The sequence below is a fragment of the Candidatus Accumulibacter cognatus genome, assembly GCF_000584975.1.
In the GTDB taxonomy this organism is placed as follows: domain Bacteria; phylum Pseudomonadota; class Gammaproteobacteria; order Burkholderiales; family Rhodocyclaceae; genus Accumulibacter; species Accumulibacter cognatus.
Map to the genome: position 1 here is coordinate 1 of NZ_JDST02000046.1, position 40542 is coordinate 40542.

38 protein-coding genes and 1 pseudogene are annotated in these 40542 nt (G+C 58.3%); 30 read left to right on the top strand and 9 right to left on the bottom strand.

The features are described 5' to 3' along the window. The first annotated feature begins 40 nt into the window (after positions 1-40). The 19 genes from AW06_RS09050 (at position 41) to queC (ending at position 15522) form a co-directional block, all read left to right on the top strand. Positions 41-703: a response regulator gene (locus AW06_RS09050; RefSeq protein ID WP_034948961.1), complete on the top strand. Its 663-nt coding sequence runs from the start codon at positions 41-43 to the stop codon at positions 701-703. Beyond that, positions 703-2079 (top strand): ATP-binding protein, encoded by a 1377-nt coding sequence (locus AW06_RS09055; protein WP_034948963.1) that lies wholly within the window; start codon positions 703-705, stop codon positions 2077-2079. The genes AW06_RS09050 and AW06_RS09055 overlap by 1 nt, the downstream gene beginning before the upstream one ends. A 213-nt stretch (positions 2080-2292) precedes the next feature. Continuing rightward, positions 2293-3072 (top strand): IclR family transcriptional regulator, encoded by a 780-nt coding sequence (locus AW06_RS09060; protein ID WP_034948966.1) that lies wholly within the window; start codon positions 2293-2295, stop codon positions 3070-3072. Between the two features lie 206 nt (positions 3073-3278). Beyond that, positions 3279-3863: a helix-hairpin-helix domain-containing protein gene (locus AW06_RS09065; protein ID WP_034948968.1), complete on the top strand. Its 585-nt coding sequence runs from the start codon at positions 3279-3281 to the stop codon at positions 3861-3863. A 152-nt stretch (positions 3864-4015) separates the two neighbouring features. Beyond that, a complete protein-coding gene (locus AW06_RS09070) occupies positions 4016-4879 on the top strand; it encodes a DMT family transporter (protein WP_034948971.1) in 864 nt (287 codons plus the stop codon). Next, a complete protein-coding gene (ruvC, locus tag AW06_RS09075) occupies positions 4876-5442 on the top strand; it encodes a crossover junction endodeoxyribonuclease RuvC (protein ID WP_046535271.1) in 567 nt (188 codons plus the stop codon). The genes AW06_RS09070 and ruvC overlap by 4 nt, the downstream gene beginning before the upstream one ends. Continuing rightward, positions 5439-6014, top strand: coding sequence for a Holliday junction branch migration protein RuvA (gene ruvA, locus AW06_RS09080; protein ID WP_034948973.1), 576 nt, complete (start codon positions 5439-5441; stop codon positions 6012-6014). The genes ruvC and ruvA overlap by 4 nt, the downstream gene beginning before the upstream one ends. A 7-nt stretch (positions 6015-6021) precedes the next feature. Beyond that, positions 6022-7101: an AI-2E family transporter gene (locus AW06_RS09085; RefSeq protein ID WP_034948975.1), complete on the top strand. Its 1080-nt coding sequence runs from the start codon at positions 6022-6024 to the stop codon at positions 7099-7101. Next, positions 7098-8162 (top strand): Holliday junction branch migration DNA helicase RuvB, encoded by a 1065-nt coding sequence (ruvB, locus tag AW06_RS09090; protein ID WP_034948978.1) that lies wholly within the window; start codon positions 7098-7100, stop codon positions 8160-8162. Before AW06_RS09085 ends, ruvB begins: the two co-directional genes overlap by 4 nt. Positions 8163-8230: 68 nt before the next feature. Further along, entirely contained in the window at positions 8231-8680 is a 450-nt protein-coding gene (gene ybgC, locus AW06_RS09095; protein WP_034948979.1) for a tol-pal system-associated acyl-CoA thioesterase, read from the top strand. Then, positions 8677-9354 (top strand): protein TolQ, encoded by a 678-nt coding sequence (gene tolQ / locus AW06_RS09100; protein ID WP_034948980.1) that lies wholly within the window; start codon positions 8677-8679, stop codon positions 9352-9354. Before ybgC ends, tolQ begins: the two co-directional genes overlap by 4 nt. A 4-nt stretch (positions 9355-9358) precedes the next feature. Then, positions 9359-9763, top strand: a complete 405-nt coding sequence (gene tolR, locus AW06_RS09105; protein ID WP_034948981.1) for a protein TolR — start codon at positions 9359-9361, stop codon at positions 9761-9763. Positions 9764-9864: 101 nt separating this feature from the next. Then, the gene (locus AW06_RS09110; protein WP_337958777.1) at positions 9865-10932 is read left to right on the top strand and encodes a TonB family protein; all 1068 of its coding nucleotides are present in this window, start codon (positions 9865-9867) and stop codon (positions 10930-10932) included. Between the two features lie 149 nt (positions 10933-11081). After that, positions 11082-12374 carry a Tol-Pal system beta propeller repeat protein TolB gene (gene tolB, locus AW06_RS09115; RefSeq protein ID WP_138678300.1) on the top strand — a complete coding sequence of 431 codons (1293 nt, stop codon included), beginning with the start codon at positions 11082-11084 and terminating at the stop codon, positions 12372-12374. A 41-nt stretch (positions 12375-12415) separates the two neighbouring features. After that, complete coding sequence (gene pal, locus AW06_RS09120; protein ID WP_034948984.1) at positions 12416-12952, top strand: peptidoglycan-associated lipoprotein Pal; 537 nt, start codon at positions 12416-12418, stop codon at positions 12950-12952. Between the two features lie 70 nt (positions 12953-13022). Then, positions 13023-13754, top strand: a complete 732-nt coding sequence (gene ybgF / locus AW06_RS09125; protein WP_034949026.1) for a tol-pal system protein YbgF — start codon at positions 13023-13025, stop codon at positions 13752-13754. A gap of 4 nt (positions 13755-13758) precedes the next feature. Further along, on the top strand, positions 13759-14418 hold the full coding sequence (gene queE, locus AW06_RS09130; protein WP_138678298.1) for a 7-carboxy-7-deazaguanine synthase QueE: 660 nt from the start codon (positions 13759-13761) through the stop codon (positions 14416-14418). Positions 14419-14437: 19 nt separating this feature from the next. Next, entirely contained in the window at positions 14438-14800 is a 363-nt protein-coding gene (locus AW06_RS09135; protein WP_034948989.1) for a PilZ domain-containing protein, read from the top strand. Positions 14801-14823: 23 nt separating this feature from the next. Then, complete coding sequence (gene queC, locus AW06_RS09140) at positions 14824-15522, top strand: 7-cyano-7-deazaguanine synthase QueC (RefSeq protein ID WP_034948991.1); 699 nt, start codon at positions 14824-14826, stop codon at positions 15520-15522. An 18-nt stretch (positions 15523-15540) separates the two neighbouring features. Here the strand turns inward: queC and AW06_RS09145 are convergent, their stop codons facing one another. Beyond that, entirely contained in the window at positions 15541-16860 is a 1320-nt protein-coding gene (locus tag AW06_RS09145; protein ID WP_034948993.1) for a hemolysin family protein, read from the bottom strand. 401 nt (positions 16861-17261) lie between these two features. On the opposite strand from AW06_RS09145, the gene AW06_RS09150 reads away from it, so the two are divergent. Next, complete coding sequence (locus tag AW06_RS09150; protein ID WP_034948995.1) at positions 17262-17945, top strand: transglycosylase SLT domain-containing protein; 684 nt, start codon at positions 17262-17264, stop codon at positions 17943-17945. A gap of 59 nt (positions 17946-18004) precedes the next feature. On the opposite strand, the gene plsB is transcribed toward AW06_RS09150, so the two are convergent. Together plsB and fusA are read right to left on the bottom strand one after the other, a co-directional pair. Further along, the gene (plsB, locus tag AW06_RS09155; RefSeq protein ID WP_138678297.1) at positions 18005-20476 is read right to left on the bottom strand and encodes a glycerol-3-phosphate 1-O-acyltransferase PlsB; all 2472 of its coding nucleotides are present in this window, start codon (positions 20474-20476) and stop codon (positions 18005-18007) included. A gap of 29 nt (positions 20477-20505) precedes the next feature. Continuing rightward, the gene (gene fusA, locus AW06_RS09160; protein ID WP_034948997.1) at positions 20506-22554 is read right to left on the bottom strand and encodes an elongation factor G; all 2049 of its coding nucleotides are present in this window, start codon (positions 22552-22554) and stop codon (positions 20506-20508) included. 254 nt (positions 22555-22808) lie between these two features. Between fusA and AW06_RS09165 the strand changes: the two genes are divergently transcribed. The 8 genes from AW06_RS09165 (at position 22809) to AW06_RS09200 (ending at position 32952) form a co-directional block, all read left to right on the top strand. Further along, on the top strand, positions 22809-25097 hold the full coding sequence (locus tag AW06_RS09165) for an NADP-dependent malic enzyme (protein WP_034948999.1): 2289 nt from the start codon (positions 22809-22811) through the stop codon (positions 25095-25097). Positions 25098-25227: 130 nt separating this feature from the next. Further along, positions 25228-26940, top strand: a complete 1713-nt coding sequence (gene pilB, locus AW06_RS09170) for a type IV-A pilus assembly ATPase PilB (protein WP_034949001.1) — start codon at positions 25228-25230, stop codon at positions 26938-26940. A 13-nt stretch (positions 26941-26953) separates the two neighbouring features. Next, entirely contained in the window at positions 26954-28192 is a 1239-nt protein-coding gene (locus AW06_RS09175) for a type II secretion system F family protein (RefSeq protein ID WP_034949003.1), read from the top strand. Beyond that, entirely contained in the window at positions 28192-29052 is an 861-nt protein-coding gene (locus tag AW06_RS09180) for an A24 family peptidase (RefSeq protein ID WP_034949005.1), read from the top strand. Before AW06_RS09175 ends, AW06_RS09180 begins: the two co-directional genes overlap by 1 nt. A 61-nt stretch (positions 29053-29113) precedes the next feature. Further along, positions 29114-30124, top strand: coding sequence for a glycosyltransferase family 2 protein (locus AW06_RS09185; RefSeq protein ID WP_034949007.1), 1011 nt, complete (start codon positions 29114-29116; stop codon positions 30122-30124). Next, a complete protein-coding gene (locus AW06_RS09190; RefSeq protein ID WP_034949009.1) occupies positions 30096-30821 on the top strand; it encodes a class I SAM-dependent methyltransferase in 726 nt (241 codons plus the stop codon). The genes AW06_RS09185 and AW06_RS09190 overlap by 29 nt, the downstream gene beginning before the upstream one ends. After that, positions 30821-31162 carry an EamA family transporter gene (locus AW06_RS09195; protein ID WP_034949011.1) on the top strand — a complete coding sequence of 114 codons (342 nt, stop codon included), beginning with the start codon at positions 30821-30823 and terminating at the stop codon, positions 31160-31162. Before AW06_RS09190 ends, AW06_RS09195 begins: the two co-directional genes overlap by 1 nt. Further along, a complete protein-coding gene (locus tag AW06_RS09200) occupies positions 31159-32952 on the top strand; it encodes a DUF2142 domain-containing protein (protein ID WP_273704547.1) in 1794 nt (597 codons plus the stop codon). The genes AW06_RS09195 and AW06_RS09200 overlap by 4 nt, the downstream gene beginning before the upstream one ends. Before the next feature lie 422 nt (positions 32953-33374). Here AW06_RS09200 and AW06_RS09205 read toward each other — a convergent pair whose 3' ends face one another. From AW06_RS09205 to AW06_RS09215, 3 genes are all read right to left on the bottom strand, one after another. Further along, positions 33375-33791, bottom strand: coding sequence for a hypothetical protein (locus AW06_RS09205; RefSeq protein WP_273704548.1), 417 nt, complete (start codon positions 33789-33791; stop codon positions 33375-33377). Positions 33792-33808: 17 nt separating this feature from the next. Further along, positions 33809-34399, bottom strand: a complete 591-nt coding sequence (locus AW06_RS09210) for a class I SAM-dependent methyltransferase (protein WP_034949013.1) — start codon at positions 34397-34399, stop codon at positions 33809-33811. Between the two features lie 147 nt (positions 34400-34546). Beyond that, a complete protein-coding gene (locus AW06_RS09215; RefSeq protein ID WP_273704549.1) occupies positions 34547-35554 on the bottom strand; it encodes a c-type cytochrome in 1008 nt (335 codons plus the stop codon). 204 nt (positions 35555-35758) lie between these two features. Here AW06_RS09215 and AW06_RS09220 point away from each other — a divergent pair. Beyond that, positions 35759-36518 (top strand): annotated as a pseudogene (locus tag AW06_RS09220) (IS110 family transposase); the annotation flags it as partial. Positions 36519-36530: 12 nt separating this feature from the next. Here the strand turns inward: AW06_RS09220 and AW06_RS20285 are convergent. Then, a protein-coding gene (locus AW06_RS20285; RefSeq protein ID WP_273704550.1) for an IS5 family transposase occupies positions 36531-37296 on the bottom strand; the annotation gives its coding sequence in 2 pieces (ribosomal slippage) (positions 36531-36641 and positions 36643-37296; 765 coding nt in all). A gap of 196 nt (positions 37297-37492) precedes the next feature. Between AW06_RS20285 and AW06_RS09230 the strand changes: the two genes are divergently transcribed. Beyond that, positions 37493-37714 carry a DUF433 domain-containing protein gene (locus tag AW06_RS09230; protein WP_034949018.1) on the top strand — a complete coding sequence of 74 codons (222 nt, stop codon included), beginning with the start codon at positions 37493-37495 and terminating at the stop codon, positions 37712-37714. Between the two features lie 370 nt (positions 37715-38084). Here the strand turns inward: AW06_RS09230 and AW06_RS09235 are convergent, their stop codons facing one another. Both AW06_RS09235 and AW06_RS09240 read right to left on the bottom strand, forming a co-directional pair. Then, a complete protein-coding gene (locus AW06_RS09235) occupies positions 38085-38936 on the bottom strand; it encodes a hypothetical protein (protein WP_273704551.1) in 852 nt (283 codons plus the stop codon). A gap of 98 nt (positions 38937-39034) precedes the next feature. After that, entirely contained in the window at positions 39035-39985 is a 951-nt protein-coding gene (locus AW06_RS09240; RefSeq protein ID WP_273704552.1) for a hypothetical protein, read from the bottom strand. Positions 39986-40542: the final 557 nt, after the last annotated feature.

A 40542-nucleotide genomic window follows, 5' to 3' on the forward strand; every position in this document is an offset into this window, starting at 1 on the left:
ATTTGCGGAGATCACCTAAGTTGGGAAGGGAAACCGATCATTGCGCATTCTGCTGGTTGAAGACGATGCCTTGCTTGGAGACGGCATCCGTGCCGGTCTCAGGCTGGCTGATTACGCGGTCGACTGGGTGCGTGATCCGGACGCGGCCCGTCTGGCGCTGCTCGACCATGCCTATCAGGCTTGCGTTCTCGATCTTGGGTTGCCGAAGCGAGACGGGTTGTTGGTCCTGAAGGACTTGCGGCACTGTGGCAACCCGTTGCCGGTGTTGATCCTCACCGCTCGCGACAGCAGTGCCGACAAGATCGCCGGACTCGACGCCGGGGCCGATGACTACCTCACCAAGCCCTTCGATCTCCTTGAGCTGCAGGCGCGCCTGCGAGCCTTGATACGCCGTGCCAGCGGCGCTTCGACGCCAACGCTGGAGCACGCTGGTGTGGTGCTCGACCCGGCCAGCAAGCGGGTGACTCGCGATGGCCAGCCGGTGCTCTTGTCGGCTCGCGAATATACCCTGCTGCATGACCTGCTCAGCCACAAGCAGCACATCCGTACGCGCAGTCAGCTTGAAGAAAGTCTGTACGCCTGGGGTGAAGAAACCGGCAGCAACACCGTCGAAGTTTACATTCACCACCTGCGAAAAAAACTGGGTACTCACTTCATCCGCACCATTCGCGGTCTCGGCTACTGCCTGGGCGACGCCAACTGATGCCGCGGACAGCCCCCGGCGCGACAGGCCAGTCACTGCGCTGGCGCCTGCTGCGCGCCGTCTTTGCCACCGCCCTCCTGGTCTGGGGGTTGGTCGCCATCCTCAGCTACGATAAGGCCCGCCATGAAGCCGAGGAATTGATGGATGGACATCTGGCACATTCAGCCCGTTTGTTGCTCGCTCTGGTGCGCGACAACGAGAGCCTTCTGGCAGATCTGGCGACACGCCTGGCGCTGGCGCGTAGCGGCGAAGACCGTCCCTACGAGTCGCCGCTCGAGTTCCAGATCGGGCGTGCAGACGGGTCGCTGCTGCTGCGCTCGGAGCAAGCGCCGGCAAGCTCCCTGGCCGCCTCGCCGGGTTACGAAAACATCACCCATCATGGTCACCCCTGGCGGGTGCTGACCATTGCTGCGCCTGCTGACGACTATCGGGTGCAGGTCGCGCAGTCGATCGATGTGCGCGATCGTGCGGCACTCGAAGTGGCCAGTCAGACGGTATTGCCGATCGCGCTGATTTCGCCACTCCTCCTGCTGCTGATCTACTTGTCGGTAAGGGGGGGGTTGAAGCCGCTCGACGACTTGGCTGCCGATGTCGCTGCGCGCTCGCCGGAGAACCTCAAACCGTTGGCTAATCACGCTGCGCCGCTCGAAGTGCAGCCACTGCTCGCAGCACTCAACCAGCTCCTGGTCAGGCTTGCGGAAGCCCTCGACAAGGAAAGGCGCTTTACCGCCGACGCGGCGCACGAATTGCGTACGCCGCTGGCGGTGATCAAGATTCAGGCAGAAGTGGCTCAGTTAAGCAGGAATCCTGACGATCGCCAGCATGCGTTGAAGCAAATCGTGCTCGGTGTCGACCGGGCCACGCGCGTGCTCGAACAACTGTTGCGCTTGGCGCGCCTCGATCCTCTCGCAGGACTTCCCAAAGCGGGCGCAGTTGATCTCGGCGAGCTGGCGCACCGGGTGCTGGTCGAAACGCGAGTGACCGCCGACGCCGGGGCGATTCACCTGCATGCCAGCCTGACGCCCTTGATAGTCCAGGGTGACGGCGAATTGCTGGCAATCGTGCTGCGCAATCTGCTCGATAATGCCCTGCGCTACACGCCGCCGGGAACGACGGTCACGCTTTTCGTGCGGCGGCAGAACGGCGACATACTGCTCGCTGTCGCCGACGACGGGCCGGGGGTCTCGCCGGAGGATTTGCCGCGGCTTGTCGAACGCTTTTATCGCGGTCGCGAGGTGAGCGCCGAAGGCAGTGGACTTGGATTGGCCATCGTCCAGCGAATCGCTGAGTTGCACTCGGCACGCTTTGAGGTCGAGAATTTGTCTGGTGGCGGTTTCGAGGCGCGCTTGCGCTGGGTCGGATCGGCGGAGGTCTAGTTCTTGCAGTAGCTTTCATCCAAGGGTGTCAGCTTGTTCGCACTGATGTGATGGTAGCTGTTGCCCATATCCTTCCGGACGGACAGACGGCTGGCAGGCAACGTCCATGATGAAGTGGTAAGATGCTGCGCCGCACAGGCTGCGGCAGGCAAGGGGCGGAGCGCCCAAAGGGATTCCCCGTGAGCGCATAACGGAAGGTTCAACACCAAGGTGATGGCCGAACAGCAGGCAGAGAAAGGTTCCATTCAGGTCATCGAGCGGATGATGTCACTTCTCGATGTGCTGGCCGACATGCCGGGACCGGTGAGTCTCAAGATCCTGGCCCAGCGTACCGGCCTGCATCCATCGACTGTTCATCGCATCCTGGTGGTGATGACCGGCGCCGCGCTCGTCGAACGACACGATGCCGGTACCTACACGCTTGGTATCCGATTGCTCGAACTGGGCAACATCGTCAAGTCGCGGATCAACATTCGCCAGGTGGCACTGCCCTACATGCAGCAATTGCACGAGCTGATTGGCGAAGCGGTGAATCTCGGCATTCGCCACGAAGACGAGATCATCTACGTCGAGCGAACCTCCAGTGGGTGCTCGCTGGTGCGCGTAGTCTACCTGGTCGGTGGGCGCGCGCCGCTGCATCTCACCTCGCTCGGCAAACTGTTTCTGGCGGCTGACGGGCTGGCTGATGTGCGTGCTTATGCCAAGCGTACCAGTCTGCCGGGCAAGACTCCGCATTCGCTGACCCGCCTTGATGCGCTCGAAAGGGAACTCGACAAGATCCGCCACCACGAATTGGCCTACGACAACGAAGAGGCCGAGATCGGTCTGCGCTGCATTGCCGCGCCGGTTCGCAACGATGAAGGCCGGCTGGTCGCCGGACTTTCGATATCCGCACCCCGCGATCGCCATAACCCCGACTGGGCGACGCCGCTCAAGGCAACAGCCAGTCAAATATCGAGGGCCCTGGGCTATCGCCAGCAGTTGCGCAAGTAACCGTGACCCCATAGACTGCGCCAACAGAACCGCGCGTCAGGGTAGGAAAGTGAGGGAAACAGTCATGACTTTCATGATCAGAGTACCTGAAAAGTCATGGCCGCTTGGTCAACGCAAAACCCTTATGGCGCGTTGAATGAAATTGTAGGACGCCAGGCGGACGGAGCTTGGTGGTTTGTGATCCCAATCTCACCAGGAGGAATGCCATGCACAAGTTGTTTACCCTGTTGGTCGCTTTGTTCATGATTGCGACAAATGCCTTTGCCGTGGTCAACGTGAATACTGCCAACAAGGACGAACTACAGATGCTCACCGGCATTGGGCCGGCCAAAGCCCAGGCCATCATCGACTACCGGACCAAGAATGGAGACTTTAAGACGGTCGATGATCTCACCAAGGTGCCCGGCATTGGGCCGGCAGTTCTCGGCAAGATGAAGAACGACGTAACCTTGACCGGATCGACAACGGCCAAGCCGGCCACTGCAGCAACCCCGGCGTCGGCCAAGGGCGTACCCGCCAAGGCTGTGCCCCCGGCAAGTGCGCCCATGGCGGCTCCTAAAACTCCGGCAACTCCTGCAGCTGGATCGGCTACGGCTGCCAATCCTGTCACTACTCCCGCTGCCGCGGCAGGCGCTCCAGTGCCGGCAACTGCCAAACCGGCTGCAACTCCTGCCGCAGCCAAGGCAGAGCCAGCGAAACCCGCGGAGAGCAAAGAGGCGGCCAAACCGGCGGCCAAGAAAGACATCACGAGCGATGCCAAGAGCGCGGATGCCGCTGCAGCGAAGAAGTAATCCTCAACTGCCTCCCTTGGCAAGATGCAATGACAAACCCCGCCTTGGCGGGGTTTGTCATTGCTGCCCTGCGCAGATTAGGGTTTGCCGTTCCGGGTGCGGGCTGCCGCGCTGCTTGCTACACTTCTGTCCTGCATCCATAAGCCGAGCCCATGCGTCCACTGCCATCGCTGCTGCCTTTTCTCTTTGTATTCCTGTGGAGCACCGGCTTCATCGGCGCCAAGTTCGGGTTGCCGTACGCCGAGCCGCTGACTTTCCTGCTCGCCCGCTACCTCCTGGTGCTCGTGCTGATGACGCTGTTTGCCCTGGCGACACGTGCGCCATGGCCAGCCGACGGGCGTCAGCTTGTCCACATCGGCATTTCCGGCCTGTTGGTGCACGCGCTGTACCTGGGCGGGGTGTTCACGGCCATCAAACATGGTCTACCGGCCGGCGTAACGGCGCTGGTGGTCGGTATGCAGCCGCTGCTGACCGCTTGTGGTGCCGGTTTTCTACTTGGTGAACGCGTGTCGCCGCGGCAATGGCTGGGACTGGTACTTGGCTTCGCCGGTGTGGCGTTGGTAGTTGCCAACCAACTCGGCGACCTGCCGCTGGCGGCGATGCTGCTGCCGGCGTTCGCCGCGTTGCTCGGAATCACGCTCGGCACGCTCTACCAGAAGCGTTTCTGCCCGCACTTCGACCTGCGTACCGGTTCGGTCATTCAATTCCTGCCGACCGCGGTTCTGACGGCGCTCGCCGCCTGGTTTAGCGAAAGCATGCACATCGAGTGGACACCGCAGTTTGCCTTTGCCCTGCTGTGGCTGGTGCTGGTGCTCTCGTTTGGTGCGATCAGCCTGCTCAATGTGTTGATTCGCAGTGGCAGTGCAGTCAATGTCGCCAGCCTTTTCTACCTGACTCCCCCCAGCACGGCCGTGATAGCCTGGCTGGTGTTCGGCGAAACGCTCGGCGGACTGGCGCTAGCCGGGATGCTGCTGGCGGTCGGCGGGGTCTATCTGGCGCGGACGCAAAACCGATGAGCGCCACCGTGAAACCGGTGCTGCGCATTCTCGGCATCGATCCTGGTTTGCGCATCACCGGCTTCGGATTGATCGAGAAAACCGGCAATCACCTGGCCTACCTCGCCAGCGGCTGCATCCGCACCGACATCCGGGATTCGCTGCCTGGGCGTCTGGGAACGATCTACGCCTGCCTGTGCGAACTGCTGGCACAACACCGACCGGATCAGGCAGCGGTGGAGATCGTTTTTGTCAACGTCAATCCGCAGTCGACGTTGCTACTCGGCCAGGCTCGTGGTGCGGCGATCACAGCGCTGGTCGCCAGTGGCCTCGAAGTGGCCGAATATACAGCCTTGCAGGTCAAGCAGGCGGTGGTCGGCAACGGCCACGCAGACAAGGTCCAGGTGCAGCACATGGTGCGCCGCCTGTTATCCTTGTCGGCAGACCCTCGCCCGGACGCTGCCGATGCGCTGGCTTGCGCTATCGCGCACGCGCACGCTGGGCAGGGATTTGGGCAACTGGCCAGCAGCGGACTGCACGTACGCAACGGTCGCCTGAGGGTGGCTAGGGAGAACAAGCGATGATCAGCCGGCTGACCGGAATCCTGCTGGAAAAGAACCCGCCGCAGGTGGTGGTCGACGTGCACGGCATTGGCTATGAACTCGATGTGCCCATGAGCACTTTCTACAATCTGCCGGCGAATGGTGAGAAGATTAGTTTGTTGACCCACTTCGTGGTACGTGAGGATGGGCAGTTTCTCTACGGATTTGCCAGCGAAGGTGAACGCTGTGCCTTTCGCCAGTTGCTGAAAATTTCGGGCATAGGCGCGCGCCTGGCGCTGTCGGTGCTGTCCGGACTGTCGGTGGGCGATCTCGCGCAGGTCGTGGCGCGGCAGGAAATCGGCCGCCTAACCAAAGTGCCTGGTATCGGCACCAAGACCGCCGAACGCCTGTTGCTCGAACTCAAGGGGAAACTCGCCGATGCCCTGCCGGCAAGCGCCGTGCCTGCGGCTGCCGCGCGTAATGACATTCTCAATGCGCTGCTGGCTCTGGGTTACAATGACCGTGAAGCAGGGGCCGCAATGAAACAGCTAGCGGCTGACGTCACTACCTCCGACGGCATTCGGCAGGCACTCAAGCTGTTGTCAAGAGTCTGAATCGACAATGAATCCCGGCCACAAACAACTTATCCAGATCGCGCTCGTTGCCTTGCTGCTGATCGGCTGCATTGCCGTCTTGTTGCCATTCACCGGGACGCTGCTCTTCGCCATCGTAATCTGTGTCACCACCTTGCCGATCCGCAATCGTCTGCTCACCCTCTGCGGAGGGCGAAGCAATCTGGCGGCTCTGCTAGTGTCGATTCTGTTGCTGCTGTTGCTGGTCGCGCCCGTGGCGCTGCTGTCGGGATCGCTTGCCGACGGCGTCGAGATTGCGATTCGCTATCTCAAACCATTGATGGAAAAGGGGCTGCCCGCCGACCCACCGGCCTGGCTGGCGAGACTGCCGATGGTTGGTCGCAATGCCGCTGCCTATTGGCACGAGCTGATCGAGAGTCGCGAGGAAATGAATGCCCTGCTGCATCAGTTCGTGGATCCGACACGTAGGCTGGCCTTGGCCACCGCCGCGCTCCTGGCACAGGGACTGTTGCAACTGGTGCTGGTGATTTTCTTCGTTTTTTTCATCTTTCGTGACGCACATCTCTATGCCGACGCACTGCACACCGGCAGTCGCGCACTCGCCGGCGATCTCGGCGAGCGCATGCTGGCGCTGGCTGAAGGGACGGTCACCGGGGTCATGGTCGGAATCGTCGGGACGGCGGCCACACAGGCGCTGGTGGCGATGATCGGTTTCATCATCGCGGGTGTGCCGGGAATCATCATCCTGACCGTAGCCACCTTCTTCTTTTCGATGGTGCCGGTGATCGGGGCCACACTGATCTGGCTGGGTGCCGCCGTCTGGCTATACAACGAGGGGCAGACAGGCTGGGCGGTGTTCATGGTGGGGTGGGGAATGTTCGGCATCAGCAGCGTCGATAACTTCATCAAGCCGATTCTGATTTCACGGACCGCCAGCCTGCCACTGTTGTTGATCGTTGTCGGCGTCTTTGGCGGTGTGCTGGTCTTCGGCTTCATCGGCTTGTTCCTTGGGCCGACCCTGCTGGCGCTCGGGCAGGTGCTGGTTCGTGAGTGGCTGGCGCATGCCGATTCGGAATCGTCGCTCTCGGAAGAGATCTCACGGCGATGATCGAAACCGATGATCTTGGTAGCTCGGCTGTCGACCGGCTGATTTCGGCCAAGGCGAAGTCCACCCAGGAAGAAGCGATCGAACGCGCCCTGCGGCCTCGCTGTCTCGCCGATTACGTCGGTCAGGCCAGGATTCGCGAGCAACTGACGATCTTCATCGAAGCGGCCAAGCGGCGCAACGACACGCTCGATCACGTTCTTCTGTTTGGTCCGCCAGGTCTTGGAAAGACCACGCTGGGACACATCATCGCCACCGAGATGGGCGTCAACCTGCGCTCGACCTCGGGCCCGGTCCTTGAGCGCGCCGGTGATCTGGCCGCCATCCTGACCAATCTCGAACCCCGCGACGTCCTCTTCATCGACGAGATTCACCGCCTCTCGCCGGTCGTCGAAGAAATTCTGTATCCAGCGCTGGAGGACTTCCAGATTGATATCATGATTGGAGAGGGTCCGGCAGCGCGTTCGATCAAACTCGATCTGCCCCCGTTCACGCTGGTGGGTGCGACCACTCGCGCCGGCATGCTGACCAATCCCTTGCGCGATCGCTTCGGGATCGTCTCGCGACTCGAGTTTTATACGCCCGAGGAACTGATGCTGATTGTCACGCGGTCGTCGCAACTGCTCAAGGTTCCTGCGGACTCCGGTGGCACTCTGGAAATCGCGCGCCGTTCGCGTGGCACGCCCCGCATTGCCAACCGGTTGTTACGGCGCGTCCGGGATTTCGCCGAGGTCCGGGCAAACGGCCACATCACGCAGGACGTCGCCGATCAGGCGTTGCTGATGCTCGATGTCGATCATGGTGGCCTTGACGTCATGGACCGCAAGCTGTTGTCCGCGGTGATCGACAAGTTTGCCGGTGGCCCGGTCGGTGTCGACAATCTGGCGGCTGCAATCGGCGAAGCTCGCGATACCATCGAGGATGTTCTCGAACCGTATCTGATCCAGCAAGGCTTCCTGCAGCGCACGCCACGTGGTCGGGTAGCTACAGCGGCGGTCTACCGTCATCTGGGACTGGCGGCGATGCCCGGCGAAGCGCAGGGCGATCTCTGGCAGGCGCCCTGAGAGGGCGCCGCCTGGTCACAAACACTTACATTTGCCACCAGAATGCTGCCGTAGAATCGGCGCCGACCATGAAATACCCACACCAACCGAATGACAATGCGTTCATCATCCCAGTTCGCATTTACTACGAAGACACCGATGCCGGGGGCGTGGTTTATTACGCCAATTATCTGAAGTTCTTCGAACGCTGTCGTAGCGAATGGCTACGTGCGATCGGTCATCAGCAAGCCGAGCTGCTGCGCGATCCGGGGATTGCCTTCGTCGTTCGCAGCGTCAGCATCGATTACCTGAAGCCGGCACGACTGGACGATCAACTGGTCGTCAGCCTCGAAGTAGAGAAGATCAGCCGTGCGCAGATCTTCTTTCGCCAGCATATCCGGCGTGCCCATGCGTCCATCGCAGGGGGCTGGCAGGAACTGGTCAGCGGCACAATCCACATCGTTTGTGTCAACTCGGCGCAGATGAAAGCAACGCCGATTCCCACAACTCTGCGTACCAAACTGGAAGCACTGCAATGAATGTCTCGCAAGACCTTTCGATTCTGCACCTGATCCTCAATGCCAGTGCCGTGGTCCAGGCGGTCATGCTGTTGCTGGCCGGTGTCTCGTTCATGTCCTGGTATTACATCTTTCGCAAATGGTTCACCGTCAAGGATGCGCGCGCACAGACCGAGCAGTTCGAGCGCGACTTCTGGAGCGGTGGCGACCTCAACAGTCTCTACCAGAGCGCGATCAACGATCGCCACAGCACCGGCAGCATGGAGCGTATCTTCGAGGCGGGCTTCCGCGAATTCACCAAACTGCGCAGCCAGAAGAACCTCGACCCGAAAGACGTCATCGACGGTTCGCGTCGTGCCATGCGCGCCACCTATCAGCGTGAAATGGACAGCATCGACTCGCACCTCGCCTTTCTGGCATCGGTGGGTTCGGTGAGCCCGTATGTCGGCCTGTTCGGAACCGTCTGGGGAATCATGCATTCCTTCCGCGGCCTCTCAAATGTCGGGCAGGCGACGCTCGCCGCGGTTGCCCCTGGCATCGCCGAAGCCTTGGTCGCCACCGCCATCGGCCTGTTCGCTGCAATCCCGGCGGTGGTCGCCTACAACCGTTTTGCGCACGAGATCGATCGGCTCTCGTCGCGCTTCGAGTCCTTCATGGAGGAGTTCTCGAACATCCTGCAACGGCAGATGAGGTAAGGCCATGCGTCCGCGCCGTCTGAAAAACGAAATCAATGTTGTCCCCTATATCGATGTCATGCTCGTGCTGCTGGTCATCTTCATGGTGACGGCGCCGATGATGACCACCGGCACGATCGATGTGCCTTCGGTGGGCAAGGCAGCGCAGACGCCTGGAGAAGCCCTGCGGGTAGACGTCGCCACTGACGGCAAGCTGACTCTGGTTCTCCCCGGGAGGACCGAGGGCAGGCGTGTGAATCTCGGTAATCTGGGAGAAGCGGTCGTAGCGGCGCAGAAAACCCCCGAACAAGCGGTGCTCGTGGCCGGCGACAAGAAGGTCAACTATCAAGCGGTGATGGATGTGATGGCCGCGCTGCAAAAGGCGCAGGTCAAACGCATCGGCCTTCTCGTCGAGCAAAGCGGTCGGTGAGTTCCTGATCCGTGGAAGCTGTCGAACCCATCATCCGGCCACCGCAGGACGACCCGGCGAAGTGGCCTTCTCTGGCCCTTTCCGCCACGGTCCATTTGCTGTTGATCGGTGCGCTGTTTCTGGGCGTGCAGTGGAAGAGTCAGCCACCCACCGCGGTCGAAGTCGAAGTCTGGCGTGCTGCACCGGCCCCGATCGTGGCCAGCCAGCCCGAGCCGAGAGCGGAACCCCGATCCGAACCCAAGCCGGAGCCAAAGCCTGAACCTAAACCCGAACCCAAGCCTGAACCTAAACCCGAACCCAAGCCGGAACCCAAGCCGGAACACAAGCCGGAACACAAGCCGGAACCCAGGCCTAAGCCCGAACCCAAGCCCGAACCCAAGCCCGTTGCCAAAGCAATCGTGAAACCGGAGCCCAAACCGGAGCCAAAGCCCGTTGCAAAACCGGAACCGAAACCCGAGATCAAGCCCCCCGTCAAGCCGGAAATCCCCCTGAAAGAGGAGAAAAAGCCCAAGGAACCACCAAAGGAAGCCAAGATCAAGGAAACTCTCAAGGAACCCAAGCCGACGGAAGCGCTCAAGGAACCCAAGGCGAAGGAAACGCCGCGGAAAGAAGAACCTAAGATGAAGGAACAGTCCCGGAAGGAAGAACCGACCCCGCCGAAAAAAGAAGAGTCCAGGCAGAAGGAGCCGCCCAGGAAGGAAGAGCCAAAACAGAAGGAGACAAAGCCGGAGCCGGAGCGTCGCCCAAGTTTCGACGATGAACTGAAGCGGGAACAGAAACAATTGCAGCAGCAGAGAGCTGCCGAAGATCGACGTGCGCGCGCTGCCGAGGCCGACGCCGAGGCTCGCCAGCTCAAGCAACAGGCCGAGCAGGCGGCGGCAGAACATCGGCGTGGGCTAAACGAATACATCGACAAAGTGCGTCTCAAGATCCGCGGCAATATTTCCTTGCCACCCGGCATACAGGGTAATCCGGAAGCCGTGTTCGAGGTCACTCAGCTTCCCTCCGGGGAAGTTCTTGATGTCAAGGTGCGCCGTTCGAGTGGCAACCCGGCGCTTGATGCAGCCGTTGAACGCGCGATCCGCAAGTCGTCCCCGTTGCCCAAGCCTGCACAGGCGGATCTCTTCGAGCGGATCTTGAAGATTCCCTACCGGCCGCGTGACGACTAGAACATCCCGGAAGCACTGCCTCGACGACTGCGGCGCGTCGACTTTAAAGCACGCTCACTCGAGATCTCTCATGAGACAAGATCACGTTTGGTTACAAATCAAGAGCATTCAGAGGCGATATAATCGCGCATTCTGTATTGGACTGTCCCATGTCTGGAATCGGACTCAAACTGCGCCGGATTGGCCTGCTTGCCGTCAGCGCACTGGCCTTTCTGCAGCCTCCTGCACACGCCCAACTAACCATCGAGATCACGGGCGCCGGTGCCAACCGTATCCCGGTGGCCATCGCCGATTTTGGCGGCGAGGCGAGCGCCTCGCGGGTGGTGACTTCGGTGGTGCGTGGCGACCTTGAACGGAGCGGCGTGTTCAAGATGATTGACACGGGTGGGGTGGCGATGACCGAGACGTCCAACCCGGCCTACCCGGAATGGAAAAGCCGTGGTGCCGATGCATTGGCTGCCGGCAGTATCGGCAGCAGTGACGACGGCCGGCAGGAAGCACGGTTCCGTCTTTACGACGTCAACAAGCAGGCCGTTCTTGGCGGCTCCGCTTTTGTGACCTCAAAGGCCATGCTGCGCGCTGCCGGTCATCGCATCGCCGACATGATCTACGAAAAACTGACCGGTGAGCCTGGCGTTTTCTCCACTCGTGTTGCTTATGTGCTCAGAGTCAGCGCCGTACGCTACGAGCTGCATATCTCTGATGCGGATGGCCAGAATGCGCAAGTGGCGCTGATCTCCAAGGAACCAATCATCTCGCCTTCCTGGTCGCCAGACGGGGGCCGTCTAGCCTATGTTTCCTTCGAAAACAAAAAGCCGGTAGTCTATGTTCACTCGCTGGCTTCGGGGAAACGGGTCGTTATTGCCAACTTCAAGGGTTCCAACTCGGCGCCGGCGTGGTCGCCTGATGGCCGCAAGCTGGCGGTGGTGTTGAGCAAGGACGGCGGTTCGCAGATCTTTACCGTCAACGCCGATGGATCCGGTGCGCAGCGTCTGACGAACAGCAATGCGATCGATACCGAGCCCAATTTCTCGCCTGACGGGCAATTCGTTTATTTCACCTCGGATCGTGGCGGTAGCCCGCAGATTTATCGGGTCGGCGTCGGCGGTGGCGAAGCACAGAGAGTGAGCTTTGAAGGAAGTTACAATGTAACTCCGCGTCTTTCCCCTGACGGCAAGTCGATGGCGTTCATCAGTCGGCGTGACGGGGGATTCCGTCTTTCGGTGATGGACCTTGCCAGTCGGCAAGTGCAGGTCCTGACCGACTCGCACAAGGATGAATCGCCGACTTTTTCCCCGAACGGCCGGATGATCCTGATTGCCACCGAGATGGGCGGTCGCGGGGTGCTCTCGGCGGTTTCGATCGATGGCCGTATCAAGCAACGTCTTTCCATTACGGCGGGTGATGTTCGCGAACCAGCGTGGGGGCCTTTCAACAAATGAATCACGATTTTCACTTTCGCATCTTGCGCAGGAGTAACCCCATGAAACCACTCATTATCCCGGCCGTCTTGAGCCTCCTGATAGCCGCCTGCAGTTCGACTCCCGAGAGTGGTGAGCAGGCTGCCGGAGCGGGGGCGCCCGTCGAGACACGCGGAGGCGGACCAGGCGTGACAACGGTGACGACCGGCGGTGTCGATAGCCGTGGCTTGCCGGCGGTCCTCACCGATCCGAAGAGCATTCTGTCGAAGCGTAGCGTGTACTTTGACTACGACAGCTACGAAGTCAAGACCGAGTACAAGGATCTGGTAACCGCACACGCCAAGTTTCTGACCGAAAACCGCCAGTTCAAGATGCTGATCCAGGGAAATACCGACGAGCGAGGCAGTCGCGAGTACAACCTGGCGCTGGGCCAGAAACGCGCCGATGCGATCAGGAAGATGATGGCCTTGCTCGGCGCTCGCGAAGAACAGCTCGAATCGGTCAGCCTTGGCGAAGAGAAGCCTAAGAACGAGGGTCATCACGAGAGTGCCTGGGCCGAGAACCGGCGCGGCGACATGCTCTACAACGGCGAGTTCTAGCATGTCGGGGATGTCGAGGCGTCGATGCTCCGGTCGAACCCACGTTCTGATCCTGACCCTGTTGTTTGGCATGCCATGCGCATTTGGAGCGCGCTATGCGCATGCCGGGCTCTTCGATGACGAGGAAGCACGTCGTCAAATCAAGGACATCTCGATCAAGACCAACGAGCGCCTCGATACTTTCGCCAAGGGACAGATCGAGCTGGCCAATCAGATTCAGGCCTTGCGCGAGGAGAACTCGCGTCTGCGTGGCCAAGTCGAGACGTTGACCTATGAACTCGATTCTGCCAGGAAGCGGCAACAGGATTTCTACGTCGACCTAGACGGTCGCCTGCGCAAGCTCGAACCACAGGTCGCGCAAAGTGCTGAAGCAAGATCCGCGGATGATGGCAAGCCGCCGGTTGACCCCCCCAGAAAAGCAGTCAGTGATCCGGCCGCCGAGACGCGCGAATACGAGGCGGCCCTCAACCTGTTTCGGGCCAACAAGCTCAAGGAAGCCGCCGCCGCCTTCGAATCTTTTACCAAGGCACATCCAGACAGTACGCTGACCCCCAGCGCCCAGTACTGGCTTGGCAATGCCCATTATTCGCTGCGCGACTGCAAGAAGGCGATCGATGCGCACCGACTAGTCGCCAGCAAATGGCCTGCTCATCCCAAGGCGCCGGACGCGCTACTCAACGTGGCGACCTGCCAGCAGGAACTTGCCGACGCCAAGTCGGCAAAGATGACACTTGACACGCTGCTTGCCAAATATCCCGACAGCACCGCTGCGACTACCGCCAGGCAACGCCTGAAGAAGTAGGCTGGTGAAGGCCACTGCCCGACCGTTGGCGCTGAAGATCAGCGAAATCTTTGTGTCCCTGCAAGGTGAAAGTTCGCGTGTTGGGTTGCCGTCGGTTTTTATCCGCCTGACCGGTTGTCCGTTACGTTGTGTCTGGTGCGATACTACCTACGCTTTCAACGGTGGCCAGACCATGTCCCTGCCGGAAATTCTCGCCGAGGTGGCGCATCACGCGCTACCTCACGTTTGCGTGACCGGCGGTGAGCCGCTTGCACAGCCAGCGTGTCTGCCGTTGTTGAGCGAATTGAGCGAAGCCGGCCATGCAGTGTCGCTGGAAACGTCCGGTGCGCTCGACATTGGCGGTGTCGATCCAAGGGTTTCTCGAATCGTGGATCTCAAGGCGCCGGGTTCCGGAGAATTCCACCGCAATCGTTGGCAGAACTTGGCGCTGCTGACCGCTAATGACGAACTCAAGTTGGTTCTCAAGGACCGTGCCGATTACGAGTGGGCACGCCAGTTGATCGTCGATCGCCAACTTGCTGCACTCTGTCCGGTACTCCTTTCCCCAGTCGAAGGGGAACTCCCGGCGGTGACGCTGGCGGACTGGATACTCGCCGATCGGCTACCGGTGCGCTTTCAGTTGCAACTCCATAAAGTGCTTTGGGGTAAGATGCGGGGCAGATAACTTGAGAGAGACCCGTGCCGTGAGCGAAGAACGCCGCCAGTATTCCCGAATCTCTTTTGCATCACCCGCGCAACTGCTGCTGGTCAAGCGAACGTTAGAGGTGCAGGTGCTGGACCTTTCCTTGAAGGGCGCACTGCTGCATCTGCCGGCTGCGGCCGATCTGGCAATGGGGGAAGCTGCCGACCTGGACCTGCCCCTCGATGAAATGGGCAATCGGATTCGCATGCAGGCCACTGTCGCTCATCTCGAAGGCAGACAGGCTGGCTTGGCGTGCCGGATCATCGACATCGATAGCGTTACCCACCTGCGTCGCCTGGTCGAACTCAACCTTGGCGATGCTGAACTGCTGCAGCGGGAACTGGCGGTGCTGCTTGCCGAATAAAACTGAGTCGTATTGGCCAGGCCATGAACATACCTCTTCCAGCTCCCGGCAGGCGGGCAGTCGTCCTCCTCTCTGGCGGACTCGATTCGGCGACTACGTTGGCGATCGCCCGCGCGAGCGGTTTCGCTTGCTACTGCCTGTCGGTTGACTATGGTCAGCGTCATCGTGTCGAGCTGCAGGCGGCAGCGGCGGTTGCCAGCGCGCTCGGAGCTTGTGAGCATCGGGTATTGCGTCTTCGGCTGGAAGACTTCGGGGGATCAGCGCTGACCGACGCCAGCATCGCGGTTCCCGTCGCTGGCCCGCAGCCGGGAATTCCTGTCACTTACGTACCGGCACGCAACACGGTCATGCTCTCGCTGGCCCTGGCCTGGGCCGAGGTGCTGGGTAGCCGCGATATTTTCATCGGTGTCAACGCGGTCGACTACTCGGGCTACCCCGATTGCCGGCCTGAGTACATCGCAGCCTTCGAAAGCATGGCCAATCTCGCGACCAGGGCTGCGGTCGAAGGTGCGACACTGCGCATGCACGCGCCGCTGCTGAATTTTCGCAAGGCTGAGATCATTGCTCGGGGCAACGAGTTGGGTGTCGACTATGGCCTGACGGTTTCATGTTATCAGGCCGACCAGGACGGACGTGCCTGCGGCGTTTGCGATTCTTGTCGATTGCGACGAGCTGGTTTTGCTGCAGCCGGAGTTGACGACCCTACTGCATATTTGGATTGATGACAGCAGCCGGCGCAATCATTCGCTGGCATTGACCGTCGCCTCGCTTACGCACTGCCTGCGCGCAAGCAGCACCTTGTCCACTCGATTGCGGTCCATATCGACTACTTCGAAATGCCATTCAGCCCATTCGAAGTGATCCGCTGCCACCGGAATGCGACCGAGCACATACATGATGAAGCCGCCCAGCGTGTTGAACGCGTTCTCCTCTTCGCCTGGCAGCTCGGCATCGATATGGAGAATCGTTTTCAGGCGTTCGACGGTGATGCTGCCATCAGCCAGCCATGAACCATCTGTGCGGGTGACGATCTCCTGTTCCTCGGTGTTATCCCAACTCGGAAGATCGCCGACGATCGAAGCCAGTACGTCGCTGAGGGTGACCAGACCCTGCAGGTCGCCGTATTCGTCGATCATCAGCGCGCACTGCTGGCGCGCGCGGCGGAAGGTTTCGAGTAGTTGGGTGGTCGTGACGCTGGAGGGCACATACAGTGCCGGCCGGACAAATGGCTCGACCGCGAGTGGCTTGCCGAAGAGGGCATCCTTGAGGAGGTCGTTGGTGCGCAAGATGCCGATCACATTCTCCAGGCCGTCGCGGCAGGCGACAATCCGCTTGTAGGGGCTGTCGGCGAGTCGCTGGCGAATTTCCGTTTCGCTGGCGTTCAGGTCGAGCAGGTAGATATCCTTGCGCGGGGTCATGATCGCACCGATGTGCTGTTCGTCGAGTCGCAGCACATTGGCGACGATGGCTTGTTCGCTTGCGTGGAAGACGCCTGCCTTGGCGCCCTGGCTCATCAGGACCTTGATCTCGTCGTTGCTCACCGAGGTCTCCTGGGTGTGGCGAGCTCCTAGCAGGCGCAGGAGCAGATTGGATGACGAAGCGAGCAGCCAGACCAGTGGACGCGCCAGTCGCGAGAGCAGGTTCATCGGTGGTGCAATCAGCGCAGCGATACGCTCAGGGGCCAAAAGGCCGAGACGTTTGGGGACCAGTTCGCCGACCACAACCGAGAAATAGGTCAGAACGGCGACGACCAGCGTCAGTGCGATCGTGCTGGCGTGATCCGCGAGGATTGGCCATGTTTCCAGCGATGCGGCGAGCGGAATGGCCAGGGTGGCCTCGCCGATGGCGCCGCTGAGAATGCCCACCGTGGTGATGCCGACCTGGACGGTGGAGAGAAAAATCGAGGGCTCGTGATGCAATGACAGAGCTGCGCGCGCGCCTGTGTTACCGTCGTCAGCCAGCTTTAACAGGCGTGACTGCCGCGAAGAGACGACAGCGATTTCGGACATTGCCAGGATGCCGTTGAGCAGGATCAGAAAGAGTAATAGGGCAATGTCCACAAGGGCTCGGTGGTCGGGAAATTTTCGTGCATGGCAACGCTGGCAGCGCTGTTGAACGGCATTATAAGGGTCTCCGGGGATCCCGGGACAGGCTGTCAAGGTTGGTGCCCGTCGCATCCGAATGGCATTGTTGGCGCTGCTGGAACGAGTGTTACCCTTGTGCCGTTTCAAAGCAAGTTGACAAAATTCATACTTATCAATAGACTGCGATCTCCGCAGTAGAAACGAACGCATTGCAGCTAGACAGCTGCATCCTTGCCGCTCTGTCCGCCGTCGATCAAAGCGCACAGAGTTCCGGCCTCAGGGGAAGTGTCCCCCCAGTATTCGAGGCTTTGCACCCGCCTGTAACCGTCCGTCGTCGAGCTGTTTCTTGGCGCGACGAACTCAGTGAAGGAGAGAGCATGTCCGCAACAATTGCACTTGGAAATATGGAGGGGCGTCGTATCGACGCCACTTTGAGTTTGATTCAGCATAGTCTGATCATCGTTGGGCTGATGGTCGCATTGGGCACCTTCAAGCCTTCGGTTGCCGACAACGCTGTCGCAGACAGCCAGTACGCTGCCGAATCTGCAAACACCATCGAAGTACCCGAAACGGAAGCCCTCAAGCCCGCGGCAGAAGAGTTGCCGCTGCGCCTACAACGTGTTCTGGATTTCGTTTCGCGGCGCTACCGGGTGGCGCCGGAAGCGCTGGTCCCGATCTTCGAGGCGGCGCAGGCGGTTGGCCGGGAACGTCGCCTTGATCCACTGCTGATCATTGCCATCATTGGTATCGAGTCGCGCTTCAACCCCTTTGCCGAAAGCGCGAGTGGTGCCAAGGGCCTGATGCAGGTAATCCCGGGTTATCACCTTGACAAGATACCGCAAGGTGCCGGGTTGCAGCCGTTTCTCGATCCGGTGACCAATATCCAGGTCGGCGTGCATGTTCTGGAGGAGGCGATCCGTTGGCGTGGCGGCCTGACTGCCGGCCTGCAGCACTATGGTGGGGCACCCGAGGATCCTGAGACGGGCTATGCCAACAAGGTTATTGCCGAAAAGGAACGCCTCGAGCAGGCAGCCAGGCGAAATTCTGGCGCGCGTGTCTGAGGATCGTGTGGCGTGTCGATGGTCGATGTGCAAGTCGCGTCAACGGTGTGTGCGGCGCATCAACTGGCCACGCCAGCGCCCGTGATGCGCCGGATGGCTTGTCTGGCCTCGACCGAGAGGACAAGTTCGGAATGGGCCAGGGGCGTCATCAGTCGCTCATCAAAATGTAGCAGTCCATGGTCGTCCTCGCGCAGGAATTCCGCTTCGATCAGGTTGGCGATGAAGGCAGAGAAGGTCGCCTTTTCAGGAAACTCCGGGGTGTTGAACTGATAGAGCAGGGAGAGCCGTTGTGCAAGCAGATGGCAGTGATTTTCGAGTGCTTGGCGGGTCAATTGACCCGTCCCGTGTCTCTGCAGTAGCGACAGCGTAAGGAAATGACGTTCCAGCAGTGGGCGGATGGTTTCGCCGAGCAGGTGTAGTTCGGCAAATTCCTGACTGATCGGCTCTGGCGCGACAAGCATTCCCGAGACGTTTGAGCGGCCCAGCAGACCGCGCCTGACGAGCACGCCAATGACCTCTTCGGTGGCTGTCGCCAGTTCGTCGAGAGGCCAGCGAAGAAACAGTTCTGCTCGCATCAGGGCGCAGATGCCGGACACCGCCTTTGCCACGCGAGCGCCATCGAGGCGGCGGTTGTGGCTCAGCAGGCAGGCGAGCACCGCTGGCAAGGCAAACAGGTGCAGGACATTGTTGCGAAAATAGGCCAGCAGGGGTGCCTGTTCTTCGCATACCCGGATCAAATCTCCCAGCGGATCAGCGAAACGTTCGACGACGGCCAGTCGCTCGGCGTAGGCTACGATTGGTTGCGCCGCAAGTCCGCAGGCGATGGTTGTCGGCGCGTACGGGGCCTCTCTGGCGAGCGCCTGGTAGTGCTCGATCATCCGCAGCAAGGCGTGCTCGTCGGCGGTGTGTTTGGGTGTCGCCAGCAGTGCGAGGGCGATCAGGTTGATCGGATTGAGCACGGCCGCCTCGTTGATCCGTTTGGCGAGTTCGGCGGCCGCGTTGCGCGTGGCGGCGCGCGCCCATAATGATTGGCGGGCGGCGCCTTCCTCATTCCAGCCCGGGTGATGGGCATCAAGAAAACCGGCTAGCGGCAGTGGTTCGCCAATGTTCACATGCACCTGGCCAAATACCCGCTTGATGTTGCGCACGCTTTTCAGGATGCCCAACAATGATTCACCTTGCTTGGGTTTGCCCGCCAGTTCTCCGAGGTAGGTGCGACCCTCCATCAGTTTTTCGTAACCGATGTATACCGGAACGAATACCAACGGTCGCGCGTGTTCCCGGATGAAGCTTTGCACGGTCATGCCAAGGATGCCTGCCTTGGGGGTCAACATCCTGCCACTACGGCTGCGCCCGCCTTCGATGAAGTACTCGATCGGGAAGCCGCGTGCCAGCATCAGGTGCAGGTATTCGTGGAATACCGCAGCATACAGTGGTTCACCTTTGAAGCTGCGGCGCAGGAAGAAGGCACCGCCACGGCGTAGCAGCGATCCGACGATCGGCAGGTTAAGGTTGGCACCGGCGGCGATATGGGGCGGTGTCAATCCCTGGCGGACGATGATATAGGACAGCAGGAGGTAATCGATGTGGCTGCGGTGGCAGGGGACGTAAACGATTTCGTGCCCGGAGGCGATGCGGGTGACGACGTCGAAGTGATGCAGCTGAATGCCGTCGTAAAGGCGAGTCCACAACCAGGACAGAAATAGTTCCAGGGCGCGCAGAACTCCATAGGAGTAGTCGGAGGCGATCTCCAGCGCGAAGTTGACAGCCCTTGCTTGGGCCTCACCGAGCGGGATGCCCTGCGTTTCGGCTTCGCTCCTGATCGCCGCGCGGACCTGCTCGCCGGCAAGCACCGCATCCACCTGGGTGTTGCGATGCGAGAGGTCGGGTCCGATGGCCATTTGGCGCTGGCGGCGAAAGTGCACCCGCAGGATGCGCGACAGCTTGCGTAGTGCCTGCTCCTCATCCAGGCCTCCCTGCAGGAGATTGCGCAGCAATATGGGTGCATTGTAGCGTACCAGGACATTGCGGCCGTGCAGCAGAATCGCCAGCAATTGCCGCCATGCGCCAGGTGGACGCCAAGTTTCCGAGAACAGCGCTTTGAGGACCGAATCCTGTGTGTCGGGACTGCGTCCCCAGAGGATGAGCACCGGCACCAATTGAACGTCGAGCGTCGGGTCGGCGACCGTTTGGCGTATCAGACTGGCCAGCAAGGCGGAGTAATTGCGGCCGTCGCGTGCTCTGCCGTTCAGGCTGCGGTCACGGTTGAGGAAGAAGAATGAGCTATGCAGCCGTTGCCCGCCTAGCACCATTGGTACATCGGCGCGCGGCAAACCGGCTCGCCGCGATTCCTCGAAAAGTACCAGCAGGTTCGAGAGATGCCTGTCCTGCAGGACGTAACAGACCGGTATCGCCGGGTCGAGGCCCAAAGCCTGCAGATTCTCCGGAAAAACCGAGGTCCGTACCCAGGCGTAGAGCAGGCGTCGCGCCAGAGGAATGAACCAGTTGGAGACCTTGAAGACCTTCCTCACGACGACGCTGCCCGTCCTGGTCGTCCCGCTTATTCCTCCTCGATTACCTTGTGCTGTGCCGCCAGATGTTGCTGTGTCGCCGGCGGTACCTGTGCGTAGTGCGAGAAGGCGATGCTGTACGAGCCCTGTCCGCCGGTCAGTGACTTGAGGCGCGACTGGTAGCCTTCAAGTTCAGCCAACGGTGCCTGACCGGTAATCGCCATGATCCCTGGGCCCCGCGGTTGAGTGCCGGTAAGGTGACCGCGTTTGCTGGAAAGGTCGCCAGTCACGTCACCGGTGAGGGCGTCCGGCGCCAGGATTTCGATGTCGACAACCGGTTCGAGGATGATCGGCTTGGCAGCACGAATCGCCTCGATGGTCGCTTTCTTGGCGGCCATGAAAAAGGCGATGTCCTTGCCGTCGACCGGATGTGACTTGCCATCATGCACGGTGACGCGCAGATCCTCCACCGGGAAGCCGGCAACGACGCCGTCAGCCAGCGCCTGACGCACGCCCTTCTCGACTGCCGCCATGAAGACTCCGGGAATCACGCCGCCTTTGACGATATCGACGAACTCGAAGCCGGCGCCCCGTTCGAGCGGCTCGACCCGCAACATCACTTCTCCGAATTGGCCCGCGCCACCACTCTGTTTCTTGTGCCGGCAGTGGCCCTCGGCCGAGCTGGTAATTGCTTCACGATAGGCGATCTGTGGCGGTTTGGTGTCGAGTTCCAGCTTGTACTGCTGAGCCAGGCGCGTCAGCTTGGCGCGCAGGTGCATTTCACCGAGGCCGCGAATCACCGTCTCGTTGGTCGTTGGATGACGTTCGATCCTGAAGCAGGGGTCCTCGACCTCAAGCTTGTGCAGGATCTCGAACAGCCGCTGCTCGTCAGCCTTGCGCCGCGCATGAACGGCCAAGCCGTGCATCGGTAGGGGGAACTCGAGTGGCCGCAGATGAATATGGTCCTCATCGTGTGAGTCATGCAATACGCAGTCGAATTCGAGTTCCTCGACCTTGGCGATTGCACCCAGATCGCCAGGTACCAGTGTCTCAACCTCGACATAATCCTTTCCCTGTAGGCGATAGATGTGGCCGACCTTGAACGGACGCTTGCCATCGCCGACAAAGAGCTGCGAATCCTTCCGGATCGTCCCCTGATGGACGCGGATCACTCCGACCTTGCCGATGAACGGGTCGCTGACGACCTTGAAGACGTGCGCCAGTACATGCTTCTGCGGATCGGGCTCGGCCGCGAAGGGTTCGGCCGAGGTGCCGATCTCGCCGCGATAAAAAGGCGGTGGGTTACCCTCTGCCGGATTAGGTGCGAGTCTGGCGAGAACGTCGAGCAGTTGCGGGATCCCGGCTCCGGTCTTTGCCGAAACAAAGAGAATGGGAATCAGGTGGCCTGCACGCAGTGCCTTCTCGAAGGGTCGGTGCAATTCATCCGGAGTCGGATCGATTCCTTCGTCGAGGTACCTTGCCAGCAGGTCCTCGTCTTCCTCGACGATCTGATCGATCAACGCACGGTGTGCTGCTGCTACCGATTCGAAATCACTTTCGCCATCATCATGGCCGAGCAGCTCGACGACCTCACTGCCCTGCTTCACCGGCAAGTCAAGCAACATGCACTCGCGACCGAAGCGATCACGGATTTCGCCGACCAGCGCCGGAAGATTGACATTCTCCGCGTCGATCTTGTTGATCACGATCATCCGGCAAACACCACGCGCTGCGGCCAGCTTCATCATGCGTTCGCTCGAGAGTTCGATACCGTTTTGCGCATTGATTACCACTAAGGCCGTGTCCACGGCAGCGAGTGCGGCAATCGCCTGTCCGGCGAAGTCGGGAAATCCCGGCGTATCGAGCAAATGAACCAAAATACCTTGCCAAGAAAAACTCGCCAGCGCTGAATTCAGCGAGTAGCCAAATTCTTTTTCTTGCGCATCGAAATCGCAAACCGTGCTGCCTTTTTCAACGGTGCCCCGGCTGCTGATTGCGCCGGCTGCAGCGAGCAGGCTTTCGGCAAGCGTCGTCTTGCCGGCGGCACCGTGGCCGACGAGAGCAACGGTGCGAAGGTTACTGGTGGCGGTTTGGCCCATTCATCATCTCCCATTCAAGTCAAACGCAAGCCGCAGCTACAGAAAGAACCCCCATGGTAAGTTGGCTGCGCGTGCGTTCATGATTCTACCCCGGCGACAGCCGCTGCGCTTGCTCGTCGTGGTGTCGCTGGCGAACGCTGGTGTGCAATACCGGTCGGCATCGTCAATGCAAATTACATCAGTTTTGTGTAAATCGATTGAGTCGGCTAAAGTAATGCGCTTTTACGTCGACGAACGCTGAGTCAGGAGGCAACATGGAAAATAATCCCGGTCAGGCTGGTCCTCGCGAGGCCGCCCTCGAATATCATCGCTACCCGACTCCGGGCAAGATCGCGGTTCAGCCCACCAAGGGCCTGAGTAATCAGCTCGATCTGGCCCTCGCCTATTCTCCAGGAGTTGCCCATGCTTGCCATGCCATCGTTGATGACCCGGCGGCGGTCAGCTTGTACACCTCGCGATCCAACCTCGTAGGCGTCATCACCAACGGTACTGCCGTGCTCGGCCTGGGTAACATCGGTCCTCTGGCAGCCAAACCGGTCATGGAAGGCAAGGGCTGTCTGTTCAAGAAGTTTGCCGGGATTGATGTTTTTGACATTGAACTCAGCGAGAGCGACCCGGACAAGCTGATCGACTTGATTGCTGCAATGGAGCCGACCCTGGGCGGCATCAATCTCGAAGACATCAAGGCCCCGGAGTGCTTCTACATCGAAGCCCGGCTCAAGGAAAGGATGTCGATCCCGGTCTTTCATGATGACCAGCACGGCACGGCAATCATTTCCTCGGCCGCGATCCTGAACGCACTCAAGGTGGCCGGCAAGGCGATTGACGAAGTGAAAGTCGTTTGCTCCGGCGCGGGCGCTGCCGCGATCTCCTGTCTCAATCTCTGGTGTGAACTGGGTGTTCGTCGTGAGAACGTCACCGTATGCGACTCGAAAGGAGTGATCTACACCGGACGTGACGACAACATGGAACCGACGAAAGCGGTGTATGCGCGCACTACCGAGGCCCGCACACTCTACGAGGCCATTGATGGTGCCGATGTCTTCCTCGGACTTTCTGCTGCGGGCGCGCTCGAACCGGAGATGCTCGCCCGCATGGCCAAGCAGCCGATCGTTTTCGCTCTTGCCAACCCAATCCCGGAAATCATGCCCGAACTGGCCCGCCAGGTCCGTCCCGACGTGATCATCGCAACCGGTCGTTCGGACTTCGCCAACCAGGTCAACAATGTTCTGTGTTTTCCATTCATTTTCCGCGGCGCACTCGATGTCGGCGCAACCTGCATCAACGAACACATGAAGATGGCCTGTGTAAAGGCACTGGCGGCAATGGCCGAGGAAGAGGTGAGTGCCGAAGTGGCGATGGCCTATCCTGGTGAGGAACTTGCGTTTGGCCCGGATTATCTGATCCCGAAACCCTTCGATCCGCGCCTGATCACTATCATTGCGCCGGCTGTGGCGCAGGCAGCGATGGATTCCGGTGTAGCGACCAGGCCAATTGCCGATATGCCTGCTTACCGGGAAAAGCTCAAGGAATTCGTTTACCAGACGGGGGTCGGCATGCGCGCCGTTTTCTCGGCCGCCAAGCGGGGGCGAAGGACCCGCATTGTCTATCCCGATGGTGAGGATGAGCGCCTGTTGCGCGCTGTGCAGATCATTCTTGATGAAGGGCTTACCCGCCCCATATTGATTGGCCGTCCGGGCGTGATAGTGACGCGACTGGAAAGGATTGGCTCGAGATTGCGTGTCGGTACGGATTTCGATGTCGTTGATCCGAACAGTGACCATCGCTATAAAGAATGCTGGACCGCCTATCATCAGCTCAGGAAGCGCCAGGGCGTGACGATCGACATTGCCAAGACACGCTTGCGTAGCGATAACACGATCATCGGCGCCATGCTGCTCAGGCTTGGCTACGCCGATGGAATGATCTGCGGCCTGACTGGCCGTTTCCTGCATCACCTGCGGCAGGTTGACGAGATCATCGGCAAAGCGCCGGGTTGCAAGACGATGGCAGCCATGGCGCATCTCTTGCTTCCTGGTCGCGCCATGTTCATCTGTGACACCCATGTCAACGAGAATCCCGACGCCGAACAACTGGCTGAAATTGCCTTCATGGCCGTCGAAGAGGTTCGCCGGTTCAAGATCCGTCCCAAGCTGGCGATGCTGTCGCATTCCAACTTCGGATCGTCGCAGACCGTTTCAGCCCGCAAGGTAGCCGAGGCAGTGGCGATTGTGCGTGCCAAGGCGCCGGATCTGGAAGTCGACGGGGAAATGCGCGGCGATAGCGCACTTTCAGCGGAGATACGCAAGCAGTTTGATCCCCAATCGCCACTGACCGGAGAGGCCAACGTGCTGGTGATGCCAAACCTGGACGCAGCCAACATCTCTTTCAACCTGCTCAAGATGATCGGCAGTGATGGGATGGCCGTCGGCCCGATCCTGCTCGGCGCCGCGCGGCCGGTGCATGTACTTGGGCCAACCTCAACCGTTCGCCGGGTAGTGAACATGACCGCTCTGGTGGTGGTGGACGCCGCCAGCAAGTAGGGGCTCGGGACGCTGCTTTACAAACACGCGCAGCCAATGCATTATCAGGTTGGGCCAGATCCGTATAACCGAGATCTGATGGTTTAACAAGCCTTGTACAGTCCTATCTTGTAAAGTCCTATCGCGAATAATGGCAGCCAATCCGCAACAATCCCAGCTGAACGGGCTTGCCCGTGCGCTTGTACAAGCGGGCCGACTCAAGGAAGCAGAGGCAGAGTCTCTGCTTGAGCAAGCCATTGCCAAGAAGACTTCGCTAATCGAACAACTGGTGGCCGCGAAGAAGGCAAGCTTTCTCGAATTGGCACGTTTTTCGTCAGACAAGTTCGGTTTTCCGTTGCTCGACTTGGCCGCCTTTGACGACTCGAACATTCAGAGAAATGCAATTGATCGAAAGCTGATCACGGCCCACCAAGTCGTACCATTGCACAAGCGCGGGAATCGATTGGCAGTTGCCATCGCTGATCCCACCAATCTGCGTGCGCTTGACGAGATACGCTTTCAGACCGGGTTAACGGTCGACCCGGTCATCGTTGAGGAAAACAAGCTCATTCCGCTGGTCGCGAAGATATCCGAATCGGCCGAAGAGGCCTTGAAGGGTTTCAGTAACGATGACCTCAATCTCGAGTTCACCGACGAGCAAAGCCAGGAAAAAGAAGAGGTCGCAAATCTTGAAGTTGATGATGCTCCGGTCGTCAGGTTCATACAAAAAATGATGCTCGACGCCATCAACGATGGAGCATCGGACATTCACTTCGAACCCTACGAGAAAAACTATCGCATCCGCTTTCGCACTGACGGCATATTGCGGGAAGTTGCCGCTCCGCCTCTGGTCATCAAGGACAAGATTGCTTCCCGTATCAAGGTGATTTCACGCCTGAACATTGCCGAGAAGCGTGTTCCCCAGGACGGCCGCATGCGCTTGGTGCTCTCGAAGCATCGATCGATCGACTTCCGGGTCAGTACCCTGCCGACGATGTACGGCGAGAAGATCGTCTTGCGGATTCTGGACCCGGCCAGCGCCACCATGGGAATTGATGCCCTGGGGTATGAGCCCGAGCAGAAAGCGATATTGCTTGACGCCATCCATCGACCTTACGGCATGATCCTGGTGACCGGGCCCACGGGTTCAGGAAAAACGGTCTCGCTGTACACCTGTCTCAATATTCTCAACAAACCAGGGGTCAATATCTCGACAGCCGAGGATCCTGCCGAAATCCCACTGCCGGGAATCAATCAGGTGAACGTCGACGACAAGGCCGGGTTGAGCTTTCCGGTAGCTCTCAAGGCTTTTCTCCGTCAGGACCCGGACATCATCATGGTGGGCGAAATTCGTGACGTCGAAACTGCTGAGATCGCGATCAAGGCGGCGCAAACCGGGCACATGGTCCTGTCGACCCTGCATACCAATGATGCTCCGGCAACCCTGACCCGTCTGATGAACATGGGCATTCCAACTTTCAACCTGGCCGCAAGCATTCTGCTGATCACTGCGCAGCGGCTGGTTCGTCGGCTTTGTACCTGCAAGAAACCTCTCGATACACCGATCGAGACACTGCTCAATGCCGGCTTTCTGGAAAGCGATCTTGATGGAAGCTGGACCTTGTACGGCCCGGGAGAATGCGAACTCTGCAAGGGCAGCGGTTACAAGGGACGGGTCGGCCTCTACGAAGTCATGCCGGTGACGGAAGCGATTCAGCGCATCATCATGGCCAATGGAACCGAGCTGGATATTGCGATCCAGGCCCGCAAGGAAGGCGTCAATGATCTGCGTCGTTCCGGTTTGCTGAAGGTCATGCAAGGGCTGACTTCCCTTGATGAGGTTCTCGGCAGTACCAACGTTTGAAAAAGAGGTAGCCATGGCGACCGCAGCAAAACCCACCAGGAAGATCGGGACGGAAGTCAAGGAACATGTATTTCTCTGGGAGGGGAAAAACAGGCTCGGCAAAGTCGTTCGTGGAGAACAACGCGCTTCCAGTCAGACCGTGGTTCAGGCGACTCTGCGGCGGCAGGGGATTCTGGTCAGCAAGATATCTCGGCAACGCTTCAAGGGCGGGCAGAAGATCTCCGAGAAGGATATCACGCTGTTTACCCGCCAGCTGGCGACGATGATGAGAGCCGGGGTGCCCCTGCTCCAGACTTTCGAGATCGTCGGTCGGGGCCACGATAATCCGTCAGTCGGCAAGCTGCTGCTGGATATCAAGTCGGATGTCGAAACCGGTAGTTCGCTCTCGCAAGCCTTCCGGAAGTATCCCCTGCAATTCGATCCTTTGTACTGCAACCTGGTGGCTGCCGGAGAGCAGGCGGGTATTCTCGAAACCTTGCTTGATCGACTCGCCACCTACAAGGAAAAAATGCTCGCCATCAAGGCGAAAATCAAGTCCGCCCTGTTCTATCCGGTGGCCATCATTTTCGTCGCCTTCATTATTACGGTCGTGATCATGATCTTCGTGATTCCCGCTTTCAAGGAGGTCTTCAAGAGTTTCGGTGCCGACCTCCCGGCGCCCACGCTGATGGTGATCGCCATGTCGGATTTTGTCATTGCCTGGTGGTGGGCGATCTTCGGGGGCATCGGCGGCTCGATCTTTGCATTTTTTTACACATTGAAGCGATCGGAAATGATGCAGATCGCTTTCGACCGCATGTTCCTGCGCCTCCCTCTTTTTGGTGAAATCATTCGCAAGTCGGTCATCGCCCGCTGGACGCGCACGCTGGCAACCATGTTCGCGGCGGGCGTTCCGCTGGTCGAATCGCTCGACTCGGTCGGCGGTGCTGCCGGCAACTATGTCTACAAGGTGGCGACCAGGAAGATCCAGAGCGAGGTGAGTATCGGTACCAGTCTCACCTCGGCAATGCAGAGCAGCGAACTCTTTCCGAACATGGTGAATCAGATGGTGGCGATTGGCGAGGAATCCGGCGCACTTGATTCAATGCTCAGCAAGGTCGCCGATTTCTTTGAAGCAGAGGTGGACGACGCGGTCGAGGCGCTATCCAGCCTCATGGAACCGATGATCATGGTCGTTCTTGGGGTATTGATCGGCGGGATGGTGATCGCCATGTATCTGCCAATCTTCAAACTCGGGGCAGTAGTCGGATAATGCTTTCCGCATTGACTGCCGAACTGGAACCGACACTGTTCATTTTCATCTCTGGCATCCTTGGTTTGCTGGTCGGCAGTTTTCTCAATGTCGTCATTCATCGTTTGCCAATAATGATGGAGTGCGAATGGCGCCTCCATTGCGCAGAACTCAGGGGTGAAAAGCCTGCAGACAGAGAAGTGTTCTCGCTGGTCAGGCCAGGCTCGCGTTGCCCGGCCTGTGGGCATGCGATTACTGCCCTTGAGAATGTTCCGGTCCTGAGCTGGCTATTCCTGCGTGGTCGCTGTTCAGCTTGTCATGCGCCGATATCCTTGCGTTACCCGCTGGTCGAGATGGCCAGCAGCCTGTTGTGTGCTTTTGCCGCATTTCATTTCGGCTATGGTTGGGCTGCGGCCGGTGCGATGCTGCTGATTTGGAGCCTGCTCGCACTGACCGGTATCGATCTGGATAGCCAGTTATTGCCGGACTCGATTACTCTTCCCTTGCTCTGGACTGGCTTGCTGTTCAATCTGTTCGCTACCTTCGTCGACCTGCCATCGGCAGTGATCGGTGCGGCCGCTGGTTATCTCTCGCTGTGGTTGGTGTACTGGACTTTCAAGCTGACAACCGGCAAGGAAGGCATGGGTTACGGTGATTTCAAGCTGCTTGCAGCGCTGGGTGCCTGGCTCGGATGGCAAATGCTGCCGTTGACCATTCTGCTCTCGTCACTGCTTGGGGCCGTGGTCGGCATCACCCTGATCGTGGTAACCAAACGTGGCCGAAGCGTACCGATTCCCTTCGGCCCGTATCTGGCAGTAGCGGGGATGCTGGCACTGTTTTGCGGGAAACCTCTGACTCGGGCCTACATTGGTTTCCTGTAGCCGTCCAACGAAATCCTCTCCATTTGGCAGGAAAGATTTCGCCACAAGTGGGTGAACTCATATGGCGCTTATCAACGCCAGAATTGCAGTGGTGATACCCTGTTACAGGGTAGTGAACAACGTACTTGGCGTAATCAGCGCAATTGGTCCAGAGGTCAGCCGAATCTATGTGGTCGATGATTGCTGTCCTGATGGATCCGGTGATTTCGTGGAAAAGAACTGCAATGATGAGCGTGTTGTAGTCATACATCACCATGAAAATCAAGGTGTGGGTGGCGCAGTAATCACAGGTTACCTGGCGGCAATTGATGATGGCATGGAGGTGATCGTCAAGCTGGATGGTGATGGCCAGATGGACCCAGGATTGATGCCCGGATTTATTTCTCCGATCCTGGAGGGCGAAGCCGATTACACCAAGGGAAATCGCTTTTATTATCTCGAAGAACTTGGGGCAATGCCGAAGATGCGCCTGATTGGTAACGCAGCCCTATCCTTCCTGAGCAAGATTTCGACCGGGTACTGGGATTTGTTTGACCCGACCAATGGTTATACCGCGATCCATCGGGATGTCGCTCGGCAATTGCCATTGGATAAAATAAGCCGCCGTTATTTTTTTGAAAGCGACATGCTATTCAGGCTCAATACATTGCATGCCGTAGTTGTGGATATACCGATGAACGCCAGATATGGGAATGAAGTGAGCAATCTCAAGATCTCCAGGGTCATTGGCGAGTTTCTCGTCAAGCATTTCAGAAATTTTCTGAAAAGAATTTTTTATAGCTATTATCTAAGAGGCATGTCGATTGCCTCGATTGAACTTCCACTTGGGGTAGCCATGTTTCTGTTTGGAGGTTTTTTTGGCGCTTGTCAATGGATGTCCTCCATCAACTCGGGTCTGGCTGCTTCCGCAGGGACCGTAATGCTTTCGGCCTTGCCGGTGATCGTCGGTTTGCAATTGATCCTGGCCTTCCTGAGTTACGACATCAGATCGGTTCCGAGCAAGCCAATTCATCTAAAAAGAAGAAATTTTCATTTTCGAGCCAATGAAAATGGATACAAAGATGCAGTGTGAAGATAAGGAATGGATTGAATACCGGGAAAGATTCTCAACAGTCTATGACGATGCAAACTATTCGAGCCCACTCCAGTCATCGGTCATGCGAGCCAGTCACAGGCTCGTAGAAAAGGCATTCGATGAGCAGACATATTTTGGTCGCATTCTCGAGGTTGGTGCAGGAACTGGCGAACACCTTCACTTCGTTCGCCACAGATTTGATGAGTACATCCTTTCTGATCAGGATCGGAAGACCCTGGAAGTAGCCATGAATAAATTTTCCGGAATGCATGCAGGAAAATTGCGCTACGCAACGCAGACAGGCAGCCATCTGGATTATGCAGATAATACTTTTGACAGGCTACTGGCCACCCATGTCCTGGAACACATTTACCAGCCACACCTCGCGCTCAAAGAATGGCTCAGGGTTCTCAAGCCTGGCGGTGTCCTGTCGATCCTGATTCCTACCGATCCCGGACTGGCGTGGCGCTTGGGAAGGCATTTGGGGCCGCGCAAGCAAGCGATGGCGAAGGGAATTCCGTACGACTATATCATGGCCAGAGAGCATGTAAACTCCTGCCACAACCTGGTTGCGCTTTTACGTCATTATTTCAATGATGCCAAGGAAGCATGGTGGCCATTTCCGGTTCCATCGATCGATCTGAATTTATTCTTCGCATTTCATGCAATCGCCAACAAGCGGACATGCGGGTAATGACGGTATATGTGATTGCGCTCCTTTGCGTCGTGGGCCTGGCGATTGGACAAATCCTGTTCAAGGTGAGCGCTGCCGAAATAACGGCCAGCGGCTCCATTTTTTCACCGAAAGCGGCCATCGCACTGCTTGCTGCCATGTGTATCTATGGAGTTACTTCTGTCGTTTGGGTCTGGATTTTACAGAAAGTAGAACTCGGGAGAGTCTATCCACTGATGGCGCTCGCCTTCATCCTGGTCCCGATTGGCAGCCACTTTGTTTTTGGCGAGCGCTTTCAGGCTCAATATTTCATTGGGGTTGCCCTGATCATGATTGGGATCATTGTTGCGGTCAGGGCATGAGAATCATCAACAATGGCATGTGCCATTTCTCTGCGCATGCCGGATGGCCGCTGTTTCCAGTCCTGGTATTTCTGGCATGTTTTTTATTATCCGCGATCATCCCGCCATTCCAGTCGCCGGACGAGTTTGATCATGTCAAACGCGCTTATTTTCTGACGAGAGGCCAGGTCATTCTCGATACGCCCACAGGAAAATCGTCGGGCGGCATGATGGATACCGGTCTGGCAGCCTACATGAACGCCTATGGCCGTCTGCCGTTTGATCCGGATAGAAAACTTTCGGCCGCCGAACTCGATGAAGCAAATAACATCCGCTGGACGGGGGACCAGGAGTTCAGTCCTGCTCCGGGTACCGGATATTATTTCCCACTGATTTATGTCCCGCAGGCCACGGGTCTGATCATCGGAGAGATGCTGGGCCTTTCGGTAAATGGGTCCTATCGACTGGCGCGATTTGTCGTTCTGGCGTCCGCTTCCTTGATCCTGAGCATTGCTTTCATGATTCATCGCCCGTCTCCTCTGGCGGCCGCACTGCTCGTTCTGCCGATGAGTTTCTTTCAGCTCTCTTCGGCTAGTCTGGATGGCATATCGACTGCTGGAGCGATCCTGATCATTTCCGTATTCATGCGGATGGCCATTGATAAGGAATTAACAAAACCATGGTTATTGTATGTTCTGACCGCCAGCGTGATCGTTGTCGTGTCATGCAGAATACATTTGTTGCCATTGGTGCTTCTGATTTTTGGTACCGTGTTTTTTACCAGAAGGAAGAGTGGCCTGATTGCTGGCGGCATAGCCTCGATCTCCATTATGCTGTGGCTGACGGTCGCTTTTAAGACCACGATTGATATCAGAGTCGTCACAGGCTTCCCTGTTTCAGGAATAATTCAGCATTATCTGCTGAACCCTCTTTCTTTTGTCAGGGTGCTGCTGGCAACGCTCGCCGATGAGGAACTGTTGAGATTCTATGGGCAATCCTTCCTGGGTATTCTCGGTTGGCTGGATGCTCCTTTCCCGGAGGATGTTTACACCGGCCTCTATGCCCTTGTTGTCCTGACAGCCCTCTTTTCTACCTCATTCAAACACATCGAGGAGGAATGGCCGGCAAGATTGCTGTTGGTGTGTTGTGCGCTCGGCGCATCTTTACTGGTTTTCTTTGCGTTGCTCGTGTCCTGGAGTGTACACCCGGCAAGCATCATTAAAGGAGTACAAGGTCGTTATTTCATGGTTCCCGCCCTGCTCGTTGCCTATGCGCTTGAGGGAGGTAGCCGGGCCGAATCGCGTCTTTTTATCGGCCCGCTCTTGCTGGCCGCCTTGTTTTTGTTCTCTGCATTTAACACCACCAGTTTGTTGCTGATGAGATATTATCTTTCCGCCGAACAGCCCGAGATGGCGAAGTTTGAGATGCGAGCCAGCCTGCCTGCGACAAGCGGTGGATCATTGGCGTTGAGCCTTGATCAAAAACAAATGTATGGGCCATCTGCGCTGAAACGCATCGCTATCATGTTCGGTACCTTTAGGCGAAAGAATCCGGGTCTGGCCGAGTTGAGACTGCGCACCGGCGAGGGCGAGGTCCTGGTGATTCCCTTTGACTTATCCGATCTTGTTGATAATCAGTACAAGTGGTTTGATCTTGATCCTCGGCCATATATCTCGGGAGAAATTGTCTTTTTGTCTGGTGGTGGTATTAGCCTTTGGCAGGTTCATCGCGAGGGGGGGCCTGTGACTTCCTGCTTAATCTACGAAGCCAGTAATGGGGGCAAACGATACACGAGGGGTTGCCCCCGCTGACAAGAGTAGCTTGTTTAGTCGGCCCTGCAAAATTTTCGCAGCCCAGCAACACCACTCCCGGCGCGCGAGGCGCATGCCGCCGCTGCTCCTCGTCCTCTGAAATCGCCGCCAGCAGCTCTACCAAGCCGCGTGCAACGCCAATCCCGCTCGATGGAGCGGCCATACTCGCAACTGGACTCCTGCCGGCTGCGTCACTCTCAACCCCGACCGGAATCCTGCCAAACCGGACCCTTCGACCAGTGGAAAAAGTGTGCCAATGGCAGCATGAGTTCACGCGACAACTATCTTGACATTCACCGCCGAAGCGAAGGCTGTGCTCGGGCATGTAGTGTGCGGCCTAACGACCCGAGTTCGGCGACGGCGGCCACGAGGCGCGCCGATTGCAACTGCGATGGCCCGCTGCCGTTCGCTACAGCGCATGGCTAGGCGGCACGGTCGTCATCTCTCAATCTGTGAACGAACTCGACCAGGCTCGTCCAGTGTCGCTCGGTCGCGTAGAGCATCGGCCCACGCGTAAGCGGAAACCACGACCAAAATCTCGTGCGTCGTGGTCGCTCACGCAGGTTGCAGACAATCTGCGAGCACAACCACTCCTCGTCGAATCCTGCCCACTCTCCGGCAACAGTGAGCAAATTGGGTGAGACAACTGGTGCAACCTCGACAAGATAAACCTGCCGCAACTCCTGGATAGTGAGGCCAGAGTCCGCCATGACACGAGCGATGCGCTCCAGGTCCTCGGTAGCCAGCTCGGTGTCTAGCCAAAGCTCGGAGAGGACCACCCACACTGGTCTGCGCTTTTTTATCTGCTGCTCATCAAGCATCGAAAACAACAGAGACATAGTGCCGGCTAGACAGGCTATGGAGAAACCTGAGTAGCCAAAAACTCACCATTTCCGACCGGCACAGTACATGTGGTGAAGTCGGCATCTGCTGAAACCGTTTCGACAAAGGGCCCCATCTCGGCAGAATGGGATGTGGCATTATCGACGACAAGAAGTCCTCCCTTCCGAAGAACTCGCTTGATGTCGGGCCACCATCCCAGATACTCAGAGCGCTCGGAATCGAGAAAAACAACATCGAAGCTCGATTCGGAAGCGCCCCTAAGCATGGCACCGGCTTCACCCTTAACCTGGGTAATGAACGGAGCAAGGCCGGATCGCTCGAAGTTCTTCGCTGCGAGGGAAAGCTTGAAATCAGATAGCTCAACGGTGGTAACGTGTCCTTTCACCGCCCTGGCTGCAAAGGCTAGCCAAAGGGTTGAGTAACCGTTAGACGTTCCTATCTCAAGGACACGTTGAGCATTCATGGAACGCACCAGCACCGAAAGAAATTCTCCAGTGTCTCGGGTAATGTTAAGCATCCGCTGAGGCCGATCGGCAATGGTGGCATCGTTGCTCAAGCCAAACTGTTCGAGTTCAACAAGCAGTTTCTGTAGCGATTCTGTCACGTTACTCTCCTGAGGCCCAATTCTCGCAATAACCCGCCGAGCGGGGCGGGCGCAGCACGCTTCGCGAAAACGGGTTCATTGCGGGGTTGGGCGTCGTCACGTCGACTACGCCCCTCGAGATTGCCATAGGTCCCGCGACGCGAATCTTCACGGGGCCAGCGACGCCAGATATGCCGCAAGGGCCACCATGTCTTCGACGGCCAACTTCTCAACAGTGGGCCTCATAAGGGGGCTCAGACTACCCGCACGCGCGCCTTGCTTGAAGTCATAGAGCTGCCGGACCAGGTAACTGGGCGACCGGCCGGCAATTGAAGGTATTGGTCCAACGCCTTTGAGGTCAGAGCCGTGACACGTCGCGCACGGGACGGTCGTGCCGCTACCACCCGTCTTCGCCAAGGCTTCCCCTCTGCCGATACTACCAGTCGGGACATACGCGATGAATGGAGAACGTGCATCACGAAGTTCAAATCGCTCCGCATCTGCCGGTACCTCGACGATACGCAGTCCGATCGGCTCTTTGTCGACAGATTTCAAAGCGACATAGTGATTTCGATTCAGACGGACCATCGGCACAAGATCAGTTTCAACCACCTTGATCAGTGCCTTAGGCTTCAACCGAGAAAAATATTCGGCTGCGGACTGTACCTCTGCATCGGTGAGCGCCTTCGCGTTTTGCAGCATCAAATTTACTGGGCCTCTCGCTGGGCCTGACGCTTTCCTCGCTCCACTCTTGAAGTTCGCGACCTGCTGCACGATGTAGGGAGCTGGCAAACCCGCGAGGCTCGCGTTTTCAGGCCCACCCGTTCCCTCCGCGCGGTGACAGGACCCACAGGCACGCACTTCGGGCTTTCTACCTCGCGCCACAATTTCGGGCATGGGAGGATGGTCATCCGGGTGCCAGTCGGGTGCGAAATACAGGTCTTGCGCCTGTGCCATTGAGAAAGTAGCCGAACTGCCTGGGACACTCCGCGGCACATGATCGCCGGGAGGCAACTTCACCTTCGGATCCCAGGGATAGGCCCACATTGGAAACGACGCGTCCGATGCTGCGGGATCGTCCGATACATCGCTGCGACCTTGTGCAAGCGCTGGCAATGCTGTCAGGAACATCGTGACGAACATTGCGCCTATATGGATTACCTTGCCGCTCCTCATTCGGGGCTCCCTTTGCGAAGGTTTCACAGTCGAATGCTACGCAGGGCCAAGATGTCGGGTTATCGTGGCTACCATGCCGATGACGCCGAACGAATGAAAGGGACTTCCCCGTCCCGAGGGTGCGGTGGAAGCCGCGAGCGGCAACGAAGTGCCGAAATGGAGCGGGTAGCGTCAGCCATTTCAAAACCACGAAAGGGGAAGTCCATGCGCATCGTAACGGTTGGCATTGATCTTGCCAAGAATGTGTTTGCCGTCTATGGCGTCGATGAGAACGGCAAGGCCGTTCTCGTCAAACCGAAGGTTCCTCGCGACAAATTGCTGGAGCTGGTGGCGCAATTGCCGCCGTGCGTGACCGGGATGGAAGCGCGTTCGGGCGCGCACCACTGGGCACGGCAATTCCGCCAGTTCGGCCACACGGTGAAGTTGATGGCGTCGAAGTTTGTCGCCCCCTACCGGATGAGCGGCAAGCGTGGCCAGCACGACGCCGCCGATGCCGCCGCCACCTGTGAAGCCGTCCGGCGACCACACAGGCGCTTCGTCCCGGTCAAGGAAGATCCCCGCGGATCATCTGGGGTCTGCACCGCACGCGGCAGGGCTTTGTCGAGGAACGCACGGCCACCTACAATCGGCTGCGCGGGCTGATCGCCGAACTCGGCATCGTCCTGCCACAGAAGGTCGCCTGCCTTCGTCGCCAGATCGGCGCCCATCTCGAAGGCCTGTGCCGGGCCATTCCAGGCAGTGTGTCGGCGATCTGCTGGCGCACGCCGGCCCACTCGACCAGAGGATCGAAGAATACGACCGGCTCATCGCCCAAGCGGCATGCGAAGACGCGCGCAGCAGGCGCCTGATGACGCTGCAGGGCCTCGCTCCGGTGACCGCCGGCGCGCTTCTGAGCAGTATCGGCAACGGGCATGACTTCCAGAACGGTCGCCAGGTCGCCGCCTGGATCGGCCTGACCCCGGGCTAGGGCGTGTCATCAATTGAGCCAGACGAGGGAGGCCGCCCAATGAATGGCGCCGAGGAAATTGCGAGCAGTTTTGTCGTAACGGGTGGCGATGGCACGGAACTGCTTGAGCTTGGCGAAAAAAGTTTTCGATCAGATGGCGCGCCAAATACAGGTGCCTGTCCAAGGGGCGCTGGATCAGGTAGGTGCGGCGTGAAGGGATCACGATCGGTTTGCCCGCGTTTTCCAACGGCTCAATCAGCCGCTTTTGCGCGTCATCGGCTTGCTCCGCCAGGACGGCATCCGCCGGGGAGTTCGGCAGCCAGACATCGGCGCCGACGAAGTCGTGGGTTTGGCCGGGGGGGAGGGGAAACCCGGCCGGATTGCCCAGAGCGTCCACCGTGGCGTGGATCTTCGTGCTCAGTCCACCGCGGCGACGTCCGATGGCCTGGCCTACTTCAGGCCCCTTCCTGAGGGCACCGGCACGGTGCGGGTGAGCACGAACGAGGGAAGAATCCATCCTGACCCACTCGTTGTCCGCCTCTTCCGCCCATCCGCTAAACACGCGCTTCCACACCCCCGACTGGCTCCCGCGAGAGAACCGGAGGTGCACCACGCGGAAATCCCCGAAACGTTCGGGCAGGGCGCGCCACGGGATGCCGGTTCGATATCGGTACCGCACGGCTTCCACAAACAGGCGCTTGTCTGCGGCAGTGACCCCCACGTGCTCAGCACGTCCAGGCAGCCGATCCTGGATGCGGTCCCATGGGTCGTCTCTCAGTGCGTGTCGCTGTTTCATCGCTCCATCCTTCGCCGGCTCGGCAGCGCTCAACGCGGATGACCCAGCAATTGATGACACGCCCTAGCTTCCTCGCGCCACTCATCCTCCAGGAAGCCACGAGCGAAACAGTCAGGGCCTCCGTCGCCACACTGTCGCCACGGCAACTCTGCATCAGCGGGTATCAGCAGCGCCCATCGGTGCTACGATTGCGGTCATGATCGACTGGTCTACCTGTCCTGCAGTGGAGCGAGACCCGGCACGCTTCAGCGGTGCATGGCTCTTCCGTGGCACTCGAGTGCCGGTAGCCGCTCTGTTCGAGAATCTTGAGGACGGCGCTTCAGTCCCCCAATTTGTCGAGTGGTTCCCCGGGGTCAGCATGGAGCAAGCGCGTACCGTGCTCGAACATGCAGCGCGAAGCGCGTTGGCGGTTGCGTGAATGCGAGTCTTGTTCGACCAAGGAACGCCTGCACCGCTACGGCATTCGCTCACCGAGCACTTGGTCGAAACAGCCTTTGAGCTGGGCTGGGCGAAGTTGAAGAACGGCGAGCTCATCCGACGCTTTGTCTGATTATTCCCCACGGGTTCGTTGAGAAGATTCGCGATTGCAATCCATAGCGACGGGTCGTTCTGACTACAGGATGGAATGAAAAAGGGATAGGACGCCCTTTGACAGTCAGCACTGTGCCGACTCTAGCTGCTGCGATGCGTGTCATTGGATGCTCATCGTATAACGTGGAGCTGACCGGCGCTGCGCGGCTTTATCGCGCAGCGTCCAGCGATCGAAGGGAGCGCGGTCGAGCGCAGGGTTATGGCTCATCGTAGTAACCCTCCCACCAGGAGCTTGTGTCAACGCAAAGAGTGTCTTCGATGGCCTCCAATTCGGCTGGATCTTCCACGTGACTTTGCAGTTCGCAACTGAAAGGAAAAGAGTCATTTCCCGTGGCACCTTCCCCACGGCGTAGGTCGCTGTTGGAACCCCATTGAAGTTCTACTCCGATGGTGCCAGATGCACGCAGGTGAATAAATTCGCTGCCAACCTTTGTGACGGTTACCTCTTCCATATCGATCTCATCGACGCAATGGTGTGTCGCCAACTCATCAATCGCGCCGATGGTTTCGCCAATTGCGAGTGCCACGACCTCATCGTGAATCTGGGCTTCTAGCGCTCGAGCTAACTGAGCACGGCAGTCGTTCGCAAGCCCAAGAACGCTAGACAACGAATCAATAGCAAGCGCAGCTTCTGCGGAAGCGCGAGATGCATCAATACCAAACGTACCTTCGTTCACGTGCGTGTACATATTTAGTTTGTTGATCGCGCTGATGAGCTCCTTTTTCTCCTCCAATACATCAATCTCTAGGGTGCCGGTTACGTAGTCACTTGGTAAACCGCCCTGCAGAACGTAGGTTATAGCGTGAGCGCGGGTGATGCCGGTTCTGGATGTTGGGTCGGGTACATACCAAGTGCAGGCTTTTATTTCAGCATCCGGGGCCAGATCGCTCAATACGTGCCGAACAAGTTCGCGATATCCAGAACAAAAGTTGTTGAAGGAAAGAGGGTTGGACGTGTCCTCCAAACTCTTGATAGAAGCAGCAAGCAACTTCTTTTGAAACTCGCTGCTCAATTGAGCGCTCAGATAGTTCGCGAACTCGTTAAGCATGGAGACTGACCGGTGAGGCATAACGTTTGACATGGGAGGCGGCGCAAGGGCGCAGCCCTTGTGACGTCCTCTCGATGGAAGGGTTAGAAGTCAGGCGCTCAATACTCGTTGTTGTCGTCATCGAACCCAGGATGCTCGTCCTCAGGCGCGTAGTACTCAGCGGCTTCGTAGGTTGAAGTTGACTTGTACGTTGCTCCGAGGCCGCTGGCACTTAGTTGCGACAGACCAGCAATCTTCAACTGGCAAGCGATGCACTCAAATTTGGAGGGCAAGTACTCTTGCGCTTCGATGATTAGGTCCCCGTCCAGCTTGCGAATTGGGCCTGAAATCGGGCCACCAGTGACAAGTGCCTCGCTGCCGCACGAGGGACATATAACCCGATGACCAGCCTGCCGAGTTGCCCAGGCTGATGCCTTCTTCTTAAGGCTTTCCTTTTCGGCTGAGTCTTTCGTTTCCCATACGGTCTTGTGTGCCGAAATGGCTTTCGCGACTGCTTTGGCGGACTCGTCTTTAGATGCTGCAATCAACTGGACGGCAATCTGAGACTCTTCGTCTCCGAGCAGGACATCAAGTTCTTCGCCGATCGAAGCCAGAAGCACTGTGCATGTCTCGTAGAACTTTGCCAACCAGCTCGTGCTTAGACCGTCGAAAGGTGTACCTCCTGCATGAAGCTCTTCGTTTCTAAGGCTAATGTGCTTGGCTGCGAAGCCCTCGAGTTCAGAGGTAAATGCTGGGTTGATGTCGCGCAGTCGCGAAAAGACTTCGCTTATATCTATCGACTTTGGGATGTACTTGGGTGTATTCGGCGTGTGACCGAGAGAAAAGTACAAATTGCTCCAACTCTTTGGGTCAGCAAGAAGAGCTGGGCTGGTGTTCGCGAGCGATGCACGAGCCAAGAATTCGAGTACGAATGTCGATGTGAGGCCGAAGCGCCAGTCGTCCCTGGAGTGCGACAGCATTTCTTCTGCGTATCGCTGAGCCTTTGCTAGAAGCGCTTCTGTAGACCACGGGTGAATGATCTTCTTTGCCTTGGGAGGCTTTGTGCTCATGAGAGAGTCCTTAGATATGCTCGATCAATGTGACGCATCCTGGCAGCAGTGCCGACGGATGCTCGTCCGTGAAGACAGCGCCAGTTGTCAACGATCAATGTGTCGCCTCGCTCTAACAGCAGCACTTCTGACGCAACTGAGCTTGTTAGGAAATCCTTGACCTTTTCGAAACCGGAAGCCGATCTGCTGGTCGCCGCTTTGAGATAGATGCTGTCCCACCGGATTTGAAAACGGTCTGTTAGCCCAACTCGTTCAAGTAGCTGAAGCAGTTGTTTTCCATTTCGCATGGGTCGTCGTGGTTGCACTAGGAGCGAGCGCAAGAACTTAGGGCCGAAATGCTGAACTAGGAGCTGCCCGTCGAGGATGCGAGTAGGAACGAGGCTTGTGCCTGTTACGCATCTAAGCGCGAGGAACTGCGGAGGAGTTGCCCAATGGGCCAAGTCGGTGTGCAGGGGAAACTCTTCAACCCCAAAGTTTCCACTGTATGTATTTGGGAGGGACTCGATCCGATGGCGCGGCACCAGCTGCTGTACGGTGTTTAGGTGATCTCCGCAAAT

Bases quoted from the DNA above. Each gene is read 5' to 3' on its own strand.
- AW06_RS09185 (WP_034949007.1), top strand. From the start codon at position 29,114: ATGGCGCTTATCAACGCCAGAATTGCAGTGGTGATACCCTGTTACAGG.
- AW06_RS09205 (WP_273704548.1), bottom strand. From the start codon at position 33,791: ATGTCTCTGTTGTTTTCGATGCTTGATGAGCAGCAGATAAAAAAGCGC.
- AW06_RS09055 (WP_034948963.1), top strand. From the start codon at position 703: ATGCCGCGGACAGCCCCCGGCGCGACAGGCCAGTCACTGCGCTGGCGC.
- AW06_RS09065 (WP_034948968.1), top strand. From the start codon at position 3,279: ATGCACAAGTTGTTTACCCTGTTGGTCGCTTTGTTCATGATTGCGACA.
- AW06_RS09190 (WP_034949009.1), top strand. From the start codon at position 30,096: ATGAAAATGGATACAAAGATGCAGTGTGAAGATAAGGAATGGATTGAA.
- AW06_RS09230 (WP_034949018.1), top strand. From the start codon at position 37,493: ATGATCGACTGGTCTACCTGTCCTGCAGTGGAGCGAGACCCGGCACGC.
- pal (WP_034948984.1), top strand. From the start codon at position 12,416: ATGAAACCACTCATTATCCCGGCCGTCTTGAGCCTCCTGATAGCCGCC.
- fusA (WP_034948997.1), bottom strand. From the start codon at position 22,554: ATGGGCCAAACCGCCACCAGTAACCTTCGCACCGTTGCTCTCGTCGGC.
- ruvB (WP_034948978.1), top strand. From the start codon at position 7,098: ATGATCGAAACCGATGATCTTGGTAGCTCGGCTGTCGACCGGCTGATT.
- tolQ (WP_034948980.1), top strand. From the start codon at position 8,677: ATGAATGTCTCGCAAGACCTTTCGATTCTGCACCTGATCCTCAATGCC.
- AW06_RS09200 (WP_273704547.1), top strand. From the start codon at position 31,159: ATGAGAATCATCAACAATGGCATGTGCCATTTCTCTGCGCATGCCGGA.
- AW06_RS09060 (WP_034948966.1), top strand. From the start codon at position 2,293: ATGGCCGAACAGCAGGCAGAGAAAGGTTCCATTCAGGTCATCGAGCGG.
- AW06_RS09085 (WP_034948975.1), top strand. From the start codon at position 6,022: ATGAATCCCGGCCACAAACAACTTATCCAGATCGCGCTCGTTGCCTTG.
- tolB (WP_138678300.1), top strand. From the start codon at position 11,082: ATGTCTGGAATCGGACTCAAACTGCGCCGGATTGGCCTGCTTGCCGTC.
- queC (WP_034948991.1), top strand. From the start codon at position 14,824: ATGAACATACCTCTTCCAGCTCCCGGCAGGCGGGCAGTCGTCCTCCTC.
- AW06_RS09180 (WP_034949005.1), top strand. From the start codon at position 28,192: ATGCTTTCCGCATTGACTGCCGAACTGGAACCGACACTGTTCATTTTC.
- ruvC (WP_046535271.1), top strand. From the start codon at position 4,876: ATGAGCGCCACCGTGAAACCGGTGCTGCGCATTCTCGGCATCGATCCT.
- pilB (WP_034949001.1), top strand. From the start codon at position 25,228: ATGGCAGCCAATCCGCAACAATCCCAGCTGAACGGGCTTGCCCGTGCG.
- AW06_RS09165 (WP_034948999.1), top strand. From the start codon at position 22,809: ATGGAAAATAATCCCGGTCAGGCTGGTCCTCGCGAGGCCGCCCTCGAA.
- ybgF (WP_034949026.1), top strand. From the start codon at position 13,023: ATGCCATGCGCATTTGGAGCGCGCTATGCGCATGCCGGGCTCTTCGAT.
- tolR (WP_034948981.1), top strand. From the start codon at position 9,359: ATGCGTCCGCGCCGTCTGAAAAACGAAATCAATGTTGTCCCCTATATC.
- ruvA (WP_034948973.1), top strand. From the start codon at position 5,439: ATGATCAGCCGGCTGACCGGAATCCTGCTGGAAAAGAACCCGCCGCAG.
- AW06_RS09240 (WP_273704552.1), bottom strand. From the start codon at position 39,985: ATGAGCACAAAGCCTCCCAAGGCAAAGAAGATCATTCACCCGTGGTCT.
- AW06_RS09195 (WP_034949011.1), top strand. From the start codon at position 30,821: ATGACGGTATATGTGATTGCGCTCCTTTGCGTCGTGGGCCTGGCGATT.
- ybgC (WP_034948979.1), top strand. From the start codon at position 8,231: ATGAAATACCCACACCAACCGAATGACAATGCGTTCATCATCCCAGTT.
- AW06_RS09235 (WP_273704551.1), bottom strand. From the start codon at position 38,936: ATGCTTAACGAGTTCGCGAACTATCTGAGCGCTCAATTGAGCAGCGAG.
- AW06_RS09070 (WP_034948971.1), top strand. From the start codon at position 4,016: ATGCGTCCACTGCCATCGCTGCTGCCTTTTCTCTTTGTATTCCTGTGG.
- AW06_RS09175 (WP_034949003.1), top strand. From the start codon at position 26,954: ATGGCGACCGCAGCAAAACCCACCAGGAAGATCGGGACGGAAGTCAAG.
- AW06_RS09215 (WP_273704549.1), bottom strand. From the start codon at position 35,554: ATGAGGAGCGGCAAGGTAATCCATATAGGCGCAATGTTCGTCACGATG.
- AW06_RS09150 (WP_034948995.1), top strand. From the start codon at position 17,262: ATGTCCGCAACAATTGCACTTGGAAATATGGAGGGGCGTCGTATCGAC.